Annotated in this window: 58 protein-coding genes (2 of these 58 cut by a window edge); 55 read left to right on the top strand and 3 right to left on the bottom strand. The window is 45.6% G+C overall.

The features are described 5' to 3' along the window. From GKG41_RS00320 to GKG41_RS00255, 14 genes are all read left to right on the top strand, one after another. Positions 1-550: the 3' portion of an orotate phosphoribosyltransferase gene (locus GKG41_RS00320; protein ID WP_072854207.1), read on the top strand. 92 nt of this gene lie to the left of the window's left edge; only the last 550 of its 642 coding nucleotides appear in the window; the start codon falls outside the window, past its left edge; it ends in the stop codon at positions 548-550. A 230-nt stretch (positions 551-780) separates the two neighbouring features. Further along, complete coding sequence (locus tag GKG41_RS00315; RefSeq protein ID WP_072854208.1) at positions 781-1,785, top strand: threonine/serine dehydratase; 1,005 nt, start codon at positions 781-783, stop codon at positions 1,783-1,785. Next, the gene (locus GKG41_RS00310; protein WP_154256294.1) at positions 1,786-2,754 is read left to right on the top strand and encodes a threonine/serine dehydratase; all 969 of its coding nucleotides are present in this window, start codon (positions 1,786-1,788) and stop codon (positions 2,752-2,754) included. 22 nt (positions 2,755-2,776) lie between these two features. Further along, on the top strand, positions 2,777-3,922 hold the full coding sequence (locus GKG41_RS00305; protein ID WP_243140969.1) for a Glu/Leu/Phe/Val dehydrogenase dimerization domain-containing protein: 1,146 nt from the start codon (positions 2,777-2,779) through the stop codon (positions 3,920-3,922). A 105-nt stretch (positions 3,923-4,027) separates the two neighbouring features. Then, positions 4,028-4,786, top strand: coding sequence for an IclR family transcriptional regulator (locus GKG41_RS00300; protein WP_072854210.1), 759 nt, complete (start codon positions 4,028-4,030; stop codon positions 4,784-4,786). Between the two features lie 215 nt (positions 4,787-5,001). Then, positions 5,002-6,150 carry a Glu/Leu/Phe/Val dehydrogenase dimerization domain-containing protein gene (locus tag GKG41_RS00295; RefSeq protein WP_072854211.1) on the top strand — a complete coding sequence of 383 codons (1,149 nt, stop codon included), beginning with the start codon at positions 5,002-5,004 and terminating at the stop codon, positions 6,148-6,150. Between the two features lie 95 nt (positions 6,151-6,245). Continuing rightward, complete coding sequence (locus GKG41_RS00290; RefSeq protein ID WP_072854212.1) at positions 6,246-7,499, top strand: MFS transporter; 1,254 nt, start codon at positions 6,246-6,248, stop codon at positions 7,497-7,499. Between the two features lie 31 nt (positions 7,500-7,530). Then, entirely contained in the window at positions 7,531-7,728 is a 198-nt protein-coding gene (locus GKG41_RS00285) for a 4Fe-4S dicluster domain-containing protein (RefSeq protein ID WP_072854213.1), read from the top strand. A gap of 12 nt (positions 7,729-7,740) precedes the next feature. Beyond that, positions 7,741-8,802 carry a 3-methyl-2-oxobutanoate dehydrogenase subunit VorB gene (gene vorB, locus GKG41_RS00280; protein WP_072854214.1) on the top strand — a complete coding sequence of 354 codons (1,062 nt, stop codon included), beginning with the start codon at positions 7,741-7,743 and terminating at the stop codon, positions 8,800-8,802. Between the two features lie 2 nt (positions 8,803-8,804). After that, on the top strand, positions 8,805-9,539 hold the full coding sequence (locus GKG41_RS00275) for a thiamine pyrophosphate-dependent enzyme (RefSeq protein WP_072854215.1): 735 nt from the start codon (positions 8,805-8,807) through the stop codon (positions 9,537-9,539). Positions 9,540-9,542: 3 nt separating this feature from the next. Continuing rightward, a complete protein-coding gene (locus GKG41_RS00270; protein WP_072854216.1) occupies positions 9,543-10,085 on the top strand; it encodes a 2-oxoacid:acceptor oxidoreductase family protein in 543 nt (180 codons plus the stop codon). Between the two features lie 21 nt (positions 10,086-10,106). Further along, a complete protein-coding gene (locus tag GKG41_RS00265; RefSeq protein WP_154256292.1) occupies positions 10,107-12,203 on the top strand; it encodes an acetate--CoA ligase family protein in 2,097 nt (698 codons plus the stop codon). A 78-nt stretch (positions 12,204-12,281) separates the two neighbouring features. Continuing rightward, a complete protein-coding gene (locus GKG41_RS00260) occupies positions 12,282-12,824 on the top strand; it encodes a GNAT family N-acetyltransferase (RefSeq protein ID WP_154256290.1) in 543 nt (180 codons plus the stop codon). Then, positions 12,824-14,008 (top strand): peptidase dimerization domain-containing protein, encoded by a 1,185-nt coding sequence (locus tag GKG41_RS00255; RefSeq protein ID WP_154256288.1) that lies wholly within the window; start codon positions 12,824-12,826, stop codon positions 14,006-14,008. The genes GKG41_RS00260 and GKG41_RS00255 overlap by 1 nt, the downstream gene beginning before the upstream one ends. Before the next feature lie 50 nt (positions 14,009-14,058). On the opposite strand, the gene GKG41_RS00250 is transcribed toward GKG41_RS00255, so the two are convergent. Together GKG41_RS00250 and GKG41_RS00245 are read right to left on the bottom strand one after the other, a co-directional pair. Then, positions 14,059-14,760: a GntR family transcriptional regulator gene (locus GKG41_RS00250; protein WP_072854220.1), complete on the bottom strand. Its 702-nt coding sequence runs from the start codon at positions 14,758-14,760 to the stop codon at positions 14,059-14,061. Between the two features lie 119 nt (positions 14,761-14,879). Then, a complete protein-coding gene (locus tag GKG41_RS00245; protein WP_072854221.1) occupies positions 14,880-15,608 on the bottom strand; it encodes a GntR family transcriptional regulator in 729 nt (242 codons plus the stop codon). A 310-nt stretch (positions 15,609-15,918) separates the two neighbouring features. On the opposite strand from GKG41_RS00245, the gene GKG41_RS00240 reads away from it, so the two are divergent. The 7 genes from GKG41_RS00240 (at position 15,919) to GKG41_RS00210 (ending at position 22,768) form a co-directional block, all read left to right on the top strand. Beyond that, on the top strand, positions 15,919-17,001 hold the full coding sequence (locus GKG41_RS00240; RefSeq protein WP_072854222.1) for a TRAP transporter substrate-binding protein: 1,083 nt from the start codon (positions 15,919-15,921) through the stop codon (positions 16,999-17,001). Positions 17,002-17,015: 14 nt separating this feature from the next. After that, the gene (locus GKG41_RS00235; RefSeq protein WP_139249507.1) at positions 17,016-17,528 is read left to right on the top strand and encodes a TRAP transporter small permease; all 513 of its coding nucleotides are present in this window, start codon (positions 17,016-17,018) and stop codon (positions 17,526-17,528) included. Then, positions 17,525-18,808, top strand: coding sequence for a TRAP transporter large permease (locus GKG41_RS00230; protein ID WP_072854224.1), 1,284 nt, complete (start codon positions 17,525-17,527; stop codon positions 18,806-18,808). The genes GKG41_RS00235 and GKG41_RS00230 overlap by 4 nt, the downstream gene beginning before the upstream one ends. Positions 18,809-18,853: 45 nt before the next feature. Further along, positions 18,854-19,675, top strand: coding sequence for a transketolase (locus GKG41_RS00225; protein ID WP_072854225.1), 822 nt, complete (start codon positions 18,854-18,856; stop codon positions 19,673-19,675). Then, positions 19,675-20,607 (top strand): transketolase C-terminal domain-containing protein, encoded by a 933-nt coding sequence (locus GKG41_RS00220; protein WP_072854226.1) that lies wholly within the window; start codon positions 19,675-19,677, stop codon positions 20,605-20,607. Before GKG41_RS00225 ends, GKG41_RS00220 begins: the two co-directional genes overlap by 1 nt. 87 nt (positions 20,608-20,694) lie before the next feature. Further along, positions 20,695-21,558 carry a phosphogluconate dehydrogenase C-terminal domain-containing protein gene (locus tag GKG41_RS00215; protein WP_072854264.1) on the top strand — a complete coding sequence of 288 codons (864 nt, stop codon included), beginning with the start codon at positions 20,695-20,697 and terminating at the stop codon, positions 21,556-21,558. A 244-nt stretch (positions 21,559-21,802) separates the two neighbouring features. Beyond that, positions 21,803-22,768, top strand: coding sequence for a D-2-hydroxyacid dehydrogenase (locus GKG41_RS00210; protein ID WP_072854227.1), 966 nt, complete (start codon positions 21,803-21,805; stop codon positions 22,766-22,768). 169 nt (positions 22,769-22,937) lie between these two features. Here GKG41_RS00210 and GKG41_RS00205 read toward each other — a convergent pair whose 3' ends face one another. Further along, positions 22,938-23,138: a cold-shock protein gene (locus GKG41_RS00205; RefSeq protein ID WP_072854228.1), complete on the bottom strand. Its 201-nt coding sequence runs from the start codon at positions 23,136-23,138 to the stop codon at positions 22,938-22,940. 1,064 nt (positions 23,139-24,202) lie between these two features. Here GKG41_RS00205 and GKG41_RS00200 point away from each other — a divergent pair. The 34 genes from GKG41_RS00200 to radA all read left to right on the top strand — a co-directional run. Next, complete coding sequence (locus tag GKG41_RS00200) at positions 24,203-25,477, top strand: dihydroorotase (RefSeq protein WP_154256286.1); 1,275 nt, start codon at positions 24,203-24,205, stop codon at positions 25,475-25,477. A gap of 37 nt (positions 25,478-25,514) precedes the next feature. Further along, on the top strand, positions 25,515-26,438 hold the full coding sequence (pyrF, locus tag GKG41_RS00195) for an orotidine-5'-phosphate decarboxylase (protein WP_154256284.1): 924 nt from the start codon (positions 25,515-25,517) through the stop codon (positions 26,436-26,438). A gap of 19 nt (positions 26,439-26,457) precedes the next feature. After that, positions 26,458-27,252: a dihydroorotate dehydrogenase electron transfer subunit gene (locus GKG41_RS00190; RefSeq protein WP_072854234.1), complete on the top strand. Its 795-nt coding sequence runs from the start codon at positions 26,458-26,460 to the stop codon at positions 27,250-27,252. After that, positions 27,252-28,154 (top strand): dihydroorotate dehydrogenase, encoded by a 903-nt coding sequence (locus GKG41_RS00185; protein ID WP_347563305.1) that lies wholly within the window; start codon positions 27,252-27,254, stop codon positions 28,152-28,154. Before GKG41_RS00190 ends, GKG41_RS00185 begins: the two co-directional genes overlap by 1 nt. Positions 28,155-28,239: 85 nt before the next feature. Then, positions 28,240-28,914 carry an orotate phosphoribosyltransferase gene (gene pyrE / locus GKG41_RS00180; RefSeq protein WP_072854236.1) on the top strand — a complete coding sequence of 225 codons (675 nt, stop codon included), beginning with the start codon at positions 28,240-28,242 and terminating at the stop codon, positions 28,912-28,914. 19 nt (positions 28,915-28,933) lie between these two features. Then, the gene (locus GKG41_RS23060) at positions 28,934-29,086 is read left to right on the top strand and encodes a hypothetical protein (protein WP_167594282.1); all 153 of its coding nucleotides are present in this window, start codon (positions 28,934-28,936) and stop codon (positions 29,084-29,086) included. 68 nt (positions 29,087-29,154) lie between these two features. Then, positions 29,155-29,640 carry a VanZ family protein gene (locus GKG41_RS00175; protein ID WP_072854237.1) on the top strand — a complete coding sequence of 162 codons (486 nt, stop codon included), beginning with the start codon at positions 29,155-29,157 and terminating at the stop codon, positions 29,638-29,640. Between the two features lie 4 nt (positions 29,641-29,644). After that, complete coding sequence (locus GKG41_RS00170) at positions 29,645-29,959, top strand: DUF6142 family protein (RefSeq protein WP_226903691.1); 315 nt, start codon at positions 29,645-29,647, stop codon at positions 29,957-29,959. 4 nt (positions 29,960-29,963) lie between these two features. Then, on the top strand, positions 29,964-30,554 hold the full coding sequence (locus tag GKG41_RS00165) for an HD domain-containing protein (RefSeq protein ID WP_154256280.1): 591 nt from the start codon (positions 29,964-29,966) through the stop codon (positions 30,552-30,554). Continuing rightward, complete coding sequence (locus GKG41_RS00160) at positions 30,547-32,628, top strand: aminopeptidase (RefSeq protein WP_243140970.1); 2,082 nt, start codon at positions 30,547-30,549, stop codon at positions 32,626-32,628. Before GKG41_RS00165 ends, GKG41_RS00160 begins: the two co-directional genes overlap by 8 nt. Positions 32,629-32,715: 87 nt before the next feature. Beyond that, positions 32,716-33,222: a 5-(carboxyamino)imidazole ribonucleotide mutase gene (gene purE, locus GKG41_RS00155; RefSeq protein WP_154256278.1), complete on the top strand. Its 507-nt coding sequence runs from the start codon at positions 32,716-32,718 to the stop codon at positions 33,220-33,222. A 30-nt stretch (positions 33,223-33,252) separates the two neighbouring features. Further along, entirely contained in the window at positions 33,253-34,278 is a 1,026-nt protein-coding gene (gene purM, locus GKG41_RS00150) for a phosphoribosylformylglycinamidine cyclo-ligase (protein ID WP_154256275.1), read from the top strand. Beyond that, positions 34,272-34,898 (top strand): phosphoribosylglycinamide formyltransferase, encoded by a 627-nt coding sequence (gene purN / locus GKG41_RS00145; RefSeq protein WP_154256273.1) that lies wholly within the window; start codon positions 34,272-34,274, stop codon positions 34,896-34,898. Before purM ends, purN begins: the two co-directional genes overlap by 7 nt. A 5-nt stretch (positions 34,899-34,903) precedes the next feature. Beyond that, positions 34,904-36,175 carry a phosphoribosylamine--glycine ligase gene (purD, locus tag GKG41_RS00140; RefSeq protein WP_154256271.1) on the top strand — a complete coding sequence of 424 codons (1,272 nt, stop codon included), beginning with the start codon at positions 34,904-34,906 and terminating at the stop codon, positions 36,173-36,175. A gap of 1,396 nt (positions 36,176-37,571) precedes the next feature. Further along, the gene (locus tag GKG41_RS23055; protein ID WP_173015477.1) at positions 37,572-38,072 is read left to right on the top strand and encodes a hypothetical protein; all 501 of its coding nucleotides are present in this window, start codon (positions 37,572-37,574) and stop codon (positions 38,070-38,072) included. A gap of 376 nt (positions 38,073-38,448) precedes the next feature. Beyond that, a complete protein-coding gene (locus tag GKG41_RS00125; RefSeq protein ID WP_256282166.1) occupies positions 38,449-39,462 on the top strand; it encodes a virulence RhuM family protein in 1,014 nt (337 codons plus the stop codon). 152 nt (positions 39,463-39,614) lie between these two features. Then, positions 39,615-41,522 carry a diguanylate cyclase gene (locus GKG41_RS00120; protein ID WP_154256267.1) on the top strand — a complete coding sequence of 636 codons (1,908 nt, stop codon included), beginning with the start codon at positions 39,615-39,617 and terminating at the stop codon, positions 41,520-41,522. A 16-nt stretch (positions 41,523-41,538) separates the two neighbouring features. Next, positions 41,539-42,693 (top strand): M20 family metallopeptidase, encoded by a 1,155-nt coding sequence (locus GKG41_RS00115; protein WP_154256265.1) that lies wholly within the window; start codon positions 41,539-41,541, stop codon positions 42,691-42,693. A 161-nt stretch (positions 42,694-42,854) separates the two neighbouring features. Beyond that, complete coding sequence (gene modA / locus GKG41_RS00110; protein WP_154256263.1) at positions 42,855-43,727, top strand: molybdate ABC transporter substrate-binding protein; 873 nt, start codon at positions 42,855-42,857, stop codon at positions 43,725-43,727. A 48-nt stretch (positions 43,728-43,775) separates the two neighbouring features. Further along, a complete protein-coding gene (gene modB, locus GKG41_RS00105) occupies positions 43,776-44,474 on the top strand; it encodes a molybdate ABC transporter permease subunit (RefSeq protein WP_154256261.1) in 699 nt (232 codons plus the stop codon). A 1-nt stretch (position 44,475) separates the two neighbouring features. Further along, positions 44,476-45,507 (top strand): ATP-binding cassette domain-containing protein, encoded by a 1,032-nt coding sequence (locus GKG41_RS00100; protein ID WP_154256259.1) that lies wholly within the window; start codon positions 44,476-44,478, stop codon positions 45,505-45,507. 39 nt (positions 45,508-45,546) lie between these two features. Beyond that, complete coding sequence (locus GKG41_RS00095) at positions 45,547-46,566, top strand: molybdopterin-binding protein (protein WP_154256257.1); 1,020 nt, start codon at positions 45,547-45,549, stop codon at positions 46,564-46,566. A 12-nt stretch (positions 46,567-46,578) separates the two neighbouring features. Continuing rightward, positions 46,579-47,052: a cyclic pyranopterin monophosphate synthase MoaC gene (gene moaC, locus GKG41_RS00090; RefSeq protein WP_226903698.1), complete on the top strand. Its 474-nt coding sequence runs from the start codon at positions 46,579-46,581 to the stop codon at positions 47,050-47,052. A 33-nt stretch (positions 47,053-47,085) separates the two neighbouring features. After that, entirely contained in the window at positions 47,086-48,060 is a 975-nt protein-coding gene (gene moaA, locus GKG41_RS00085; RefSeq protein ID WP_154256253.1) for a GTP 3',8-cyclase MoaA, read from the top strand. 3 nt (positions 48,061-48,063) lie between these two features. Beyond that, on the top strand, positions 48,064-48,555 hold the full coding sequence (locus tag GKG41_RS00080) for a MogA/MoaB family molybdenum cofactor biosynthesis protein (protein ID WP_154256251.1): 492 nt from the start codon (positions 48,064-48,066) through the stop codon (positions 48,553-48,555). An 11-nt stretch (positions 48,556-48,566) separates the two neighbouring features. Further along, positions 48,567-49,022: an MOSC domain-containing protein gene (locus GKG41_RS00075; RefSeq protein WP_154256523.1), complete on the top strand. Its 456-nt coding sequence runs from the start codon at positions 48,567-48,569 to the stop codon at positions 49,020-49,022. After that, complete coding sequence (locus GKG41_RS00070; RefSeq protein WP_199884579.1) at positions 49,010-49,528, top strand: O-acetyl-ADP-ribose deacetylase; 519 nt, start codon at positions 49,010-49,012, stop codon at positions 49,526-49,528. The genes GKG41_RS00075 and GKG41_RS00070 overlap by 13 nt, the downstream gene beginning before the upstream one ends. A 190-nt stretch (positions 49,529-49,718) precedes the next feature. Next, complete coding sequence (locus GKG41_RS00065) at positions 49,719-50,957, top strand: uroporphyrinogen decarboxylase family protein (protein ID WP_154256249.1); 1,239 nt, start codon at positions 49,719-49,721, stop codon at positions 50,955-50,957. Positions 50,958-51,104: 147 nt separating this feature from the next. Further along, positions 51,105-51,554 (top strand): MarR family transcriptional regulator, encoded by a 450-nt coding sequence (locus tag GKG41_RS00060; protein ID WP_173015478.1) that lies wholly within the window; start codon positions 51,105-51,107, stop codon positions 51,552-51,554. Continuing rightward, a complete protein-coding gene (locus GKG41_RS00055; RefSeq protein WP_154256245.1) occupies positions 51,555-52,955 on the top strand; it encodes an MATE family efflux transporter in 1,401 nt (466 codons plus the stop codon). A gap of 153 nt (positions 52,956-53,108) precedes the next feature. Further along, positions 53,109-53,480 (top strand): GntR family transcriptional regulator, encoded by a 372-nt coding sequence (locus tag GKG41_RS00050; RefSeq protein ID WP_072854258.1) that lies wholly within the window; start codon positions 53,109-53,111, stop codon positions 53,478-53,480. Positions 53,481-53,494: 14 nt separating this feature from the next. Continuing rightward, positions 53,495-55,957 carry an ATP-dependent Clp protease ATP-binding subunit gene (locus GKG41_RS00045; protein ID WP_154256243.1) on the top strand — a complete coding sequence of 821 codons (2,463 nt, stop codon included), beginning with the start codon at positions 53,495-53,497 and terminating at the stop codon, positions 55,955-55,957. A 99-nt stretch (positions 55,958-56,056) separates the two neighbouring features. Beyond that, the gene (locus GKG41_RS00040) at positions 56,057-56,470 is read left to right on the top strand and encodes an endosialidase (protein ID WP_072854260.1); all 414 of its coding nucleotides are present in this window, start codon (positions 56,057-56,059) and stop codon (positions 56,468-56,470) included. Positions 56,471-56,526: 56 nt separating this feature from the next. Continuing rightward, positions 56,527-57,671, top strand: partial view of a DNA repair protein RadA gene (radA, locus tag GKG41_RS00035; RefSeq protein ID WP_154256241.1) — the 5' portion only. Its footprint extends 217 nt past the window's final position; only the first 1,145 of its 1,362 coding nucleotides appear in the window; it begins with the start codon at positions 56,527-56,529; its stop codon lies off the right edge, out of view.

Genomic DNA, 57,671 nt, shown 5'->3' with positions numbered 1-57,671 from the left:
TATCACCCATTACTTTGATATGACAACAATGAAGACCCGCTGCGCGGAGGCGGAAAATGTAGCATCCGCTTTGGCCCAGAAATATGAACTGAGCACACCAGTAGATACCATCGTGTGTCTGGACGGGCTGGAGGTAATCGGCGCTTTTCTTGCAGAGGAGCTGACAAAAGCCGGAATTCATTCTATGAATGCCCATCAGACAATATATGTGATAACACCTGAATTTAGTTACAATGGGCAGATGATGTTTCGGGATAATCTTCAGCCGATGGTAAAGGGTAAAAATGTAGTTATTCTGATAGGCTCTATCACCACGGGAAAGACACTCCAGAAAAGTATAGAGAGTATTCTATATTACGGAGGAATTATCCAGGGGGTATCTGCCGTCTTCAGTGCGGTAGCTAAGGTGGCCGGAGTGGAGGTAAATACTATTTTCACCAAAAAAGATCTTCCGGATTATGAGAGCTATAAACCCGCGGAATGCCCTTTATGCAGGAACAGAGTAAAACTAGATGCCATGGTGAACAGCTTCGGATATTCTAAGCTGTGACCAATTGGGGACAGGGCAGATCTATTTTGGGACGTGTACCTTTTAAAAAGTACACGTCCCCTTTTTCTATTTCAATAAAAATCAGGCTGGGATTTTGGGCTATTTGACGAAAATGGAGATAGAATTAATTAAATATTGTAAAACATGCTGCATAGTGATATAATTTCAAATATGCAGAACGTCGTTCACTCATAAAGAACGAATGGGCGGCGTTGGGGAGGAGGTAAAGTATGATTGAGGTAGGGATGAAAGATATTCAAGATGCTTATGAACAAATTGAGCCTTTTGTGTTCAAAACTCCAATGATATATTCGGAGCCTACATCCCGGAGGGTAGGAAGTGAAGTATGGTTTAAGATGGAAAACCTGCAGATGGGAGGAGCCCACAAGATACGCGGTGCTCTGAACAGTATGCTGAAGCTGAGCCCGGAAGAGCTTAAGAGAGGTGTGGTGACGGCATCTGCGGGGAATCATTCACTGGCAGTCGCCTATGCGGCAAAGCTCATGGAGACATCGGCTATTGTATGCGTTCCGGAATATGCGCCTCTGACAAAACGGCAAAAGGCTGAGAAATATGGAGCACAGCTTTTGGTATGCGGGCCGCACTTTGAGGACGCAGAGAGAAAAGCTTTTGAGGTTGCGCGGGAGACAGGCAGAAAATTTATTCATGCCTATGAGACGCCGGAAACTATTGCCGGACAGGGGACCGTCATGCTGGAATGCTTTCGTGAATGGAAGGATTTTGATGCGGTTTTAGTGCCTACGGGAGGGGGAGGACTGCTGTGCGGAACAGCAATTGCCTGCAAAGCCGAACATCCCGAGACTAAAGTATACGGACTTCAGACGGAAGCGTCCGCACCTTGGCTGCGGTCTTTTCATGAAAAGACGCTGCATAATGACTGCGCATATGCTCCCACCTGTGCGGATGGTCTGGAAGGAGCTATTGGCTGGCCGAATGTGGAGCTTGCACTGACCTGTGTGGATGATATATTTGCAGTCACTGAGAAAAGCCTGCGGGAGGGGATTAAGTGGATGTCTGTCATGCATAACCTAATGATTGAGGGGGCGGCAGCCACTTGCCTGGGAGCCTTGTTTGAGCGGCATGAGGCGCTGCAGGGAAAAAGGGTGCTTTGCCTGATCAGTGGGGGAAATATTGATCCGGAGCGCTTTTGTGAGATTTGCAGGGAGTCTTATCCCTGGCAGAAAGAAGGAAAATCAAAGGGGGAGGTGGCATAATTGATACAGGTATCAATGAAAGATATTGTTGAGGCATATGCGCTGATACAACCCTATATTATGAAAACGCCCCTGATATACTCAAAGCCCACATCTGATCGAACCGGAAGCGAAGTGTGGTTTAAGATGGATAATCTCCAGTCCATTGGAGCCTATAAGATACGGGGGGCTATGAACAATATGATGTCTCTGAGGGGGGAGGAGGTAAAGAAAGGGGTAGTGGCGGCTTCGGCCGGAAATCACTCTCAGGCAGTAGCTTACGGGGCCAGGCTCAGAGGAACCTCTGCGGTTGTGTGTGTTCCGGAATCCACGCCCATGAATAAACGTGAGGGGGCTCTAAAGTACGGAGCTGAATTGGTGGTATATGGTCCAAATTATGAGGAGGCTGAGAAAAAGGCCTATGAAATCGCAAGGGAGACCGGCAGGAAGTTTATACATGCCTATGAGAGTCCTGAGACAATTGCAGGGCAAGGGACAGTTGCCATAGAATGTCTGCTGGAAAAGGGAGACTTTGATGCGATTTTAGTGCCTACCGGAGGAGGCGGACTCTTGTGCGGCGTGGCTATTGCAGCCAAGGCTATGAACCCAGAGATAAAGGTGTATGGCTTACAGACCAATACCTCTGCGCCATGGCTTAAATCCTTCCATGAAAAGCGCCTGGACAATTCATGTCCATTTCTGCCTACCTGTGCAGACGGACTGGAGGGAGCGATTACTTGGCCCAATGTGGAGCTTGCACTGACCTGTGTGGATGATATTTTTGTGGTGGATGAGAGAACCACCAGAGAGGGAATTCAATGGATGGCTTCTAAGCACCATTTTATGATTGAGGGAGCATCGGCTACCTGCCTGGGCGCCCTGTTCGAGGAACATGAGGAATTAAAGGGCAAAAAAGTACTCTGCCTGATTACAGGCGGGGATATTGATTTGGACAAATTTTGTAAAATTTGTGAAGAAACATACGAATAAAGGCAAAGGAGCTTAGTAAGAAATGAAACCATATTTGACAGTGGAATGGAATGATACGGAGACGAATGCCAAAGGATGGATGGTGGTTCATAATTTTGTGAAAGGCTATACCGGAGGAGGGATACGTATGCATCCTTGCGTAACACTTCGGGAGGTAGAACGCCTGGCCAAGACCATGGCATATAAATACAAGGCATGTGAATCCCAGTACTGTGGCGGCTGTAAGGGGGGGATTGCCTATGACAGCAAGGCACCGGATGCCAGAGCTGTGCTGCGCCGGTATCTGATAGCCATGATGCCATATATAAAGGCCGGAGTATCTCTGGGAGGGGATCTGGGTACCAAATACGGGGATATGCTGGAAGTGTTCCGGGAATTTGGATTTGAGATGCCGCTGACTAAAAGTATGGCTGCAGATCCCCGGATTGAGAAGAACATGCAGGCGTATAATAAGATGCTGGATCTTACCGTTGACGGCAGGCCGATCAATGATGTCATCGCGGGATATGGGGTGGCCTGCGCCGCAGATGAGGCATGGAGCTATCTTCCGGATACGGAAGATAGTGCAGCAGTTGTAATCCAGGGCATGGGCCGTGTAGGATCTGCCATTGCTAAAAAGATACAGCAGTTTGGCCATAAGGTGGTAGGAATGGCAGACTCAAAAGTATGTGTGTACTGCAAAGACGGTCTGGATACAGAGCTACTATATGATCTTAAGAGAGGTCATAGGGAACTGGATCTGACAAAATTACCGGAAACCTATCAAATTATGCCCACAGAACAGTGGGTGGAGCAGGAGTGCGATATCCTGATCCCCGCGGCTTTGGACAATGTGATACATAAAGATAACGCAGAGCGAGTGCGCGCAAAACTGCTGGTGGAGGGGGCTAATATTCCTGTTTCACCGGAGGCAGATAAAATATTAAAGAACAAGGGAATTTATCTTATTTGTGATTTTACAGCAAACCTGTCAGAGGCATGGTTTTATGATGCCGTATTCTTTGGTGTGGTTGAACCGGAATTAAATACTGTTTTGAGAGAAGGGGAGGCCCTGTGCAGAAGGAATGCAGGTAAACTGATGAAAGCAGCTGTAGAAGAAGGAATCTATGCCAGAGAGTCTGCTATGAAGCTCTTTGAACCGGATATCCAGGATATGCCGGAGATATAGAAGACATAAGATAAGATACCCACTTGCCGAAATAGTAATTATGCTCTATAATTTGCTTAAAGACGTTCTTAGATAGAGAACGATGAAAGGAGAAATGGGTAATCTATGATTGATTCTTCTGAAGTTAAAGTGAAAAGTCTGCAGAAGGCTCTGGAAATTTTGAATTGTTTTGCTGAAAAGCAGCCCCTGGGTGTTACAGAAATCAGTGAAAAGTTGGGATTATATAAAAGCAACGTGCATAATATATTAACAACCTATAAGGCTATGGAATACTTGGAGCAGGATGAGGAGACGGGGAAATACTATCTTGGAAGCAGTATCTTTCCCCTCTGCCGTGCTCTGGGAGACAGTTTCAGCATAACGAAAATTGCCATTCCCTATATGCAGGAGATTGTAAAAAAAGTGGATGAGATTGTATATCTGGCTATACCCCATGAGGATGAGGTGATCTATCTGGAGGCCATTTATCCGTCAGAGTCCATTCATCCGGTGCGCTCCCTTTTGGGAGAGCGCGCTAAAATGTACTGCACCAGTGTGGGAAAATCTATGATGGCATATCTCCCTGAGGACGAGGTAGAGAGATACCTGAGTAAAGAGCTAATAGCACTTACGGACTATACGATTACGGATAAAGCTCTGTTAAAGGAGGAATTGGCAGAGATCCGCAGAAATGGATATGCCTTCGACAACATGGAATTCGAATTCGGGATAAAGTGTGTGGGAGTGCCCATATTTAACCGCCACGGAGTAGTGGAGGCCGGTATCAGCGTCAGCGGTCCCTCCCTCCGCATTGAGGAAAAGCGAAAAAGCGGACTTACAGATGTCGTTAAGAAATACGCCGCGGAGATAGAAAAAAGGCTTTAAAATTTGTGCAATATTCATAAAAAATAAAAAAGCATCAATTCGATATTGAAAACATTAACCAAGTGTGTTAGTATCTAGTTACACAATACAGAATGAAGTTCTTAATTACGGAACGCAAAAACAGTTTAACTCGGACTGCCAACCGAGTTTTCCTTCTAACCAAAATCCAGAACGCTGTTCCGTAATCAAGAACAAAATAAAAGGAGGATTTACTTATGGCAAACAAACCGTATATCGTAGTGGAGTGGAATGACACAGAGAGTGATGCAAAAGGGTGGTTATGTATGTATAACTTCGTTAACCATTATTGTGGTGGTGGAACACGTATGCATCCTACAGTAACCAAAGAAGAGGTTATCCGTCTTGCAACAGCTATGGGGTATAAGTATAAAGCCTGTGAATCAGAGACAACAGGCGGATGTAAAGCTGGTATTGCTTATGACTATAAAGCACCGGATGCTCTGGATGTATTAGAAAGATTCATGGTTGCAATGGCACCTTACCTGAATGCAGGCGTATCAATCGGCGGTGACCTGGGTGTTGACTACGGAGATGTGCTTAGAATCCTGGATGACATCGGCGTTGGCTTACCACAGACAAAAGCCATGAAAGCAGATCCCAAGATTGAGCAGGGAATTAAGAATCACGACGAAGTATGCGACATGACATATGACGGATTTAAGATGTATGATATGATTACCGGATACGGTGTAGCGTTTGCCACAGATGAAGCATGGAAGATCAAGGAAGGCAGAGAGGGAGCTACAGTTATCATCCAGGGATTCGGATGTGTTGGAGCCAGCCTTGCTACCTGTCTGGACAAGATGGGATATAAGGTAGTTGGTATTGCCGATGTTAATCAGCTTCTGTACTGCCCGGACGGATTAAATATTCCTAAGTTGGTAGAGACAAGACTTCCCAAAGGCGAACTGAATCCGGAAGCTTTTGAAGACAATTATCAGAAACTGCCTAATTCTCAATGGTTAGAGATGGATGTAGATATTATCATCCCCGCAGCTCTGGAAGATGTTATCAATAAAGATAATGCAGACAAGGTAAAGGCCTCCCTGGTGGTAGAAGCTGCCAACATTCCTACAACTCCGGAAGCAGATGAAATCCTTCGCGAGAAAGGCATTGACGTAGCGGTTGACTTCGTATCCAACTTAGGCGGAATCCGAATCTATGAAGTAGTTATCTTCGGCATCTGTGATAAGGTTCCACAGGAAATCGTTGATGATACAGAAAGACTGATCCGCAAGAATACAAGATTAGTATTTGAAAAGGCAAAAGAGACCGGAAGATTTACAAGAGACATTGCAAAAGAAATCTTTACACCAGACAAATCCGATACTCCAGACAACTAAAATTTAAAAAATGTGAATAAAGGGGTGTCACGGCAAGCAGCGGGCACCCCGTAACTGTATCATGAACATAAGACAACTCATGAAGGAGGTCTTCTATGAATTCTAAATTAAGAAAATATTTGACGGTTGCTGCTCTCGGCCTCGCTGGTGGTGCTATTTACTTTTTACCGTATATCAAGTACGTGTATTATGACGCACAGGTTGCAGCTATGGGAATTTCAAATACCCAGACCGGAATTCTGCTTACAATGTACACGATCGGAAATATGATTTTATACATACCGGGCGGCATCTTAGCCGATAAAATTTCGCCTAAGAAGGCTTTGGTAGTCTCGCTTCTGGCAACAGCAGGTCTATGCTATATCTACGCATTTACCTTTGATTATAAGATTGCACTGGTCATCTGGCTGGGATTATCCTTCTCCACAGCTTTCATATTCTGGTCATCTCTGATGAAGGCGGTCCGTATTATCGGAACGGAAGAGGAACAGGGATTTATGTACGGGCTTTATTATGCCTGTAACGGACTTGCAGGCGCTCTGACACAGTCTCTGTCATTATTTGCTTATAATACAGCAAAAGATGAGATCGTTACCGGATTCTTCCGGGCTGTAGTGACAGGCGGTACGGTTGCCGTTGTAGCCGCAGTTCTCCTGATGTTCCTGATGGACAGCAAGGCAGGCGCTCATACGGCGAGTGAGGGCGAAGACAGTAAGTTTAAGATGGGCGATGTTGGAAAACTTCTGAAGAACCCAATTGTATGGATTGCATCCATTACTATATTCTGCGCGTACGGTATTTTTGCAAACACATCCTTCTTTACTCCTTATCTTACAGAAGTAAAGGGAATGTCCGCATCAAGTTCAGGAGCTATAACCATTATCCGAAGCTATGTGCTTCTGCTTCTGTCACCCGTAGGCGGTCTTATCGCAGATAAAGTATTCAAATCCACTGCCAAGTGGTTAACCTGTGCCCTGGTAATTTTAGCGGCGCTCTTCGCAGGCGTACTCTTACTGCCCAGCGGAATGAGCCCCACGGCGGTCAGCCTTTATACTCTGATTCCAGGTGCCTTTGCAATGATGATGTACGGAGTTATCTTCTCCATTATGAGCGAGGCGGGAATCCCCCGTATGATGACTGGAACGGCAATTGGTATTGCTTCTATCATCGGTTATATGCCTGACTCTATCTATTCCACAATGTTTGGAAGCTGGCTGGATAAATACGGAGCAGACGGATATACAAGAATCTTTGGTTTCCTGGCTGCAAGTGCTATCGTAGGAGCAATTCTGGCAATGTATATCTACATCAGGAACAAAAAAAATCAGAAATCAGCAAGTGCTGAGTGAGTTTAAATCAGAATAAAGAGAGGAATGCCATATGGAAAAAGTTTATACGAACACAGTGCGCTGCAAAGGATGTGGCTACTGCATCAACGCCTGTCCAAAGGATGCCATCAGCGTATCCGAGCACGTGAATGAAAAGGGTTATAACACCATAGAAGTTGATGAAGAAAAATGTGTATGCTGCGGTTCTTGCTACCGGGTATGCCCTGACTATGTATTTGAAATACGATAATGGAGGTATATTATGGCTAAGGTATTAATGAAAGGAAATGAAGCCCTTGCTGAAGCCGCACTGGCAGCAGGCTGTAGATTTTATAGTGGATATCCCATTACTCCTCAGACAGAGATTCTGGAATATCTCTCCTGGAGAATGGAGGACGTGGGAGGAGAATTTATTCAGGCTGAATCTGAGCTGGCCGGTATCAATATGGTACTGGGGGCAGCGGCAGCCGGAGCCAGAGCACTCACAACGTCTTCGGGCCCGGGATTTTCCCTGAAACAGGAGGGTATCTCCTATCTGGTAGCGGCAGATCTGCCGGCAGTTATCGTAGATGTAATGAGAATCGGAACAGGTCTTGGGGATATCGCTCAGGGCCAGGGAGATTACTGGCAGTTAACAAGAGGGGGCGGACATGGTGACTATCGTACTATCGTATTGGCACCGGCTTCCGTACAGGAAAATGCAGACTTGATCTACAAGGCATTTGATCTGTCTGAAAAATACCGCCATCCGGTTATCGTCGCCTCTGATGCGGCCATCGGACAGATGATTGAAGCAGTAGAGATTCCAGAATTTGTGGATCATGATATTGACAAATTTGACTGGTCTATCAAAGGGTGCAAAAAAGGCGATGAGCAGCGCAAGATTCAGAATATCTATTACACCAATCCGGATTATGAAGATTATCTGAGAGACAAATATTCTGCGATGGAAGCAGAAGAGCAGCTCTATGAAAATATCATGGTGGATGACGCAGAGGTAGTTCTGGTTGCCTTTGGAATCAGCTCCCGTGTATGCCGGGAGGCTGTACAGGTGGCAAGAGAAAAAGGACTGAAGGTTGGTTTAATCCGGCTCATCACCTTATACCCCTATCCTGTAAAAGCGTTCGAAGAGGCCAAGAATGCGAAAGCATTCCTTACGGTAGAGATGAACATTCTGGGACAGATGGTAGATGACGTGAAGCTGGCAACCGGCGGAAAATTCCCGGTAGACCACTTTGGATCTATTTTCGAGATACCGGAAACAGAAGGCATCATTGCTAAAATCGAGCAGATGCTGAAAGATGTAGAAAAGGAGGAGGCATAATTATGAAGTTAAAAGCTCCTGATACCGTTACATTTACCCAGAGCGGCTTCTGTCCGGGATGCGGCCATGGTCTGGCTGTGCGCATCATTGCAGAAGTTATGGAAGAGATGGGATTAAGCGAAAAATTGCTGGCAATTGTAGACGTTGCCTGCGGCTCTTTAAATATTGATTCCTGGAGATTTGACACCATTATGGCGGCACACGGACGTCCCATTGCAACGGCAGTAGGCGTTAAAAAAGTCCGTCCTGAGAATCCTGTTATGGCATATATCGGAGACGGTGCCGCATACTCCATCGGCATGGCAGAAACTATGCATACAGCAATCCGCAACGACAATGTGGTAGCGATTGTTATCAATAATAGTTTATACGGAATGACAGGAGGACAGTGTGCTCCTACCTCCCTTCCGGGCCAGAAGACTACTTCTACCCCGAGAGGCAAGGATCCGAAGAAGTGCGGCATGCCCTTTAACATTGTAGATGCATTCAGCGGTCTGGACATTGCATACCTTTCCAGAGGAGCGCTTTCAGATCCTGCAAATATTAACAAATCCAAAAAAATGGTTCGGAAAGCCTTTGAAAAACATATGGCCGGAGAGGGATTCTGCCTGGTAGAATTATTGTCTCCATGTCCAACCAACTTAAATATGACACCGGTTAAGAGTGTGGAAAGAATTTCTAACGAGATGGTGAAATACTTCCCGCTGGGTGAGTTCAAGGATAAAAAGGAGGAATAGGCAATGGCAACAGAGATTATTTGTGCAGGCTTCGGCGGCCAGGGTGTATTAACTGCCGGAATGTTATTAATTAATGCTGGCATGGAACAGGGGAAAAACGTATTGTTCTATCCTTCTTACGGTTCAGAGATGCGCGGGGGAACTGCCAACTGCGCGGTGAAGATCAGTGAAACACCGGAAGAACAGATTGCAAGTCCTGTATGTAAGCATCCGGATATCGTTCTCACAATGAATGGTCCGGCTATCGACAAGTTTGAAGGGAGACTGAAACCAGGGGGACTTCTACTGGTAAATTCTTCTATCGTGCCGGACGACCGTACCTACCGGGATGATATCAAAGTAGTGAAGGTTGCTGCAACCGATATCGCAAAAGAGCTGGAAAATCCCAGAGGAGCCAATATCGTGATGTTAGGAGCACTGGCCTCCAACAGTGACGTATTTACCGCAGAGTATCTGAGAGAAGCGATTGATTCTTTCTTTGCGAAAAAAGGCAAGAACAATCCCAAGAACGCGCAGTGCTTTGAAAAGGGAGCAGAAGTAAAATAAGAAATCGCCGGGGGTAAAAAAATGGATTTAACGAAACTTTTAAAACCAAAGTCAGTGGCTGTCATCGGAGCAAGCGAAAAAGAAGGCTTTGGCGGAGACGTTTGCCGTAATATATTAACTTATGTAAAAGACAGAAGCCGGGTGTACTTTGTACACCCGAAGCGTGACCAGGTATTTGGCGTACCGTGCCACAAGAGTATATTAGACATTGAGGACACAGTGGATCTGATGATTATCTGTACCTCTCAGAAAACAGTTGTTCCGCTTCTCAGGGACGGGGCTAAAAAAGGTGTGGGCGGTGCTGTAGTATTTGCCAGCGGATACGGCGAGGTGGGAACAGACGAAGGCCGCGCCAATGAGAAAGAACTCATCGAAACTGGGGAAGAACTTGGCATTGCAATTATGGGTCCGAACTGTGCAGGGTTTGTCAATTACATTGATGATGTGCAGGCATTTGCTTTTATCTCTGAGAAGAGAGACAGAAAAGGAAGCGTAGGCGTTGTGTCACAGAGCGGTCAGCTCTGCCTGTCCCTCATGGAGTGTCCGTCCATGCGTTTTTCCTACTGCATCTCCGCAGGAAACGGAAAAGCGGTGCAGATGGAAGACTATATGGACTATCTGGTAGATGATGAGAATACAAAGGTAGTCAGCATTTATATCGAGGGTGTAAAAAACACTGAGAAATTCGCAGCTGTGCTGAAGAAAGCTGCGCAGAAGAAAAAACCTGTGATTATTTTGAAGACAGGAAGAAGCGCGAAGGGCGGTGCCATTGCAGCTTCCCACACAGGAAGCCTTGCAGGTTCAGATAAGTCCTTTGATGCGGTGCTCAAAAAATTCGGCGCTATCCGTGTAGATGATTTGGAAGAATTAATGGCAATGTCATCCATGATGGCTACCATGCCTTCTATTCCTGAAAAGGCAACCTTTACTTCCATGAGCCTGTCAGGGGGAGAAACCGGTATCTGCGCAGACGTGGGAAGTCAGTATAACCTGGAATTCCCGGATTTTGAGCCAGAGACGCTGGCAAGTTTAAAGGAGCAGCTTCCCAGCTATGCCACACCCAATAATCCTCTGGATATGACGGCAACCTTGTCATATGATGAAGATTTATTCGCGGAGGCCCTCAGAACAGTTATGAGGGATCCGAATATCGGAATGGTTCTGGTTGGCTATACCCTGCTGCTGGAAATCGCAGATCCCGCGATACACTATATGTACAAAGGAATTGAAAAAGTGGTGAAAGAAGGCAACTGTAAGCCTATCGCACTTCTGCCCTTTGCAGAAAACACAAGAAATCCAGAATACAGCACTAAGCTGTTTGAAATAGGAGTACCAATTCTGCCGCCGACGGTATATGCCTTTAAGCTGCTCCGCTATCTCTCTGACTTTATTGAATATCATGCAGAGACGAAAACTCTGGAACTGGCTCCTGGAAAGCCTGCTTCCAAAAACTCCTATGCATTGTCTGAGTTTAACAGTAAAAAAGAACTGGAACAGTACGGAGTAGCTGTACCGAAGGCAATCATTGCCGCCTCTCTGGAGGAGGCCATTGCCTTTACAAAAGGTAAAGATACGCCCTTTGCCATGAAGATTGAGTCTGCCGATATCCTGCACAAGAGCGATGTGGGCGGTGTTAAACTGAATATCAGCGGGGAAGAAGCAGTGACAAAGGCCTACAATGAAATTATGGAAAGCGTTACAGCTAAACGGCCCGATGCCAAAATTAATGGTATCTTGATCTCCCCAATGCTGAAGGCAGGCGTGGAGATGATTATCGGAGTAAATAACGATCCTCAGTTTGGTCCTATGATTATGGTTGGAATGGGCGGAGTCTTTGTAGAACTGTTCAAAGATGTTGCTCTGTATCCTGCGCCACTGAACCATGAGGAAGCTCTGGAGATGCTTAAGTCACTGAAATCCTTTAAACTTCTCACTGGATACAGGGGAAGCCAGCCTTGTGACATTGATGCCCTCTGCGACACAATTGTTGGCATTTCCAAATATGCAAGTGAAAATAAAGATGAACTCAAAGAGCTGGATATCAATCCAATCTTTGTTTATCCGGAAGGTGAGGGTGTAGGGGTAGCTGACGCACTGATTGTTAAATACGAGAAATAAGTTAGAAAAACGGGGCATGTGGGGATGCCCCGTTTTGAGTAGAAAGTAGGATGGGCTTGCCCGAAGCGGAGAGTGAAAATGATAGACGAAGTTTTTTTACCGAAAAAAAATGAGTATATGGAAATCGGCATGCTGACCTGGGACCGGATAGAGGAAGCTATGAGACTTCGGGAGTTTGTTTGGGAACAGCTGGAGAATAAGGCATTATTTGCACAGGCGGAACGGAAGGATTTTATAAAAGCCATAGAGGATGGGTTTGGTCTTGTAGCCCTGATTCGCGGAAGGGTTATCGGATGCCTTTTGTGTACCCTCAGGGATGTAGAATATGGGGTGGATCGGAGGTACACAGGCAAGATGCTGGAGGAATGTGCGGATTATGTGGATACGTATATCCATCCGGAGTACAGAGGAAATGGGATTCAGAACATTCTGGAAGAAATTATGTGCGGGATATGCAGACAGAACGGCAAAAGGACTATTTTAGGAACTGTTTCGCCGGACAATAAGCACAGTTACGAGAATTTTTTAAAGGCGGGCTACCGCCAGGTGGATCGGATGATAAAGTACGAGGGCCTAGACCGTATCTTTATGGAAAAACATTTAGAACAGGAGGAAAGATAATGGAAGATGGAAGAGAACGAATTCAGCAGCAGATAGAGATCTATTTTGAGAAATGCAAAGCTCTGGCAGACTACCTGACCACGCATCCGGAGATTAGCGGGGAGGAAGTGAACTCCTGTGCCTACATTGTAGAATTCCTCAAATCACAGGGATATGAGGTAACAACACCTTATGCCGGTATGCCCAATTCCTTTCTGGCAGTACATAAGGATCGGCTGAACTATGAGGGAAAGAAAGCTGTGCTTATGTGTGAATACGACGCGCTTCCGGAGGTTGGGCATGCATGCGGCCATTCTCTGAGCTGTGCCTCCAGCGTTCTGGCGGGACTGGCTGTGAACGAGGCGTACAAAGAGCTGCCTATCCGTGTGGACCTTATGGGAACACCGGGGGAAGAATTTGTGGGCGGTAAGATTATAATCACGGATAACGGCGGATTTGACGGCTATGAATTTGCAGCCATGGCCCATATGAATAATGAGAATCAGGCATTTTTCAAAGTTTTGGCGTCCAATGACCGCTATATTACTTTCCATGGAAAGGCCAGTCATGCCTCTGCATCACCGGTAGAAGGCAGAAACGCTCTGAATGCGGCAAGGATCTATATGGATGCCATGGATATGTGGAGACAGCACATCACTCCGGATTGTCAGCTCCATGGAATCGTAGAGTATGGGGGAGATGCACCGAACGTAGTGCCCGAAAAGGTTACTCTGGACTATTATTTCCGTTCTGCGACTCTGGACGGCCTGCACGATCTGAATGCCAAGGCTGAACGGTGCGTGGAGGGGGCCTGTATGTGTACCGACACCACCTTTGAGATCCAGCAGCGCTATCCGGATTACGGCGAGATGTTCTGCAACGAATTCAAAGCGCATTTTCTGCAGGAGCTATTTGCCCTGACAGGCAGAGACAGCATCATACCGGATAAGCCGGCAGGTTCCTCTGACGCGGGCAACGTTGACGTAAAGATTCCTGTATTCCATCCAATGGTGGATATTACCAACGGCCATAAGGAAATTGTACTTCATGACAAGAAGTTTGCAGAGCTTCTTCAGACGCCCCAGGCGTATCAGGGAATGAAGGATTCTGCTCTGATTCTGAGTATGCTGATGTACCGAATGGCAACAGAACAGGAGTTGTTTGATCAGATTAAGAAAGACCACCGGGAATACAGACATCTCTAAAAAAGAGCCTGTTCAGCTGACTGATTAGCCGGCTGAACAGGCTTGTTCTTTTAATCCTGAAGCTTGTACCATACTTCCACAGTTTTATTCACTACCTCATCAATCCGGCTGCTGTCTCTGCTTTCTATTACCCGGTACACCTCCATATGGGTATTATACACATACTCTCCGTTCTGGTGTTTATGGGTATTAGTGATAGAGGCCTGCATAAAGTCCATGACAAATGCATAGATCCTGGCGGCAATCTGATTGTGACAGGCCAGACCCAAAAGCCGGTGAAACTCCAGATCGTTCTGTGTGATTCTGGATTGGGGAGCCTTGCTCTCAATGAGCACTCTCAGATCTTCCAGATTATCTGCAATTTCCTTTCTTTCCAGGGCATTATCGTCGTAATGATCCAGAATTAGTTCCAGTATATCTGTTTCAAATACCTTTCGAAATTCATAAAGATTAGAAATGTCAGGATTTGATACAAAAAAGCTGAACAGCAGCGAATCCATCAATCCATTTCCAGGTGTTTCACATACATAAGTGCCATTGCCCACTCTGATATCTACCAGTCCAAATGCTGACAGAATCTTCATGGCTTCTCTTACAGAACCGCGGCTTACTCCTAACCCCTCAGAAATCTCCAGCTCATTAGGGAGCTTATCTCCTGGTTTCAGACGCCGTTCCATCAATAGCTGCTTGATGCTGTTAACCACAACATCTACGGCAGACTCCCTTTTACTAGCCTCAAACAAATTACTCATAGCTTCATCCCACTCCGATTTTAATCAATAATACTAATTTTACCAAAAAAACCATTATACGTCAAACAAATAGGCACAAAATAAGGACAGGTTGTTATTTTCCTGTCCTTGTTTTGTGCTTATTCTCTCCAGGGGTTCATTGCCGAGGACGGCTGCAGGATAGACCAGGTATCTACAGAGTTCGTAATCGCTTCATCAATCCTTGCGGCATCTCTTAGTTCTATCAATTCAACAATATCACGGTGTATTTTATATACGATTTCCCCGTTTTGCCCTTTATGGGTTGCCGCGATGGAAGGTTCCATAAAATCAATAATAAAATTATAAACCCGTTCTGCCAGCAGATTCCTGGAGGCCTGTCCCAAAAGTCTATGAAATTCTAAATCGTTCTCGGAAAGTTTTTTGTCAGAAGACCCTTTCGCTATCATCCCCTCCAGTTCATCCAGATTGTCGCGGAGTGCTTTTCTCTCTTTGCCATTCTCATCGTAGTGCTCCAGAATCATGGATAGAATATCATTTTCGAAAATATGACGGAACTCATATAAATTTTCGATATCCGGATTCGATACAAAAAAACTAAATAGAAGAGAATCCATAATCGTATTTCCCGGTGTTTCGCAGACATAGGTTCCGTTCCCCACCCGTATATCCACGAGACCAAAGGCGGAAAGGATCTTCATAGCCTCTCTGACAGAACCCCGGCTGACACTTAAGTCTTCCGATATCTCCAGTTCACTGGGAAGCTTATCCCCCGGCTTTAAGGTCCTCTCCATGAGAAGCTGCTTAATGCTGTTTACTACAAGGTCTACCGCGGATTCACGCTTGCTTGCTTCGAATAAATTGCTCATTTTTTCACCTCCCGTCCTCCATCCCAATACATATAGATAGTTAGTCCCACAACCATTAGATATTCGTAAGCAGCGCTTAAATATTTTAATAGTTGATAATATTTTAACATGAATATTCATCATACGTCAAATATTAGATATAAGATATTATGCATAATATTACTTGCATATCTTTATGCAAATTTGACAAAGTGCATATAAATCTTGAAAAATTATGGCAAAACCGTTGACAAATCAGGCGATAAATGATATACATAAAACATCAGATGTTTAACGGATAACAAATGAATTGAGAAAAAGGAGATTGGATATGAAAAACAAGATTTTAGCAGCACTTTTAACAGTGGCATTAGTAGGAACTATGACTGCCTGCGGAAACAAGAGCGAGGGAGGAAGCACAGATTCTTCTAATACGCAGTCTTCCAGCAGTACTGCAAGTACAGATACTGAGGGCGGCGAAGATACTATGCTGGGAGCCGACAGTGCAACCGTGCGATTAAAAGTGGGTACAACCACAGCTCCTGAAGGTCACTACGTAAAAGGTCTGCAGGAAATGCAGAAATTACTGGAAGAATACAGCGACGGCGAGATGACACTGGATATCTATCCCAACTCTCAGCTGGGCAATGAAAGAGATATGATGGAAAACGTAGGGATGGGAGTACAGGAAATGTGCCTGATTTCTACCGGTCCGATACCAAACTTTGTATCTGACTTCGCAGTTCTTGACCTTCCTTACTTATTCGAAAATGAAGAACAGGCTTATAAGGTACTGGACGGAGAAGTTGGAACCTCTCTTCTGGGTCAGTTGGACAGCCAGGGAATCAAAGGAGTTGGTTTCTGGGAAAACGGATTCCGTGAAGTAACAAACGACAAAAAGGAAATCGTGACGCCAGATGATTTAAAAGGTATGAAGATTCGTACCATGGAAAACAACGTACATATGGCTACTTACCAGGCATTGGGCGCTACTGCAACTCCTATGGCATGGAGTGAAATCTTCACAGCCCTTCAGCAGGGAACTGTAGACGGACAGGAAAACCCAATTGCGATTATTGAGTCTGCCAAGGTGTATGAAGTACAGAAATATGTATCCATGATTGACTTATTCTATTCTCCCTGCGTACTGATGATTTCACAGAGCACGTATGATGGCTTCACAGACGCACAGAAAGAAGCCTTTGACAAAGCAGCAGAAGAAGCAAAGGATTATCAGAGAGAGTACAGCAGCAGCTATAATAAAGAAGCAATTCAGACAATGAAGGACGCCGGCGTAACAGTTACAGAGGTTGACAAAGCTGTATGGCAGGAAGCTGCAAATGCTGTATACGATCAGTTAGACAGCTTAAATCTGAACAAAGAACTGGTTGAAAAGATTCAGTCATCTAAGTAGAAGAGGTGGACACTTTGAAAAAACTATTTAACGGACTAAGGAGAGCGGAAGAAGTTCTTTTGGTAATATTAATGATTATCATGTGTGTGATTATCTTCGTTGCCACTGTTGCCCGTTTTACAGGATTATTCGTAATCCCCTGGGCGGAAGAGCTTGCCAGATACTGCATGATATGGATTATCTTCCTGGGCATCGGTGTTGCCGCTTGTAATGGAGAACATTTTTGTGTGGAGGCTTTGGAACTGTTTTGTTCCAAAGCGGTCCTGAAAGTGATATATGTACTGGATGCTGTATTGGTTTTAGGGTTTAGCTTATTTGCTTCCTATTATGGAATCACAATCCTGCAGAAGCAGATTGCCAGCGGACAGATAACACCCAGCCTGCGGTGGCCCATGTGGATTATGTATCTGTCTATCCCTCTGGGATTGATATTGATGGCCCTCTGCTATGCATGGCATACCTATGAAAGAGTTACAGCAAAAGAGACAGTAGAAGAAATCCAGCAGAAGGAGGATAAGGAACAATGATTATAGGAATGTTATTTGGAGTCTTATTCGTCATGCTGTTCCTGGGAGTCCCCATTGCCATCTGCCTTGGAATTGCAGTATGTGTGGCTATTGTAGCCAGCGGCAATATGAATCTGCTTCCCGCAGTTGCCCAGAGAATGTTTACTCAGGCTGATAACTTCACCCTGATGGCAGTTCCTTTCTTTATCCTGGCAGGCAACATTATGGAAAAAGGCGGAATCTCCAAACGACTGATTGACTTTATAGAAATATTAATGAGAAGAATTCCAGGACGACTGTCCTGTATTACCGTAGTGGCATCCGCATTCTTCGGAGCTATCTCCGGTTCCAACCCGGCAACGGTTGCTGCTATCGGCGGCATCACCGTTCCCAGAATGAAACAAAAAGGGTATCCGGACGATATCGCTGCAGCTGTTGCAGCTTCCGGCGGCACCCTGGGGGTTGTAATTCCCCCAAGTATCCCTATGGTTACTTATGCAGTTACGGCTTCCGTATCTGTAGGAACCATGTTTATGGCAGGTGTTATCCCCGGATTATTGCTGGCAGTAGTTCTGATTGCTACCAACATTGTAATCTGTAAAAAATATGATGCAGCAGAGACTGGTAAAGTTACACTGAGAGCTTTCGCCCACTCCTTTAAGGAAGCTATCCTTGCAATTTTTATGCCGGTAATAATCCTGGGTGGTATTTACGGCGGGTTATTCACCCCCACAGAATCTGCCGCAGTTGCCTGTGTGTATGCATTTATCATCAGTGTGTTTGTTTACAAAGAACTGAAAATGAAGGACATCTACGAAATATTTCGCAAATCCACAGTAAGCTCTGCAGTGGTATTGTTTGTGGTCAGTATGTCAGCTCCATTTGCCTGGTTTATGACAAATCAGAACATTCCTACATTTATCGCGTCCAGCGTGCTGGGGCTGTTCACCAATAAAGTGGCACTGCTGCTGATGATTAACGTAATTCTGTTATTCCTGGGATGTTTCCTGGAAACGCAGTCAATTATCCTTCTGGTAACCCCAATCCTGTTGCCAATCGCGACATCCCTGGGATTATCACCTATCGCATTAGGTATCATCATTATTATCAATACATCCATCGGCATGATAACGCCGCCTATGGCAGTAAACCTGTTTGTTGCTTCTGGAATTGCCAACACCAGTATCGGTAAGATTAGCAAACGGATTATTCCATACCTCTGTGTCGAGATTGCAACTTTGCTGGTTATGACTTTTATTCCGGCAATTATCACCTGGCTTCCGGGTGTGATGGGGGTTTGATAGTAACTTACAACTTATAAAAACATATTTTAAGGAGGTTTTAGCATGAATACCGCAGAACTGAAACAAATGGCAAATCATCTGAGAATGACAGCTGTGGACATGGTTTATAAAGGAAAGGACGGACATCCGGGACCAGCGCTGTCTATTGCAGACATCGTGGCAACTCTGTTCTTTGATGAGATGAGAATCGATCCCGCTAACCCGGACTGGGAAGACAGAGACCGTTTTATCTTATCCAAAGGACACGCCTGCCCTATCTACTATGCGGCCCTGTCTGAAAAAGGATACTTTGGAGACAAGATCGAAGATTTTAAGCTGAGAGCCCTGGGCAGCAAGTTCCAGGGACACCCGGTTATGAATAAAACCAAAGGGGTGGATATGACGTCCGGTTCCTTAGGAAATGGTATTTCCATTGCCGGGGGAATGGCCCTGGCCGGCAAATACAGAAAGAAAGACTACAATGTATTCGTCATCGCCGGAGACGGGGAGCTTCAGGAGGGCGTGTGCTGGGAGGGCATTAACTCCGCGGCAGGCCATAAGCTGGATAACCTCATTGTATTCGTAGACAAAAACGGCTGGCAGAGCGGGGGCTCCGTGGAGGAGACCATCGGTGCCAACAACATCAAAGAGCGTTTTGAGGCCTTCCAGTGGGATGCCCAGGAAATCGACGGCCATGATATTGACGCCATTAAGGCAGCCATCGCTAAAGCAAAGGCAGCCAAGGGAAAACCAAGCGTTATCGTGTGCGACTGTGTGAAAGGAAAAGGACTTTCTTTCATGGAAAATGACAATGCATGGCACAAAGGAGTGCCCACAGACGAACAGTACCAGCAGGCAGTGAAAGAATTAGGAGGTGCGAAATAATGGCAGAATTCAAGGGAACGAGAGAAGCCTTTGCTGCGGCACTCATCGATTTAGCAGCAAAAGATGACAAAATTATGTTTGTTTCACCTGACTCATTAAAAGCAATGCGTGCAACCAAATTCGCAGAGTTATATCCGGATCAGTACGTGGAGGTGGGAATCTCCGAGCAAAATGCAGTGGATACCGCCGCAGGGCTGGCAGCTGCAGGACTGACCCCCTTTGTGGGCACCTATGCAGGGTTTATGACCATGCGTGCCTGCGAGCAGATGCGTACCTTTGTAGCTTACCCGAACCTGAATGTAAAGTTTGTGGGAATCAACTCCGGCCTTTTGGGCGGGGAGAGGGAAGGGGTTACCCATCAGTTCTATGAAGACCTGGGCATCCTTTCCAACATACCAAACTACACCATTTTAACCCCGGCAGACGGTCCCCAGACCTACAAAGCTGTACAGATGGCGGCAGAGATTGACGGTCCGGTGTATGTAAGAGCAGGAAGCGGAAGAGAAGCAGATGTCTATGAGAAAGAAGCCTCTTTCTCACCGGACGGCATCACCATCTTAAGAGAGTACGGGGATGACACTCTGCTCTTATCCAGCGGATTTGTCCTGGACCGTGTACTGGCAGCCGCAGACCTGTTAAAAGAGCAGGGCGTGAACGTGACTGTAGGAGATATCAACATTTTATACGGAAAGAATCCAGAGAAGATCATCGAGGCTATTAAGAAGGCTAAGAAGATTGTGACTGTGGAGGACCACAATGTAAACGGAGGCATGGGAGCATACATAAGCAAGCTGGCAGTTGAGAACGCCCCGAAATTTGTAAAGCGCATGGGACTTACCACCTTCGGAGAGTCCGGTCCTGCCAAAGAACTGGCAGATTACTACGGATTTTCACCGGAGAATATCGCAAAGACTGTAAAAGAAAATTTATAATTCACAATCAGTAATACAATGACCTATAAGCGGCATACCGGTTCTCAAAACCGGTGTGCCAGAACAAAAGGAAAAGAGGAAGAGATCATGAGCAAAATCGTAGTAAGTGTAATCGGTGCCGGGGGAAAAATGGGAACCAGAACCAGCAACAACCTGGCAAAAAAGCCGGAGGATTTCGAACTGCTTCTGGTAGAAGCAACCGAGGCAGGAATCCAGAGTATTAAAGACAGGGGCTTTGAGCCTACTCCGGTAGAAGAGGCGCTGTCTAAAGCAGATGTAGTGGTGTTCGCAGTGCCGGATACTCTAATCGGAAAACTTTCCGCTATCTATGTACCCCAGTTAAAACCGGGAACCGGATTCATCATCTTGGACCCTGCAGCAGCAGTGGCAAGAGAGCTGACCTTAAGAGAGGACTGCACCTTTGGAGTAGCTCATCCCTGCCATCCCTCCTATTTCCTGGATCAGGATACCTTTGAAGCACGCCAGGACCGTTTCGGAGGTATGGGCGGAAAACAGGATATCGTAATGTCCAAGATTCAGGGAGACGATGACCGTTTCGCACAGTGTGTGGAGGTAGCAAAACAAATGTATGCGCCGGTAGAGCATGCGTATGTGATGTCCTCTGAGCAGATTGCATTCTTAGAGCCTACCCTGGTAGAGCTTCTGGGAGCTACCTGCTTATATGCCATGGCAGAGACCGTGGAAGAAGCAGTAAAGAGAGGCATTCCGAAAGAAGCAGCAGTGTCCTTCCTGACCGGCCATATCTATAATCTGTCAGCTAACTTTCTGGGCTATATCCCCGGAAACCCACCGGTATCCGATGCGTGCAAAGTGGCCATCGGACTTGGAAACCGTCTGGTTATGAGAGAAAACTGGAAAGACATCTGGAAAGATGAGGTCCTGGACAAAGTAATCGCAACCATGCTGCATCCGGAAAATCCACAGATCTAATCCTGAAACCCGGTCCCGGCGCACACCTCCGGGAAGGTACGCCGGGGCATATGAAAAGTAAAACCATTTTGCCAAAAATAAAGAATTTTATCTTAATGTGGAAAGACTGCCATACTCAACTAATCCATGTATAGACAAAGCAAAGAAAAAGTTGACGAGGCGCTACGTGGGTGTTATATTTACATCATAACATACCATGTTACGACGTAAGGGTAAAGAGAGTAAGAGAAAGGATAAGATAAGTATGAAAATCGTTGTTTTAGACGGATATACAGAGAATCCGGGAGATTTATCCTGGGGAGATATGGAAGCACTTGGGGAACTTACGGTTTATGACCGCACATCTCTGACAGATATGCAGGAAGTAATTGACAGGATTGGTGATGCAGAAGCGGTCATTACCAATAAGACTCCTCTTCCAAAAGAAGTATTCGACGCATGCCCGAATATAAAATATGTGGGTGTTCTGGCTACAGGATACAACGTAGTTGACGTTGACACTGCAAAAGCCAAAGGCATTCCGGTATGCAATATTCCTACCTATGGAACCGCAGCAGTAGGTCAGTTTGCCATTGCCCTGCTTCTGGAGATCTGCCATCACATCGGCCATCACGACAAGGCAGTCCATGAGGGACGCTGGGAGAGTAACCCGGACTGGTGCTTCTGGGACTATCCCCTTATTGAGCTGGCGGACAAAACTATGGGAATTATTGGTTTTGGAAGAATCGGCCAGGCAACCGGCCGTATTGCAAAAGCTCTGGGTATGAAAGTAATTGCCAACGACGAATATCCAAACGACAGCGGCAAGGAAATTGCAGAATATGTAAGCAGAGAAGAATTATTCGCCCAGGCTGACGTTATAGCCCTGCACTGCCCGCTGTTCCCATCTACACAGGGAATCATTAACAAAGAAAACATTGCCAAGATGAAAGACGGTGTTATCATTCTCAATAACTCCAGAGGTCCTCTTATCGTGGAGGAAGACTTAAGGGATGCGTTAAACAGCGGAAAAGTAGCGGCAGCGGGCCTGGATGTAGTATCCACAGAGCCCATTAAGGGAGATAACCCCCTTCTGCAGGCAAAGAACTGTATCATCACACCGCACATCTCCTGGGCTCCAAAGGAATCCAGACAGAGACTGATGGACATTGCTGTAGAAGACTTAAAGGCCTTCGTTGCCGGCAATCCAATCAATGTAGTGAATAAATAAAAGAAATACCCAATTAAGCCAAAAACAAAACATCAACCTAAAAAATAAGATTTATTCCCCCTAAAACCCCCAGGTACTGCCATACCCGGGGGTTTTTTCTGACATTTGCCGGAGCAGCAAAAAAGGACTGCCCTTACATAATAAGAGCAGTCCTCAACTTCGCTTTATATTATAATTTTTCTACATTAGCTGCCTGCATTCCGCGAGCGCCTTCTGTTAAATCATAAGATACAGCCTGGCCTTCTTCTAAGGATTTGAATCCGTCGCCATTGATTGCAGAGAAATGTACGAAAACGTCAGCTCCGTCTTCTCCAGTAATAAATCCATAACCTTTTTCCGCATTGAACCACTTAACAGTTCCTTTGTTCATGATGTTACCTCCATAAATATAAATAAATAATAGATAAAAATACTGGAAAATAAAAAATCCACCAGCTATTACAGATCATATTGTGTATAAATATAATCTCTAATAACTAGTGAATTACTTTACATCCAATAAATCCTTTGACACCATTAAGTATAGTCTGAAAACTGGAAAAAGTCAAGGAAAAAAATAAGAGTTTTGCAAAAAAATGAGAGTTAAATATCAGGTGAAAGTGGGGATGGATTTCTGCTCAAAGTGATTCAAGTCGGAAAGTGTGAGGTGGCGGGGGGACGGTGAGAGAAATCCCGCGGCAGCGGGTTGGCTGGTTCGGACAGGAGGGAGGCTTAAGTTCCGGGGACACCTCCGTCGCGAAGAGAGTCTAAGACAAAACCGGAATCCCCGCAGGAGCACTGTTCGTATGTGCAAAGAATGCTTGATGTGCATTCTCTGCCCATGCTCACTTTTTTTCGGCCCGGACTGCCGAAAAAATCTCCTGTGGGAATCCCGGTTTTGCTTAAGACTCTCTAGTCACTCCTGCGGAACCGTCCGCGGAGCTTAAGCCTCCCTCCCGCCCGAACCAGCCAGCCCGCCGCCGCAGGATTCCTCTCACCTGGGTATGGGGGAGTTCCAGAGTGTAGGTTTTTCAGAAGGGGAATGCTATTCTCTACATAAGATAGGGTTGTAAATTTGTCAGATAGAATATGCTGTAATGTAGCCAGAAAGTATGGAAGTGATAACGGTAACAGGTTTGGCTGTTTATCCAAAACATCGAGCGATCATAAATGATGAATAATATGAAAAGTGTACAACTCTCGACTTTCCCCACCCGTTTTCCGTGAATGTGAAGTGAGTCTCTGCCAGGATGGATATAGGAGGGAGCCCCTGGCCTGGCCCTGCCTCCCCGGTGCTCCCTCCTATATCCGTCCGTCAGCAACGCCTCGCTCGACGACTGCATAACCCCGAACTTCACATACACAAAACTATAATTTGACGTACGAAATTGGGTATGATACTATTAAAATCAAGATATAAACCATAATATCCAAGGAGTAAAAAGGAGTAAAAATATGAGTATCTTAATCAAGAATGGACGTGTACTGGATCCGGACACCCAGACGGATAAAGTATGTGACGTTTTTATACAGGAAGATAAGATAAAAGAAGTCGGCGAAAAGCTGAAAGTAAAGGCAGCCAGGGTGATTGACGCGAAAGGCTGTTTTGTTATGCCCGGACTGATAGATATACATGTGCATTTGAGGGATCCCGGGCTGGAGTATAAGGAAGATATCCTTTCCGGTGCGAGAGCGGCAGCCAGAGGAGGATTCACTACCATACTGGCCATGCCTAATACGAAGCCCGTGATTGACCGCCCGGACCGGGTGCGTTATGTTCACAAAAAGGCGGAACAGCTGGCGCCTATCCATGTTCTTCAAGTGGGTGCTATCACCATGGGACAAAAGGGCGAGGAGCTGGCAGATATCAGGGGCATGGTGGAGGAGGGAATTCCTGCCATCAGTGAAGACGGAAAGTCAGTAATGAATGCGCAGTTATATAAGGAAGCAATGGAAATAGCAGCAGCCTGCGGCATACCGGTTCTGGCTCACTGTGAAGACATTAATATGGTGAACGGCGGCTGCATGAATGCGGATGAAAAAGCCAGGGAACTGGGACTACCGGGGATTACCAATTCTGTGGAGAACGTAATCATAGCGAGAGATATTCTGCTGGCGAGAGATACCGGGGCAAAACTCCATCTCTGCCACTGTTCCACGGGGGAAAGTGTGAAGATGGTGGAGATGGCCAAAGAGGACGGAATCCACGTAACTGCGGAGGTATGCCCTCACCATTTTACCCTTTCTACCGATGACATCAAAGAGAATGATGCCAACTATAAAATGAATCCTCCTCTTCGGACAAAAGAGGATGTAGAGGCTTTAAAAGAGGGGCTGAAGAATAATATTATGGATGTGATCAGTACCGATCATGCACCTCACAGCAAGGAAGAAAAGAGCCAGTCTATGAAAAAAGCTCCTTTTGGGATAGTAGGGCTTGAAACATCGGTAGCGCTTACCATCAGTGAACTGGTGGAGCCGGGGATTTTGACGCCTATGCAGATGGCGGAAAAGATGAGCTATAATCCGGCGCAGGTGATCGGCAGTGAGCGGGGCTCTCTTGCAGTGGGCAAACCTGCGGATGTTGTGATTATAGACCCAAAGGCGGAATATATCATTGATGCCAGAAAGTTTGATTCTAAAGGTAAGAATACGCCGTTTCACGGACGTAAGGTTACCGGAAAAGTGAAAATGACAATCTGTGACGGACAAATCGTTTATCAGGATTAAAAATGAATCGGAAGCATGATAATATGGAGGAATACAGATGATTAACAAGCTGGTAGCAAAAATACAGAAGACAAACGCGCCGATTGTAGTGGGATTGGATCCTATGCTGAACTACATTCCGGCTCATATTCAGAAGAAGGCATTCCAGGAATACGGAGAGACTTTGGAGGGTGCAGCAGAGGCGGTCTGGCAGTTTAACAAAGAGATTGTTGATAAGACCTATGATATAATTCCTGCAGTAAAGCCTCAGATTGCTATGTACGAGCAATTTGGAATTCCAGGAATGACTGCTTTTAAAAAGACAGTAGATTACTGTAGAGAAAAGGATCTGGTAGTGATTGGAGATATAAAACGCGGTGATATCGGATCAACCTCCGCTGCATATGCAGTGGGCCATCTGGGAAAAGTAAAAGTGGGTGACAAGACCTATGCGGGCTTTGACGAGGATTTTGCAACGCTGAATCCTTATATGGGAGCAGACAGCATCCAACCATTTATAGAGGTATGCAGAGAGGAAAACAAGGGAATCTTCGTGCTTGTAAAGACTTCCAATCCCTCCAGCGGAGATTTCCAGGATCAGCTGGTGAACGGAAGACCACTGTATGAACTGGTGGGCGAAAAGGTGGCAGAGTGGGGAGAAACCCATATGGGAGATACCTACAGTTATGTAGGTGCAGTCGTAGGTGCCACCTATCCGGAGATGGGAAAGATTCTGAGGAAGATTATGCCGAAGGCATATATCCTGGTGCCGGGCTATGGAGCACAGGGCGGACAGGGAAAGGATCTGGTTCATTTCTTCAATAAAGATGGACTGGGAGCGATTGTAAATTCCTCCAGGGGGATTATCGCATCCTACAAACAAGAAAAATATGCGAAATTCGGGCCTGAAAATTTTGGTGATTCTGCACGCCAGGCAGCACTGGACATGATAGAGGATATCAGCAGTGCCCTGGAAAGATAAGAGAACAGGAGAAACGCATATGTCAAAGAAAACAAATGAGATGAGTCAGATACTCAGCCAGGAGAAACTCGCCAGTGATGTATACAGCATGTGGCTGAGGACCGAAGAGATTGCGAAAGAAGCAAGCCCCGGACAGTTTGTCTCCGTATACAGCCGTGATGGGAGCCGGGTGCTGCCCAGACCCATCAGTATATGTGAAGTCAGTGAAGATAAAAGAAGTCTGCGGCTGGTATACCGGGTAGTGGGAAAAGGAACGGAAGAGTTTTCAATGCTGAAGGCGGGAGACAGGCTCTCCATTCTTGGCCCTCTGGGCAATGGATTTCCTCTGGAGCGTGCTGCCGGAAAAAGAGTCTTCCTTATGGGGGGCGGGATAGGAATTCCCCCTATGGTAGAAACGGCAAAGGCACTGGACGGGGACAAGCATATCATTGCAGGTTACCGGGATGAACTTTTTCTCCAGGAGGAACTGAAGAGATACGGCAGAGTCTATACGGCTACCGAGGACGGAAGCGCCGGCACGCCGGGAAATGTTCTGGATGCCATGATGGCTAATGGACTGACAAAGGAAGAGGGCCGGGAGCCGGAGATTATCTTTGCCTGTGGACCGGCACCAATGCTCAGGGCCATCAAAGCCTATGCGCAGGAGATGGAGATTGAGTGCTGGATCTCCATGGAAGAAAGAATGGCCTGTGGTGTGGGAGCCTGCCTGGCCTGTGTCTGCCAGTCAAAAGAGATAGACGAACACTCAAAAGTGCATAATAAGAGAGTCTGCAAAGACGGCCCTGTCTTCTTAAGCACGGAGGTAGAATTATGATAAATACAAAAGTAAGCCTGGCCGGCGTAGAGCTTAAGAATCCGGTGATGACAGCCTCGGGCACCTTTGGATCCGGTGTGGAGTACAGCGAACTAATTGATTTGAACCGTTTAGGGGCGGTAGTGACAAAGGGAGTGGCCAGCACGCCCTGGACCGGGAATCCCACCCCCAGAATCGCTGAGACTTACGGAGGCATGATTAATGCGATTGGTCTTCAGAACCCGGGGATGAAGGTGTTTTGTGAACGAGATCTTCCTTTTCTGGAAAAGTTTGATACCAAAGTAATTGTAAATGTCTGCGGAAAGACAAAAGAAGAGTACTGCCGGGTGGTTGACCGCCTTTCCGACGAAAACATAGATATGCTGGAGATCAATATTTCCTGTCCAAATGTGAAGGAAGGAGGCATTGCCTTCGGACAGGATCCCTTTGCCGTGGAAGAGATTACCGCGGCTGTGAAAAAGTATGCCAGACAGCCCGTAATTATGAAGCTGAGTCCTAATGTTGCGGACATTACGGAGATGGCAAGAGCTGCTGAGTGCGGAGGTGCAGATGTACTGTCGCTGATCAATACACTCACAGGAATGAAGATTGATATTAATAAAAGAACCTTTGCAGTTGCCAACCGTACGGGGGGACTTTCCGGACCGTGTGTAAAGCCGGTGGCGGTGCGCATGGTATATCAGGTGGCCAACACGGTAAAACTTCCCATTATCGGTATGGGTGGGATCGCCACGGCTGAGGATGCCCTGGAATTTATTCTGGCAGGGGCTACCGCTGTGTCAGTGGGCACTGCAAACTTTTTTAATCCCCGGGCTACACTGGATGTGATTGAAGGGATAGAGTCTTATATGCAGAAAAATAAAATTCAGGATATCCAAGAACTGATAGGTGTGGTAAAATAATACAGGAATAGCACACGGACGAGAGCCCCAGCTATTCTGCTGCAGATAAAAAGCAGGGCATAAAGATCGATTTGGGAGGACTCACATGGAAGCATATAAGCAGGAATTTATTGGATTTATGGTAGATTGTCAGGTGTTGAAATTTGGGGATTTCGTTACAAAAAGCGGAAGAAAGACACCATTTTTTGTCAACACTGGTTTTTATAGAACAGGGGCGCAGCTTCGCAGACTGGGGCAGTATTATGCAAAAGCCATTCATGACGCCTACGGACTGGACTTTGACGTATTATTCGGACCGGCTTATAAGGGGATCCCTCTGACTGTGGCAGCAACTATGGCAATCAGCGAACTGTACGACAGAGATATCCGGTACTGTTCCAACCGGAAAGAAGTGAAAGACCATGGAGATAAAGGTATATTGCTGGGAAGCCCCATTCAGGATAAGGATCGGGTGGTGATCATCGAGGATGTAACCACAGCCGGAACCTCCATACAGGAAACTCTGCCCATTATCAGGGCGCAGGGGGATGTAACACCTGTAGGCTTGGTGGTTTCCGTGGACCGCATGGAACGGGGACAAGGTACCAAAAGTGCATTAAAAGAAATTGAAGAAAAATACGGACTGCAGACCACAGCCATTGTTACCATGGCAGAAGTGGTAGAACACTTATACAATAGAGAATACCAAGGAAGAGTAGTAATTGACGACGCAATGAAAGAAGCCATCGACAGATACTATGAACAGTATGGTGCCGAGTAAAGAAAGGAAAGTGTTCGCAATGAGTGAAAAGATATACAAAATGGTGTCAAGGGCAGGTGTATGGAATCTTGTCCTGGGTATTATAGTATTAGTAACAGGGATTGCTGCGGGAACGATGTTAATCATAAACGGCGGCAAATTGATAAAACAAAAATACGAGATCATGATTTAACTTCTATAGAGAAAAGTCACACGCGGACCGTGTGACTTTTTAAACTGTCTGGAATGAGGAATGAAAAATTGAAGAAAGAAACAAAACGGCGAATAAAAAGGATAGGTACGATCCTGTTTGTGCTGTATATTCTTGTTCTCATCTACTTCCTGTTTTTTTCGGAGGGATTCGGCAGGGGGCAGGGGGCAGAGAGAGTATACCGATACAATCTTACCCCGTTGAAAGAGATCAGAAGGTTTTGGGTTTACCGGGAACAATTAGGGTTTGTAGCTGTTTTTACCAATCTGGTGGGCAATGTAGTTGGATTTGTTCCATTTGGCCTGATTCTCCCGGTAATAAACCGTAATACCAGAAACTTGTTCTTTATCGGATTTGCCGGATTTGCCTTGAGCCTTTGTGTGGAATGCATACAGCTGGTTGGAAAGGTAGGAAGCTTTGATGTGGATGATATGATCCTGAATACGGCTGGAGCTGTACTGGGATATTTGATATTTGCAGTTTTCCACGGGATTTACAAGATAAAGTTTGAACACAAGCGCAGGAAAAGGAGATGAGAAGGTGGGAAAAAGATATAAGTACACATTTGCCAGGAAGAAGCAGTCAGAGGGCGGGATTACCTCTTCGGTTATGGCACTGATCTCTGTCCTTCTGTTTCTCACAGGGGCGGTTCTTTCCTTTGCCTTTCAGGGAAAGGGGGGCCTGTATCTGGGGGCCATGGGACTGGTGGCCATAGGCGTTTCAGTCTATGGATTTATCATTGGATTAAAAAGCTTTTCCAAGGAAAACCGGGCATACACCTACAGCAAAGTGGGGGCTATAGCCAACGGTGTTCTGATGGTGGGCTGGCTGGGATTATTTTTGATAGGAGTGTAGAAGGATGGACGACAGGCTGATAAAACAGATGAATTTTATACTGGAAGTAGACAAAATTAAGAACATTACCAGGCAGACATATTTGTCTGACGGGAAAAGAAAAGAAAATGATGCGGAGCATTCCTGGCATTTGGCCCTTATGGCAGTTCTTCTCAGGGAACATGCCAATGAAGAGCTGGATCTGGTGAAGGTCATGACTATGGTGCTTATCCACGATATTGTAGAGATCGATGCGGGAGATACGTATGCGTATGACGATGCCGGCAATACTACAAAAAGAGAACGGGAAGTGCGGGCAGCGAACCGGATCTTCGGTCTGCTTCCGGAGGATCAGGGAAATATGTGTAAGGAACTGTGGGAAGAATTTGAGCTTGCAAAGACCCCTGAGGCAAAGTTTGCCCATACCCTGGATAATTTTCAGCCGCTGATGCTCAACGATGCTGCAGACGGAAAGTCGTGGAGAGAACATGAGGTAAAGAAATCTCAGGTTATGAAGAGAAATGAACACACAGGGGATGGTTCCAGAGTTATCCGCTCTTATATGCAGCAGCTGATCGATAAAAATGTGGAGTGTGGGAATTTAAAAAATGAGTAAAGAAGAGATGATTGACGAGCGTTACCAGCTGGTAACCGGACGCATTAGAGAAATCCCCAGGGAGGAATCTGTGCCGGAACCTTTCAGGGAGTATTTCCGGAAGACTGCAGGATTTATTGGGCTGACAGCCCAGGTTCTGGAAAAAATGCTGAACGGCTGGGCAGAGATTGCGGCAAAAAAAGAATTGAAGGATTGGAATGACAGACTGTACGAAGACATTTTGCCGGCCAACTATGGGACATCCTACGGGAACCCGGCATATGCAGTCTCTGTTCTGGGGGAGGAGTACGGGCAGCTGCTCAGCTTTTTGTATACAGAGATCAGAGGTCTTATTGTGTATGCCTATGAGAAACGGAAATGGGATTTTACGGTAGCAGCAGAGCTCTTTGCAGAAATCTACAATATGTTTCAGGATGAGATTCCCAAAGCTGAAACCCTAAGAGAGACCCTGTACTGGTATGTAAGCGACTACAGTGATGAGATGGCGGCCTATCGGGTGCGGGAATCGTTAGACCCTTCTCTCTCATTCGCCAGAGATATCATTATGGAAGAGGACCTCAGAGACGATAGGTACCTTTATCTGTTCGGCGAGTATATTTCAGATAATATCTGTCAGGTGTCCGCCTTTTTAAATACACTGTCCCAGGAGGAAATTGATGCTATGGCGTCAACTTATACAGAGGGATACAGGATTGGCTTTTTGACAACCGGAAAGGATATTAAAAAGAAGAAGACTGTAAACATACGCTTCCAGCTGGGGTTTGAGAGGATGATAAGGGCGGCCGTTCTTCAGTTTGAAAAGATGGGGTTGCAGCCGGTGATCTACCGGGCCGCAAGCCACGCAGTTAATAAGAGACAGCACCTGCGTATCGGGTATTATGGTGCAGTTCCCAATAAGCAGTATGATTACGATCACAGGGGGGATGCCGCCCTGTATCTGGATCAGGAATTCGTGCAGAGAAAACTCAGAGTGATGCAGGTGGCATATGAAAAAATGAAGGAATTGGCCGCTGTGCACGGTGGTCCTGCGGTGGTAGAGGTGTTTGGAGAGGAGCCATTTGTGCCGATGCCCTGTCCTCAGGCCATGCAGCTCTCAAAAGCCCAGCAAAAGCTTCAGGTAACCTATGACAGTGAAGCGGGACAGATTACAAACCGTTATATCAAAGGGGAAGAGAGAAGCTTTACGATTATTGCCTATCCCGTACCTGAGATAGGAGAGGATTTTCCGGACATTTTCCGTGAGACAGTAAAGATTAATACCCTGGATTATAAGCTATATCAGCAGATTCAGCAGAGGATTATTGATGCTCTGGACACCGGAGACAGGGTTCATATTAAGGGATTAGGCGACAATCAGACTGACTTGATCATAGCCCTGCATCCTCTGGCAGATCCGGAGAGACAGACAAACTTTGAAAACTGTGTGGCAGATGTGAATATTCCGGTGGGAGAGGTCTTTACCTCCCCACTCTTAAAGGGTACCCAGGGAATCCTCCATGTAAGCCGTATATATCTGAATGAGCTCTGCTACAGGGATTTAAAGATTACTTTCCAGGACGGCAGGATTACAGACTATACCTGCAAAAATTTTGACACAGAAGAAGAAAACAAAAAGTATATATTTGAAAATGTGCTCTTTCATCATGACACCCTCCCTATGGGGGAATTTGCCATAGGCACAAATACAGCTGCTTATGTTATGGCCAGGAAGTATGGGATAGAGGGAAAACTTCCTATTCTGATCGCTGAGAAGATGGGACCTCATTTTGCCGTGGGAGACACCTGCTACAGCTGGGCGGAGGATACTCCAGTTTATAATCCGGACGGAAAGGAAATCGTTGCCAGAGATAATGAGGTATCCATTCTCCGCAGGGAGGATATCGCCAAAGCATACCTGGGATGTCATACAGATATTACGATACCCTATGATGAATTAGAGTCAGTTGCAGTCATAACGTCAGAGGGGGAGGAGACAGCAGTGATCAGGGACGGAAGATTTGTCCTCCCGGGAACAGAGGAACTGAACCGGCCGTTTGAAGGCGGAATTCACATTGACAAGAATTACAAGTCTTAGTAAAATTGATAAAGGTAATATGGCTGCCCTTGTTTTTATCTGGCAGCATATGATAAAGATTAATCAAAAGAAAAAAGGAGAATGACAATGGCTAAAGTTGGAATTGTTATGGGTAGTGACTCTGATATGCCTGTTATGAGCAAGGCGGCAGATATGCTGGAAAAGCTGGGGATTGATTATGAGATGAAGATAATCTCTGCTCACAGAGAACCGGACGTATTCTTTGAATATGCAAAAACAGCAGAAGAAAAAGGATTCAAGGTAATTATAGCAGGTGCAGGTATGGCGGCTCATCTGCCAGGTATGTGCGCAGCGATCTTCCCGATGCCAGTCATTGGAATTCCTATGCATACAACCTCTCTGGGTGGAAGGGATTCCCTCTACTCTATTGTTCAGATGCCTTCCGGCATACCTGTAGCAACGGTCGCAATCAACGGCGGTGCCAATGCCGGAATACTGGCAGCTAAGATTCTGGCCACCTCAGATCCTGAGCTGCTGGCAAGGCTGAAAGCATACACGGAAGAATTAAAGGAACAGGTGGTTGCCAAAGATGAAAGGCTGCAGGCTGTAGGATATAAAAATTATACAAAGTAGGAAGCATCCAGCAAAACACGGAGGAGAAAGATGGATTATAAAAAAGCAGGTGTTGATATTGAAGCAGGTTACAAATCAGTAGAGTTGATGAAGGAGCATATCAGGAAAACCATGAGACCGGAAGTCCTGACGAATATTGGAGGGTTTTCCGGAGCCTTTTCTATGGATGCCTTTAAAAACATGGAGAAGCCTACCCTTGTATCCGGAACAGACGGGGTGGGTACAAAGCTGAAGCTGGCATTTATTATGGACAAGCATGACACCGTAGGAATTGACTGCGTGGCTATGTGTGTCAATGATATTGCCTGCGCAGGGGGTGAGCCCCTGTTTTTCCTGGATTATATCGCATGCGGGAAGAATGTACCGGAAAAGATTGCTGAGATTGTCAAAGGGGTTGCGGACGGGTGTGCCCAGTCCAATGCCGCTCTTATCGGCGGGGAAACAGCTGAGATGCCAGGATTTTATCCGGAAGATGAATACGATCTGGCTGGATTTGCCGTAGGCATTGTAGACGAAAAGGATCTGATTACAGGAAAAGATCTGAAGCCAGGGGATATATTGATCGGCATGGCTTCCTCCGGGGTGCACAGCAATGGCTTTTCCCTGGTAAGGAAAGTATTCGATATGACAAAAGAATCCCTTTCTGCTTATCACGAAGCATTGGGCAGTACATTGGGAGAGGCACTTCTTGCTCCCACCAAGATTTATGTGAAAGCTTTGAAGAGTATTAAGGAAGCTGGTGTGCGGATACGTGCCTGCAGTCATATCACTGGAGGCGGCTTTTATGAGAATGTGCCCAGAATGCTCAAAGAGGGTGTCTGTGCAGTTATTGAAAAGGACAGTTATCCGGTACCGCCTATCTTTGCTATGATGGCAGAACAAGGCAAGATTGACGAGAAAATGATGTACAATACTTATAATATGGGGCTCGGTATGGTTTTAGCCGTTGACGCTGCTGACGTGGATAAAACTATGGAAGCCATCAAAGCCGCAGGGGAAGCTCCTTACGTAGTAGGACGTGTGGAAGAAGGAGAAAAAGGAGTGAAATTATGCTAAAGGTGGCAGTACTTGTGTCCGGAGGGGGGACTAATCTTCAGGCAATTATCGATGGAATTGCCAAAGGAACGATTACGAACACCAAGATAGAGGTTGTCATCAGCAATAACCCGGGCGTATATGCCCTGGAACGGGCCGGTAAGGCTGGTATCCCTGGGAAATGTATCTCTCCAAAGGCTTTTGCGGGCAGAGAGGAGTATTATGATGCACTCCTGGAAGAACTGGCATCCTATCAGGTGGATCTGGTTGTTCTGGCCGGGTGTCTGGTAGTGATTCCTAAAAAAATGGTTGATGCATATCCCAACAAAATTATAAATGTGCATCCCGCTCTGATTCCTGCGTTTTGCGGTACCGGTTATTACGGGCTGAAGGTCCACGAAGGTGTTCTGGCCCGGGGAGCGAAGGTGACCGGTGCAACGGTACACTTTGTGGATGATGGTACTGATACGGGACCTATTATACTGCAGAAGGCTGTGGAGGTTTCACAGGACGATACCCCTAAAACACTCCAGCAGAGGGTGATGGAGGAGGCAGAATGGGTTATTATGCCGAAAGCTATTGATTTGATTGCGAATGATAAAATAGAGATTGTGGAACATAAGGTCAGAATTAAGGAGTAGACAAGATGAAAGTACTTATTGTTGGAAGCGGAGGAAGAGAACACGCCATTGCGTGGAGCGCGGCGAAAAGCCCTAAGGTAGATAAGATTTACTGCGCACCGGGTAATGCGGGCATCGCGGAATATGCGGAATGTGTAGAAATAGGTGCTATGGAGTTTGATAGATTAACTGCATTTGCAAAGGAAAATGCGGTGGATCTTACCATAGTGGGTATGGATGATCCGCTGGTAGGGGGGATCGTTGACGCTTTCGAGGCAGAAGGGCTCAGGGTATTTGGCCCTAGAAAAAATGCTGCTGTTCTGGAAGGATCGAAAGCATTCTCTAAGGATCTTATGAAAAAATATAACATTCCCACAGCTGCCTATGAAAACTTTACAGATGCCCAGGCAGCAATGGACTATCTGGAGACAGCAGAATTTCCCATTGTACTGAAGGCCGACGGACTGGCGCTGGGAAAGGGTGTTCTGATCTGTAACACCCTGGAAGAAGCGCAGGAAGGGGTTAAAACCATTATGCTGGACAAGCAGTTCGGTACAGCGGGAAATACCATGGTAATCGAAGAGTTTATGACCGGAAGGGAAGTCTCTGTTCTCTCCTTCGTGGACGGTAAAACGATTAAGACTATGACTTCTGCCCAGGATCACAAACGTGCCAAGGATAATGATGAGGGACTGAATACCGGGGGCATGGGAACATTTTCCCCAAGTCCTTTCTATACCGAAGAGGTTGATGCTTTCTGCAGAGAGAATATTTATCAGGCCACAGTGGATGCTATGGCGGCGGAAGGAAGACCTTTTAAGGGAATCATCTTCTTTGGTCTTATGCTTACAGAAAAGGGCCCCAGGGTTCTGGAATACAATGCCCGGTTTGGAGATCCTGAGGCCCAGGTCGTGCTTCCGAGAATGAAAAATGACATTATTGAGGTGGTAGAAGCATGTGTGGACGGTACATTAGATCAGATCGATCTGCAGTTTGAGGACAATGCGGCAGTGTGTGTGGTGCTGGCATCGGCCGGATATCCTGTGGCATACGAAAAAGGATTCCCCATCCACGGTCTGGAAGCATTTAAAGACAGGGATGGATACTACGTTTTCCATGCAGGGACCAAGTTTAAAGACGGTGAGATCGTAACCAATGGAGGACGCGTTCTGGGAGTGACGGCTAAGGGTAAGGATCTGAAGGAAGCCAGGAAAAACGCGTATAAAGCCATTGACTGGATTGAGTTCGAGAATAAGTATCATAGAAATGACATTGGAAAAGCCATAGATGAGGTTTAATGGATGAAATAGATATGTGTCTATTTACATTTACTTCTCAAATATAGTGATCCAAACCCCAAAAGTGGGGTTGCATTACATCTTAATTATAGAAAAATGTTATTTACGTTTACAATTTGAATGAGAAGAAATCTAACATCAGTGACTCGATTGCAGGACAGGCTGATGAGGAGATTTCTTCTTTTTTTGTGAATAGGACTACGTTACTTGCAGTTTCCAGATCGATGTTGTAGATCCAGTTATCATATCGGGAAAGAAGACAACCTCATGCAGGTTGTCTCAAGCAAAGCCGTGGAAATCAGGCACAAGAACAAATATCTTGCACAAACTGAAAAATCTTCCGGGAGGTAGTCGCCTTTTCTGTCCCCTTTTTGATGGGGAATTATTTTTAGGAAATAACATTGGCATTCAAATTGCTAGTTTTTCTCAAACATTGCGTAAATAAAATGTGTAAAATGCAATATCGGTTTACTTACCCTATGAAAATACGGTATAATAAAAACGAAGTTTTAAGCTAAAAAGGGAAAAATTACAACTATGTATAGCATACTAAGAAGGTAAGAATATGACAATCAGTTATAATAAGTTATGGAAATTACTGAACGACAAAAATATGAAAAAATTATTTACATAACTTGTCAGGTATATCTACTAATACTTTATAAAAAGTGAGAAAAAAACAAAGCGTTAATGCTATAGTCATTGAGAAGATACGTCTGGCGCTGAACTGCCAGAAAAGAGGAAAAATGATAAAGTATACATGCAAAAAATGTAATGTAAATACGGAAGTGTCTTTATGTCCGGTTTGCGGCGAAAGGGCAGAATTGGAAAGTTCAACTATTTATTGGTGTGATGGCTGCAGTATCCCGTTATATGATAAAGTATGTCCGATCTGCGGAAAGAAGGCATATAGAATTGGTTCTGATTTGAGGCCTGTATGCCTCGAGGAACGGCTTCTACTAGAAATTGGGCGCTGGGATCTCAGCAAATCCTGCATTTATATGGATATACAACATTGGAATTTCCAGAATCTGCGGAGTACGTTAAACGTTTCAAAAAGGAACATCCAAAACGCTGGTTGTTACGTCTAAAAATAAAGATAAAAACTTTGATGAACTCTGCGAATAGCTTGGACCGCCATCGAGAGTCATGCGGTGGTGTTGTACTATTTTTAAAACTGGAGCAATCCAGAGAAAGATTCAAACGCTGTTCAAAAATAAAAAGAGAATCCTTACTTTCTATGGTATCCGTAGAAGGGAATCCAATTCACGAAACAAATATGATCGTGAATCAGATAGTCCGAAAATCGCAGTTCAGAGAACCGCTTCTCCCATCATTGACTGGATGGACTTTGATGTGTGGCTGTATTTGCTGACAACCGGAATCGATTTTAACAGTGCATACCGATTGGGATATACGAGAGTCGGCTGCTATTGCGAAAGGAGAGAAAGAATTACGGAATAAGGCAGAAATTAAGAGCCGTCAAGAATTAATTGACGATGGAAATTGGTTTTTAAAAGAATATGCACATTTCAAATCAAATAATTATTTAGAAGCTAAGCGCCTTTTGAAAGATGGAGGTGAATTGGAACCTCGATTTACCAAATATGGAAGTGATCTTGGAAAACAGGCTGTACAGATAGGACAGAAAGTCCACGAGGCTATTGTAAAACTGAATGTTCATAAAATGAAAATGGATGACGATATGGCATCAACTTATGATATTGTTGCAGATGCAGATTCTGTAGACAGTCTCGATTTAGCTATGGAATGCCTTGCAACGGTTTTAAATTATACAATCGCAGATAAGGACAGAAACGAGTTTCTGGAGCTTGAGAAAATCATCACGGTTTTGCAGGCGGATATTAAAGAAATTGAATCCTATATTATGGCCTAAAATATGCGAATATGAAGCTACGTTACTTCACTATCTTATGGTGAGACGAGGAGAGACTAACAGACATTTTGGTAATTATTTTTCAGATGAAACTGAAAAATCAACAAACATTTTAAGTGCAGATAAAAGGAAAAAAGAATGTATCAGATGGAACATGTTTGGTCTGAAACAAAAAGAGATTCTGAAAAATATCTAAAACATTCAATCACCTGAAGCGGTTGTCGAATAATGTCAAGTTACGTTAGTTAGGACAAATAATACCATATAGTGAAAGCTTTAAAAGACGCTACGAAAATGGTCGTCTTTTGCGTTGCAAACATTTATTTGGTATGGCAAATGGTTTAGTAGATATGATATATAAGGAAGAGGTGGTTTTGTGGCCGATAAGATATTCCAGATTAGAAACAGTACTGTTGATTTTTTAGTATTTACAAAGCAGAATTCAGAAGATTCTATCGAGGTTCGTGTTCAGGACGAGGATGTCTGGCTTACTCAGGATGCAATTGCAAAGCTTTTTGATAAAGGAAGGAGCACGATTACGGAACACCTGAAACATATTTTTGATGAAGGTGAACTGGAGGAAAATTCAGTATGTCGGAGTTTCCGACATACTGGCTCGGATGGAAAACAATATAATACAAAGTTTTATGGCTTAGATGCAATAATTTCCGTAGGCTATCGTGTTAATTCTCTGCGTGCAACACAATTTCGCCAATGGGCAACGAAAGTATTAAAAACGTACACGGTACAAGGATATGTGCTTGATAAGAAAAGATTAGAAAATGGACAAATATTTGACGAGGAATATTTTGAACATTTACTGGATGAGATCAGGGAAATCCGCGCCAGTGAGCGAAAATTCTATCAAAAGATAACTGATATCTACGCTACTGCAGTCGATTATTCAAAAGACGCAGTAACCACAAAGGAATTCTTTAAGACTGTGCAGAACAAACTGCACTATGCGATTCATGGCCATACTGCTGCGGAGGTTATAGTAGATAGAGCAGATCACAGAAAGGAATATATGGGGCTAACTACATGGAAAAATGCACCGGATGGAAAAATTGTTAAATCTGATGTAAGCATAGCGAAGAATTATTTGTCTCAGAGTGAGCTGCAGGATTTGAATCAGTTTGTATCAATGTATCTGGATTATGCGGAAAGGCAGGCCAAAAAGCGCATTCCCATGACGATGGAGGACTGGGCATCTAAGCTGGAAGTTTTCCTTAAAATGAATGATGAGGATATCTTGATGGATAAAGGAAAGGTGACGCATGAAATTGCAAAAGCCTTTGCGGAAAGTGAATTTGAGAAATACAGGGTGATACAAGATCAATTATATGAGTCGGATTTTGATAAGTTGGTAATGAAAGTTGACTTGCAGTAAGTGAAAGCTGCTGATAAATAAAATATTTTAAATAGAAAGTGGTAAATTAGAGGCGGCCATTTCATCATCTTTGGGTTTATCTTGTTATCTTTGCGGGAAAGTATTAAAATAAATAAAATAGATACTTTAAATAAATGAACAGGGTGTCAAATATGAAAAAAGCGATTACAAAAAGGCTGGCGACGATTATACTGGCATTTATGATTCTCACCCTATGTCTGAACTACGTGCTTCAAATCCATAATGCCCGCAATGACATGTATCTGGATGCAAAGGATAAGTTTTGGCAGATCAACCAGATTTTGAAACAGAATGAGAAAGAGACGGAACAGGTGAAGGAAGATCTGAAGGCAAACTGCCTGATCCGCGCCAAAGCGGCAGCATATATTCTCCAGTACAGACCGGAGATTACAGAGGACCAGGAGGAGATGGAGAAGATTGCCAGGCTTCTTCAGGTGGATGAATTCCATCTTTTTAACAAAGAAGGAACACTGTATGCCGGATCAGAGCCAAAGTATTTTGGCCTTAATTTTACGTCCGGAGAGCAAATGCAGTTTTTTCTGCCTATGCTAAAAGACAGGGAATTGGAGTTATGCCAGGATATCACACCCAACACCGCCGAACAAAAATTAATGCAGTATGCTGCAGTTTGGAGAGAGGACGGTGAGGGAATTGTTCAGATTGGGCTTGAACCTGACCGGGTCCTGGAATCCATGAAAAAGAATGAGCTATCCTACATATTTTCTCTTGTGACGGCTGACTCCGGGACAACCATCTATGCCATAGATCCGGGCACCTACCAGATCTTAGGCTGTACTGACGCAGAGCAGGCAGGAAAAAACATAACAGACATTGGCGTAGATCTGGGAACGAAAATGAATCAGGGATTTTCTGCAAAGGTTAACGGAGAGGACAGCTATTGTGTATTTGCAGATGGGGATTCGGTGATCCTGGGGATTACGGAATCCAACCGTGGCTTATACAAAGACGTGAACAGCAATTGTCTTCTCACGGCTGTATATCTGGTTCTGATTTCCATTATCATGATAGTGTCTATATCTAAATATATGGATTACTATGTAGTCAGAGGAATCTCCTCAGTGAATCAGAGACTGGAGAAGATTACTAAGGGGAATCTTGACACTAAGGTAGAAGTGGAAACCACCCCCGAATTCAAGGAACTGAGCGGAAGAATCAACTTGATGGTAGACAGTCTTCTGGATACCACAAATAAATTGACCAAGATACTGGAAGCGGCCAGGGTTCCCATTGGTGTATATGAATACAATAAAGACATGAAACGGGTAATGGCTACCGGAAGAGTGGCGGATATTTTAATGCTGACAGAGGAGGAGGCCAGGGAGCTTCTTCTGGACCATGTACTGTTTGAAAAGAAGCTGGAAGATATACGTCTGCATCCGGTTACGGATGGGAAGGATGTGTACCGGCTGCCAGGAGAGGGAGAACATTTTATCAGAATGAACACATTCTCTAATGCAAACAGTATACTAGGCATTATTATTGATGTAACGGAAGACATGGTTGAGAAGCAGCATATTGAAAAAGAGAGAGATATTGATCTTCTTACCGGTCTTTACAGCAGGCGTGCTTTTTACAGAAAAATGGAAGAACTGTTCAAGACCCCTGAGGAACTGGGGCATGCAGTTATTCTCATGGCGGATGCAGACAACCTGAAAAAAGTAAATGACGACTTTGGACATGAAAACGGTGACCGTTATCTTCAGGGGATTGCCGGGATTCTTCGGTCCTGTAAAGCAGATAAACAGGTACTGGCACGGATTAGCGGAGATGAGTTTGTAGTATTCCTGTACCAGTGTCCGGACAGGGAAGCGCTGTCTGCACATATCAGGAAATTACTTCTGACAATGGGGGGATCTACGGTTGAACTTAGCAACACCGAGGAGATTCCTGTCAGGTTCTCTGTGGGCTGTGCGTATTATCCGGAGGACGGCAGAGACTACCATGAACTTTTAAGTCTCGCGGATCACAATATGTATCAGTCCAAAAGGAACAAAAAAGAGTTAGAGTTCCTGGATTAGGAAAGAGGGTTAGGTTATGGAACACAGGGAGCGTATGGATGTAGCTGAGCTTACCCGGGAGCTGGTGAAAATAGACAGCACCAATCCCGGAGAACAGGAAGGAAATATAGGAGAATATATCACATGGTTTCTCAGAAATACGGGGGCAGAAGCAACCGCAACAGAGGTTTTGCCGGGCAGGTATAATCTCAGGATGCGTCTGCCGGGACAAGAGGAGACTCCCCAACTGGTATATATCTGTCATATGGATACCGTAGTCATCGGCGAAGGGTGGACGGCAGATCCCTTAGGTGGAGAACTGCAAAATGATCGGATCTATGGGAGAGGAGCCTGCGATATGAAGGGCGGTATGGCCTGTGCAATCTCTGCATTCAAGTATATAGCCGACAAACAGACAGCGCTCAGGCACCCCTTTTCCCTTATTTTTACCGTGGATGAAGAGGAGAATATGAAAGGGGCGGAAGCCGTTGTGGAAGCCGGGTGGGTAGACCGTGAGAGCTGGGTACTGGACATGGAGCCTACTAATGGAGAGATACAGGCGGCTCACAAGGGAAGATTGTGGATGGAGATTTTGGCGGAGGGAATCACAGCCCATGCCAGTACGCCCTGGAAGGGGGCGGATGCTGTGGCGGCTATGGCAGAATTTACAGCATCTCTCAGGAAGCAGATAAATGTCTGCCCGGTACACGGGTATCTGGGCCCCAGTACGGTAACATTCGGTCAGATTCAGGGTGGGTACCGTCCTTATGTGGTGCCGGATAGATGCCGCATGTGGGTGGATATGCGGCTGTCGCCGCCCATTGATCGGAAAGCGGCGGTTTCTATGGTGGAAGAGTCTGTGAAAAAGGCCGAAAAAGAGGTACCTGGTGCAAGGGTATCGTATAAGGTTACCGGGGACCGTCCGTATATTGAGATGGAGGAACAATCGGCACTTCTCAAGACTTTGCGGGAAGTGTGCAGCGAAAAGACAGGGGCGCCTGCCAAGGTGACTGCCTTCCCCGGATATACAGATACTGCGGTGATTGCAGGGATGACAGGAGGCTGCAATTGTATGTCTTACGGTCCGGGCAGTCTGGAGATGGCACACAAGCCGGACGAATATGTTCCTTGCGCTGATCTGTACAGATGTGAGGGGGTATTGAAAGCACTGGCTGAGAAAATATTGTTATAGTTGATAGGATACGGTTTGCAGAACTGTGGGGCACAGAGATCATTTTAGAGAGAATGATTTCTGTGCCTTTTGTAGTGAAATTGCAAAAGCGAGTTATTTTTATTTGACACTCGGTCCAAAAAGGATTAAGATGGAGAAAAGAAAATTTGGGAGGTTTTAGGATGAAAAGGAAGGTATTAGCAATGATTCTTACGGTAGCTATGGGGGCTGGTGTGCTGGCAGGCTGCGGGGACAAAAAGCAGGAGGAGACCCAGACAAAGGAAACAGAGAAGATGGGGGCGCCTGCAGGGGAAGAAGAGAAAGCAGAAGAAGCAAAGTCTGAACCCACGGATATCTATGTTTTTATAGCAGCCAGTCTGAAAAACACAATGGAAGAGATCAAGACTGCGTATGAAAAGGAACATGAAAATGTTAATATTATCTATAATGCGGACAGTTCCGGCACTTTACAAAAGCAAATTGAAGAAGGGGCGCAGTGCGATATCTTTTTCTCTGCGGCAACCAAGCAAATGGATGCGCTGAATGAGGAAGGGCTGATTGAGGAGGGAAGCGTGAAGAACTTTCTGGAAAATAAGCTTGTTCTAATCAAGCCTGCAGGGGGAGAGACTAAAGTGACGGGATTTGATACGATCACGGAAGCATCCAGTCTGGCACTGGCCGGAGAGGATGTACCGGTAGGTCAGTATGCCCGTGAGTTGTTTACCAATCTGGGAAATCTGGATCAGGTAATGGCCATGGAGATCAATGAGGGAGCGAACGTGACGGCAGTTCTAACAGCAGTAGCTGAGGGCAGCAATGAAGTAGGTGTGGTATACAAAACAGATGCCGCATCCATGCCTGACAATGTGGAAGTTATCTGCGAGGCAGGGGCGGATCAGGTGGAGCCGGCGGTATACCCCATAGGTCTGGTAAAGGATGAGCAGGCGGACGATGGGGAGAAGACCGCTGCAAAAGAGTTCCTGGACTATCTGACCACGGACGGAACTGTTATGTCCAGTTTTCAAAGTGCTGGATTTACACCATATTCTGAATAATATACGTAACCATAGGGGAAGTACGCAGAGAATAAAGGGGGTGAGTCTATGCTTTCAATACTGGAGACAATAGATTGGAGCCCTCTTTTTATATCTCTGAAAACGGGGGTAGTGGCGACAATCTTAGCTTTTTTCCTGGGTATTGGAGCTGCCAGGGGAATTATGAAATTGAATAATACAGCGAAGGCCGTACTGGACGGCATTCTGACACTGCCCCTGGTTCTTCCGCCTACCGTTGCAGGCTTTTTTCTGCTGTTAATCTTTAGTCTGAGAAGGCCTTTTGGCAAATTTCTACTGACGGAGTTTGATATCAAGATGGTGCAGACCTGGCCTGGCTGCGTAATTGCGGCCTTTGTGATTGCATTTCCATTGATGTACCGCAATGCCAGAGCAGCCTTTGAACAGGTAGACGTGAACATTATATATGCAGGGAGAACCCTGGGGATGACGGAGCGGAGGATTTTCTGGAAAGTAATCGTACCTGTAGCCGGTCCGGGACTTGCTTCCGGAACTGTGCTCGCATTTGCCAGGGCCATTGGGGAGTACGGGGCGACTTCCATGCTGGCCGGCAATATCCTTGGCAAAACCCGGACAGTATCCGTGGCCATTGCCTCGGAGGTGGCTTCCGGAAACTGGGATACCGCAGCTTTCTGGGTGTGTGTGATTGTGATTATTTCATTCCTGATCGTGGCAATTATTAACGGGATTTCAGGAAAAAAGATAAAAAATGTAAACAGGTGGATCTAATATGGCGCTTGAGGTTAGAATTAAGAGGCAGTTTCCGGGCTTCTGCCTGGACGTGGAGTTCGCGTGCGACCACAGCTGCATGGGGATACTTGGTGCATCAGGCTGTGGAAAAAGTATGACATTGAAGTGCATTGCGGGAATTGTGGCACCGGATGAGGGAAGGATAGCTCTGGACGGAAAAGTATTTTTTGACTCAGAAAAGAAAATAAATCTCAGACCCCAGGAGAGGAATATCGGTTATCTGTTCCAGAATTATGCTTTATTTCCAACAATGTCTGTGGAAGAGAATCTGGCATGTGTGCTGAAAGGGAAAAAAGAGGAGAAAAAGAGGAAAGTGAGAGAACAGATTCAGACGTTCCATCTGGAGGGCCTGGAAAAACAGCTTCCCGCACAGCTGTCAGGGGGACAGCAGCAGAGAGCAGCTCTGGCCAGGATGCTGATCACCAATCCCAGAATGATTATGCTGGATGAGCCATTTTCCGCACTGGACGGCTACTTAAAGGATGTCCTCCAGCACGAGGTGCAAAAGATTTTAAAGCGGTTTCCCGGGGAGGTTCTTGTGGTTTCCCACAGCAGGGACGAATTATATAAATTTTCCAGGGAGCTGACGATTATTCATCAGGGCAGATCTCTGCTTACCGGAGATACCAAAGGGATTTTTTTGAATCCGGGGTATGTGGAGGCTGCCAGGCTTACGGGCTGCAAGAATATATCCAGGGCAGAAAGAACAGGGGAATACGAGATTTATGCCAGAGATTGGAAGATGCATCTGGTTACCGGGAAGCCGGTAACAGAAGAAATTAGATATGTAGGCATCAGAGGACATTACATAGAACCCGTACAGCAGAGAACCGAAGAGAACTGTATGGAGATAGAAGTCTGCGACTGCGTGGATGCACCCTTTGAATATCACTATATTGTGAGAAATGCAGAGGGGGGAGAGTGTATTTGGTGGCTGGTGGCCAAAAAGGACGGAATACGGCCTTCGCCGTATATTTCCCTTCCCAAAGAGGAGCTGATGCTGTTAAAATAGATAGAATAAAGTAAAGTTAAGAGAGACAGGGAGGATACCATGAAGAGAATACGAACGGAAGATGCCGTAGGTCATGTGCTTTGCCATGACATTACGCAGATTATAAAAGGAGTTACTAAGGATGCTGTGTTTCGGAAAGGGCACGTGGTTACCAGGGAGGATATCCCGGTCCTGCTTTCTGTGGGGAAAGAAAATCTCTTTGTCTGGGAAAAAACAGAGGGCATGCTTCATGAAGATGAGGCGGCGGAGATTCTAAGAGAAATCTGCCAGGGCTCCTGTATGAAAGCAACGGCTCCTAAAGAGGGGAAGATTGAACTCATCGCAGAGACAGAAGGGCTTTTGAAGATAGACAGCAGGAAATTAAACATGCTCAATGGCCTGGGGGAAATTGCAATTGCTGCCAGGCATGGCAATACCGTGGTGCATAAAGGAGATAAGCTGGCGGGGATGCGTGTGATCCCCCTGGTGATCCAGAAGGAAAAGATGGATGCGGCAAAGGCAGCAGGGGGAGAGGAACCTGTGTTCCGGATTCTTCCCTTTAAGAAGAAAAAGGCTGCCATATTGGCTACCGGCAGCGAAATCTTTCACGGGCGGATTCAGGATACATTTACCCCTGTAGTCTGTCAGAAGCTGGAGGAGTATCAGGCAGAGATTGTGGAACAAAAGATTTTAGATGATAATCCGGAGGAGACTACGAAAGAAATCCTGAGACAGATAGACAGAGGCGCTGACTTTATTCTCTGCACAGGGGGTATGAGCGTGGATCCGGACGATCAGACGCCGCTGGCGATTAAGAATACAGGAGCCAGTATAGTGACCTATGGAGCGCCGGTGCTCCCGGGTGCTATGTTTCTTCTTGCCTATTATGCGGACAGAATTCCAATAGTAGGTCTTCCCGGCTGTGTCATGTATGCAAAAAGAACGATTTTTGATCTGGCGCTGCCCAGAATTATGGCTGATGACAGGATGACTGCCGAAGAGTTTGCTTCTATGGGGGAAGGAGGACTTTGTCTGTCCTGTGAAGTCTGTACCTTTCCTAATTGTGGATTCGGAAAGTAGAGGATGGTTGGCATGAAAAAATTAACTCATTTTGACGCTTCCGGAAATGCTGTTATGGTAGATGTGGGAGAAAAGGAAATAACATGTAGAACCGCTACTGCAGAGGGAACTATCTGCGCAAGTCCGGAAGTAATACAGGCAATTTTGCAGGGGACTTCCAAAAAAGGGGATGTGCTGGGGGTTGCCAGAGTCGCAGGGATTATGGCTGTAAAGCAGACGGCCGGGCTGATTCCCATGTGCCATACGCTTCTCATTCAGAAGGCACAGGTAGACTTTAAAACGGAGGAAGAGAATTCCTGTGTAAAAGCAGTCTGTACCGTGAAGGCAGAGGGGAAGACCGGGGTGGAGATGGAGGCACTGACCGGGGCTACCATTGCTCTTCTGACGATTTATGATATGTGCAAAGCCATAGATAAACGTATGAAACTGACGGATATTCACCTGGTAGAGAAAAAAGGTGGCAAATCTGGAGACTTTCAATACTGATGGGAATGCCTCAGCTGAGAATGGAGTAATAGTATGATTGACAGTTATGGAAGAAATATAGATTATATTCGTATCTCTGTGACAGACCGGTGCAATCTCAGATGCATCTACTGTATGCCTGAGGACGGGGTTGCACTGGCAGATCACAGAGATGTCCTGAGTTATGAAGAGATTGAGAAAATCTGCCGCATTCTGGTCAGGCTGGGGGTTAAAAAGGTTAAGCTTACCGGGGGTGAACCGTTGGTAAGAAAAGACCTGAAGGAACTGGTAAAACAGCTGAAGCGGATCGAAGGATTGGAAGAGATAACTCTTACTAGTAACGGCGTACTTTTAAAAGAATTCATAGGCCCTTTGGTGCAGGCCGGGATATCCGGAGTGAATGTCAGTTTGGATACCCTATCTTCCGGTGTGTTCCGGGAGATAACCAGAAGAGATGTATTGGAACAGGTAATGGAGGGAATTGAGGAAGCTCTGAAATATCCGGATATATCTCTGAAAGTAAATTGTGTCCCACTGGGGATCCCGGGCCAGGAAATCCAGAAATTGGCTGACTTGGCCAGAGAGAACAGGATCCATGTGAGATTTATTGAGATGATGCCTATCGGCTATGGAAAACAGTATAGATGTCTGACACAGGATGAGATTATGAAGCAACTGACTGAGGCATACGGAATCATGTACCCGGTGTGCGAAACCCTGGGAAATGGGCCTGCCTGCTATTATAAGCCTGAGAAATTTAGAGGCAGCATAGGATTTATCAGCGCAGTCAGCCACAAATTCTGCAGTGAGTGCAACCGGGTACGCCTTACCTCTCAGGGATTTCTAAAAACCTGCCTTCAATATGATACGGGAAGGGATCTCAGAAGACTATTGAGGGCAGGGGCAACGGATGAAGAGCTTCAGGAGGAGATGTCGAAGGCCATCCTGGAGAAGCCCAGGGAACACCATTTTGCAGATCCTGAGATACAGGAGGAGGATGGCCGTATGATGTGGCAGATAGGAGGATAGAGTATGAAACGAGTTGCGATTGTAGTAGCCAGTGACTCCGGGTATGAGGGGACACGGGAAGATAAAAGCGGAAGAGTGATAAAGGAAATTGCCGAACGGAACGGATATCAGATTGTTCACACGGTGCTTCTTCCGGACGAGCAGGAGCGCCTCAGCCGGGAGCTGGCCTATCTATCAGATGAGGGAATTGCGGATTTGATACTGACGACAGGGGGGACGGGATTCTCGCCCAGAGACTGTATGCCGGAAGCCACAAAGGCGGTGATAGAGCGTGAAGTGCCGGGGATACCGGAAGCAATGAGATTTTACAGCCTGCAGTTTACCAAGCGGGCAATGCTGAGCAGGCAGTCGGCAGGGATACGCAGGAACACGCTGATTATAAATCTTCCCGGCAGTCCTAAGGCAGTGAGAGAATGTCTGGAATATATTATATCGGAGCTGGAACACGGGTTGGAGATTCTTGCAGGAGAAGTCTCCAATTGTGCCCGAACATGAGGAGGGGTATGATGGGTAGAGTAATGGCAACGAATATCAGTGAGAAAAAAGGGACGCAGAAACATAATGTACATACCGTAAACGTGCTGGAGGACTATGGGATTGAGAACGATGCTCATGCAGGGAAGTGGCATCGGCAGGTGAGCCTTTTGTCATTTGAGAAAATCGAGGAGTTTAAAGGCAAAGGGGCTCTGGTGGAAGACGGAGCATTTGGGGAGAATCTGATTGTGGAGGGATTTGACTTCAAAAATCTGCCCATAGGAACAAGATTTCAATGCAATGATGTGGTGCTGGAGCTTACGCAGATTGGCAAGGAGTGCCACAGCGGCTGTGAAATTTATAAGATTATGGGGGACTGCATTATGCCCAGAGAAGGGGTATTTACCAGGGTGATTCACGGCGGCAGGATTTCTCAGGGGGATGAGATGCGTATTGTCAAGGAGGATGGAGATATTTGGGACAAATAGAGATTATGCAGGGAGATATCACTGAGCTGAAGGTGGATGCTATTGTCAATGCTGCGAATACGAGCCTGCTGGGCGGCGGCGGGGTGGATGGAGCTATACACAGAAAAGCAGGCCCCGGCCTTCTGGAAGAGTGCAGGAAGCTTAACGGGTGTGCAGCGGGAGAGGCAAAGATCACCGGAGGATATAAGCTACTGGCTGCACATGTAATCCATACACCGGGCCCTATATATCGGGACGGGAAAAGCAATGAGTCTGTGATCTTAAAAAATTGCTATATTAATTCCATGCAAAGAGCGATGGAGGCCGGCTGTCAGAGCATAGCGTTTCCCGCCATTTCTACGGGAATCTATGGGTATCCCATAAGGGAGGCAGCAGAGATTGCTTTTTCTGCGGTAACTGAATTTCTTAAGGCGCATCCGGGCTGCGGCATAAAACAGGTGATTTTTGTCTGTTTTAGCTCCCGGGATTTGCATATTTATGAAGAAATAAAAAGACTGACAAAATAGTAAAATTCAATGAATTATAGGATAAAAACGAATAGAAAAATTATTTGACAAAATAGTTTTGGTATTATACTATAAAGATATAGAAACTTGCGGATGGCGGAACTTAGTGGTTCCGCCTTTTTTAGGGAGGAGAGGAACTTATCCCGTTGCGGAAAAGGGAAGTTTCTTTCACGTTCAAAGGAGGAATGTTATGGGTAGTTATGAATCTACACTGGTGCAGAGAGAGGAGCGCATCAAAAAGGTACTGAATCTGGAGGAACCTGACCGCGTGCCCTTTGCGCCAAAGATTGGGAATTACTATGCGAGAGGATACGACATCTCTATCTATGATGCTATGAAAGATATCCGGAACATCTGGCCAGGAGTGAAAGGATTTCTGGAAGATTTCTCACCGGATCTTGCATGGGCGCCGGTTCTGTACCCCGCGGATCCCCCGGAATTGATGCAGAGTACATACTTAAAATGTCCCGGTCCTAACAGCGGACTCCCTCTGAACGCGTCTTTTCAGATACACGATAAATGCTATTTAATGGACGAGGAGTACAAAGAATTTTTACACGATCCCACTCATTTTTTCCTGACTAAGGTATACCCCAGAAAGTTTGATGGACTAAAGGGACTGTCCAAACTGAGATTCAACAATCCTGTGGAATATTCTCTTTATATTGAATTATCAAATTTTGCGGACCCGGAGGTGCAGACAGCGCTGGAAACGTTAAAGCGGGGCGGGGAGGCAGCGGCCAGATGGCTGGGAGGACTTGGTTATATTACCGGGGAGATTGCAAAGCTGGGGTTCCCCCTGGGAGCAGCCGGGGCTCAGACTTGTCCGTTTGATATGTTTGGGGATAATATCAGAGGCTTCCTGAATACAATTAACGATGTGTATGATTATCCGGACGAACTGTTGGCGGCGGTGGAGTATATGACGCCAATCTGCATTCATAATGCAGTAAACACAGCAAAGGCGAATAACCTGGAATACATGTTTATCCCTCTTCACGGCGGTATTGACGAATTTATGAGCCCGGATAATTACAAAAAATTCTACTGGCCGGGATTAAAGGCTCTTATGATGGCGCTCATAGACATCGGCGTCACCCCATATGTGTTCTGCGAGGGTAAATATAACCGCAGACTGGATATTATCAGCGATGTGCCAAAAGGAAAAGTTATTTATATGTTCGAAGAGGTAGACATAGCAGAGGCAAAGAGGATAGTAGGACAAACCGCCTGCATCTGCGGAAATCTGCCCAATGCGCTGCTGGCATATGGAAAAAAAGAGCGGGTGATTGAAGAAACAAAAAAGCTACTTGATATCTGTGCACCTGGGGGCGGTTTTATCATGGATTGCTCCATCGTTTTAGATGAAGCCAACAAAGAAAATATGGAGGCATGGGTGAATACAACCAGAGAATTGGGAAAATATTAATACACTTCACCTGATACTGTAATTGGGGGCAGGGCAGATCGATTTTTCAAAATCGATCCGCCCTGTCCCTTGACATTTATACCAATATGTTTTATGATATTTGCGTGCGCAAACACATTAGCGGCAGAAATTCCAAAGGAGCTATGTATGAGAGAATTCGTAAAATGGTCTGCTATTTTAAATTTAGGCCTGAGCGGTTACCTGGATAAAAAGCTGGCGAAATTTGAGATTAACAGCAGCCAGTTCTTTTATATCTTAAAAGTATGTGAATCCCCGGGGATGACACAGGATTGTGTGTTTCAGAATGTTTACCGGAATCCCAGCAACATTACAAGGGCACTGGCCCAGCTGGAGGGGAAAGGATATATCGAAAGAAAACCCAGCAGGGAGGATAAGAGAACTTATCATCTTTTTCCCACAGAAAAGGCTATGGCCAGTTATGACGAGATTCTGTCCATTCTTATGGAATGTGTGGAGGAGGTTTTGGCACCGTTAACCACCGGAGAGAAGGAAATCCTGCCGGCGCTTCTGCGGAAAACGGCAGAAAAGGCATTTCAGATGAATCAGGATGAAAAAGAACGATTGGAGGAGATGTAGATGAAACCAGTGACGCAGGAAGCAGATAATCCTTTGGGCTATCAGAAGGAATCCAAACTGCTTATAAATTTTGCCGTTCCCTGTATTATCTCTATGCTGGTGACGGCGCTGTATAATATTGTGGATCAGATTTTCATAGGGCAGGGTGTGGGAATGCTGGGAAATGCTGCTACCAACATTGCATTTCCTTTGTCTACCACATGTACAGCCATTGCCCTGCTCCTTGGCATTGGCGGGGCATCTAATTTTTCTTTGGAGCTGGGAGCTGAGGAGGAGAAGCGTGCCGCACGGTCGGCAGGGAATGCTATGGTTCTTATGGCAATTTTCGGACTTACATTATTTGTTCTGGTAACTGTATTTTTGACTCCCATGCTGAAGTTCTTTGGTGCTACCAGCGATGTGCTTCCCTATGCCCGGACTTATACCAGGATAACTTCTATTGGATTCCCTTTTCTAATTGCCAATACTGCCATCAGCAAACTGATACTGGCTGATGGCAGTCCAAAATATTCCATGATGTCTATGCTTGTAGGAGCGGTTATTAATACGATTCTGGATCCTATCTTTATCTTTGGACTGGATATGGGGATGGCGGGAGCTGCACTGGCAACCATCATTGGACAGATTATTTCCTTTTGTATCAGTCTTCGCTATGTATTTCACTTCAGGCATGTTAAGCTGACCAGAGAGAGTTTTCACCTGAGCCAATTCTGCTGCCGACACATATTTGCTTTGGGGGCCAGCGCGTGCTTTAATCAGATTGCAATGACCATTGTGCAGATAGTAATGAATAATACACTATCTTACTATGGCGCCCAGTCTGTGTACGGCGGCGAGATTCCTTTGGCCTGTGCAGGTATTATTACAAAGGTAAATATGGTATTTATGGCAATTATCATTGGGATTTCCCAGGGAACACAGCCGATTGTAGGCTTTAATTACGGAGCCAGAAAATACGGCCGGGTGAAGAAGACGTATCTGCTGGCAGTCTGCACAGCTACAGTGCTGTCTTTTCTGGCATTTCTGTGCTTTCAGATATTTCCCAGACAGATTATCTCAATCTTTGGAGAAGGCAGCGAGATGTATTACACATTTTCAGAGCGGTACTTCAGAATCTTTATGTTCCTGGTGATTGTGAACGGGATTCAGCCGGTGACCTCTAACTTTTTTACCTCCATCGGCAAGTCCAGGCTGGGAATCTTTATGTCACTTACCAGGCAGATTATATTCCTGCTTCCCCTTATAATCATTTTCCCACTCTTCATGGGAATTGACGGGGTCATGTATGCAGGTCCGATTGCGGATGCTGCGGCTGCAATTGTCTGCGGCGTGTTTTTGGTCCGGGAATTAAAGGAACTGACGCAAAAGCAAAATCAAACTCTGACAGGAGAAGCGCTGTAGGCGCTTCTTTTTTTCTTCATGGCAGTATTTTCATTATGTATTTATCATTATTTTCTTGCAAAATATTCTATTTGTGCTACACTATATATAACAACATGACGCAAATTTCTTTCGTCATCAGGAATCAGGGATAAAGGAAAGACAGGTGAGCATATGCTGATACAAATTGATTTTAACAGTGATGAAGCCATATATATTCAATTGAGGAATCAGATTATTTTGGGGATCGCCACTTCCAGAATACAGGAAGGAGAGGCACTTCCATCTGTTCGTCAGTTAGCGGAAAACATAGGAATTAATATGCATACAGTAAATAAAGCCTATGCTGTACTGAAACAGGAAGGCTTTGTCTCAATTGACAGAAGGAGAGGCGCGGTTGTTTCTATAGAAGCTGATAAACGTCAGGCTCTGCAGGAGATGAAAGATGAATTAATGGTTGTCTTGGCAAAGGGTTGTTGTAAAAATATCTCTAGACAGGAAGTACATGAACTGATTGATCAGATTTTTCAAGAATATCAAGTATAGAGCAGGAGGCATAGATGAAAGAACGATATACTCAACAGGCGAAGAATGCCTTAAAACTTGCAGAAAAAACAGCTAAGGACTGCAATCATAACTATATAGGAACGGAACATCTTCTATTGGGACTTTTAAAGAGTCACAGCGGAACCGCCGGTATGGTTCTCACCGAAGCAGGTGCTGATGACGGAAAAGTAATGGCATTAATTGAGAAGCTGATAGCTCCTCCCTCGGATATCCTGCTGGATACTCCTCCGGGATACACACCAAGACTCGAGAAGATATTGGAGGGAGGACAGAGGGAAGCAGCCAATTACCATAGTGATCAGGTAGGAACAGAACATATCCTTCTGGCCATGTTAAAAGAATATGACTGTGTAGGCACCCGTCTTCTTCATACAATGGGAATTAATATTCAGAAATTATATTCTGATATCCTGGTGGCTATGGGGGAAGAGGGGACTCTGAAGAAGGAAGATCTGCAGGGCGGAAAGACGATCAAATCATCTGCCGGCAGTGCAACACCTACCCTGGATCAATACAGCAGGGATCTAACAGAAATGGCCCGTCAGGGGAAATTGGATCCGGTAATTGGCAGGGAGCAGGAGATCAGCCGAATCATTCAGATTCTGAGCAGAAGAACGAAAAATAACCCCTGCCTGATTGGAGAACCTGGTGTGGGGAAAACCGCTATAGCGGAGGGCCTGGCTCAGAGGATTGTCTGGGGACTGGTACCCGAATCCATGCTGGGTAAAAGAGTGGTTGTACTTGATCTCTCAGGTATGGTGGCTGGCTCTAAGTACCGGGGAGAATTTGAGGAGCGGATTAAAAAAGTAGTCAGTGAGGTTATGGAGAATAAAGGGATCTTACTGTTCATTGATGAACTTCATACAATTATCGGAGCCGGGGGGGCTGAAGGAGCTCTGGATGCGTCAAATATTCTGAAGCCTTCTCTTTCCAGAGGTGAGATTCAGCTGATCGGCGCTACTACCATAGATGAATACAGAAAATATATTGAAAAGGATGCGGCTTTGGAGCGGAGATTCCAGCCGGTAACGGTAGATGAACCAACCAGCGAAGAAGCAGTTGCCATTCTAAAGGGACTAAAGCCTTATTACGAACAGCATCACGGGGTGGAGATTGAGGATCAGGCTGTAGAAGCCGCGGTAGCTATGAGCATCCGGTATATTAATGACCGTTTCCTTCCGGATAAGGCCATTGATTTAATTGATGAGGCAGCGTCTAAAGTACAGCTTGCAGGTTATAAAGCACCGGATGGCGTGGTACAGGGGGAGAAAGCTCTTCAGGATATCCTCAAGCGAAAAGAGGCAGCCATCAAGGAGAACGATTTTGATACTGCCAGAGAACTCCAGGCAGAACAGAAGGAGACAGAGAAGAGACTGGAAGCAGCAAAGGTAAGATATGAACGCCGCTGCAGACAGAAGAAGCTGACAGTAAAAGAAGAGGATGTGGCAGATGTCGTATCCGGCTGGACCAAGATACCGGTAAAGAAGCTGGCGGAGGCGGAATCAAAACGGTTAGCTAAGCTTGAAAATATTCTGCATAAAAGAGTCATCGGCCAGGAAGAGGCAGTACTGGCGGTTGCAAAAGCTGTAAAACGGGGAAGAGTAGGATTAAAAGATCCAAACCGTCCCATAGGCTCTTTCCTGTTTTTAGGACCCACGGGTGTGGGTAAGACAGAGCTTTCCAAGGCTCTGGCTGAGGCAGTTTTTGGTACGGAACAGGCTATGATCCGGGTAGATATGTCAGAGTATATGGAGAAACACAGTGTATCCAAAATGATCGGATCTCCTCCGGGATATGTGGGATACGACGAAGGAGGACAGCTGAGTGAAAAAGTAAGGCGGAATCCTTACAGCGTAATTTTATTCGATGAGGTGGAAAAGGCGCACCCCGATGTGTTTAATATTCTTCTGCAGGTGCTGGACGATGGGCATATCACAGATGCCCAGGGGAGAAAGATAGACTTTAAACAGACCATCATCATTATGACTTCCAACGCCGGAGCGCAGTCGATCATTGAACCTAAGAAGCTGGGATTTGCTTCGGTTCAGGATGAAAAACAGGATTACCAGAGGATGAAGGATGGAGTAATGGATGAAGTAAAGCGTCTGTTTAAACCTGAATTCCTGAATCGTATTGATGAGACAATTGTGTTCCATGCCCTGAATAAGGAGCATATTAAGAAAATCGTAACCATACTTCTGGCAAATCTGATAAAACGCTGTAAGTCCCAGATGGATATTACACTCCGCGTGAGGGAAAGTGTGAAGGAATATATAGCAAAAGAGGGGTACGATCCCAAGTATGGAGCCCGTCCCCTGCGCAGGGCCATCCAGAGCAAAATTGAGGATGCCATGGCAGAGGAGATTCTGGAAGGCAGAATTAAAAACGGGGATACGGTTACAGTTTCCATGTCAAAGGAAGATATTAAATTTTTAGTAACTCCTATAAATGACTAGCATAATTTTTAAAATTATTATATAATGAATCAAACAAAGACCGGTATGAATCCGGACAACAGGATACAAATGAATGACAGTAACGGGAGGGCATAAAAAATGTCAGGAATAAAGGAATTAATTCGTACAGAGGAAAATGGTACTATCAGTTTTGGAAACTATGAGTTACCTTCGAAGTCAAAATTATCAGATTATGAGCATGATGGAGATATGTACAAGGTTAAAACCTTTCGTGAAATTACAAAACTAGAGAGAAATGAAATGTTTGTCTATGAATCAGTACCAGGTACAGCAGTGTATGATTTAAATCTGACAGAAGATGGTATGTCTTTCTCGGTTGAAGGGGCTGTAGACGCACAGATTACAGTTGAACTGGAAGAAGACGCGGAATATAAAGTTACTATTGACGGCGTTGATGCAGGAACCATGAAAACTAATTTGGGTGGAAAGTTATCCTTTAGTGTTGAATTAGAGCAAGCAGAACGTGTAGCTGTCTCCATTGTAAAATTATAGAAAGAGTAGCAAAAGGCTGCCGGCAAAGCTGGGCGGCCTTTTTCATTGAGTGAGATATGGCAAAAGGGAAAAAAATAGTATTTTATTGTCAAAACTGTGGATATGAATCCTCCAAATGGATGGGGCAATGCCCTGGATGCCGGGAATGGAATTCATTTGTGGAGGAAACAGTCAGCCCTCAAAAGAGTGGCAGTTTGTATGCCTCACGGAAGGAAAAACAGACACCGGTCAGCCTTTCGGGGATAGATATGGATAAGGAAGAGAGGATGCTTACGCACATCGGTGAGCTGGATCGGGTACTGGGAGGGGGTATAGTGCCAGGCTCTCTTGTGCTCGTGGGAGGAGATCCTGGGATTGGAAAGTCAACACTTCTTTTACAGGTATGCCGGAAGCTGTCAAAGGATCAGAGAAGTGTACTGTATATTTCCGGGGAAGAGTCTCTGAGACAAATCAAGATGAGGGCAAAACGGATCGGGGAATTTAACGAGAATTTAAAATTGCTGTGTGAGACGAATCTGGGGACCATCAAAGCTGTCATTGAAGAAATGCGTCCGGATGTGGTTATGATTGACTCTATTCAAACCATGTATGATGAGGAGATCTCTTCCGCACCGGGAAGCGTATCTCAGGTGCGGGAATCTACAAACGTCCTGATGCAGCTTGCGAAGGGACTTGGGGTTATGATTTTTATTGTAGGCCATGTGACCAAAGATGGGAATGTTGCTGGTCCCAGAGTCTTAGAACATATGGTGGATACGGTCCTCTATTTTGAGGGAGACCGCCATGCATCTTACCGGCTGCTCCGGGGCGTTAAGAACCGCTTTGGATCTACCAACGAAATAGGAGTGTTTGAGATGCAGGACAAAGGACTGGAGGAGGTCAAAAACCCTTCCCAGGTAATGCTGAGCGGCCGGCCTTTGGATGCCTCCGGCTCGGTAGTTGTATGCTCTGTGGAGGGGACAAGACCTATTCTTATCGAGATCCAGGCTTTGGTGACACAGACAAATTTCGGACTTCCCAGACGAACCTCGGTAGGAATTGATTATAACAGGGTAAATCTTTTGATGGCAGTTCTGGAAAAAAGGGCAGGACTTCAGCTGGGAAACTGTGACGCCTATGTGAATCTGGCGGGCGGCATGAAGCTGGGGGAGCCGGCAATTGATTTGGGAATTGTGCTTTCTATTGTTTCCAGTTATAAAAA

The sequence above is a fragment of the Lactonifactor sp. BIOML-A5 genome (assembly GCF_009677585.1).
In the GTDB taxonomy this organism is placed as follows: domain Bacteria; phylum Bacillota; class Clostridia; order Lachnospirales; family Lachnospiraceae; genus Lactonifactor.
This window is presented reverse-complemented; position numbering and strand designations above follow the sequence as displayed.

Coding starts and splice junctions, on each gene's coding strand:
- GKG41_RS00315 (WP_072854208.1), top strand. CDS start 781: ATGATTGAGGTAGGGATGAAAGATATTCAAGATGCTTATGAACAAATT.
- GKG41_RS00305 (WP_243140969.1), top strand. CDS start 2,777: ATGAAACCATATTTGACAGTGGAATGGAATGATACGGAGACGAATGCC.
- GKG41_RS00300 (WP_072854210.1), top strand. CDS start 4,028: ATGATTGATTCTTCTGAAGTTAAAGTGAAAAGTCTGCAGAAGGCTCTG.
- GKG41_RS00295 (WP_072854211.1), top strand. CDS start 5,002: ATGGCAAACAAACCGTATATCGTAGTGGAGTGGAATGACACAGAGAGT.
- GKG41_RS00290 (WP_072854212.1), top strand. CDS start 6,246: ATGAATTCTAAATTAAGAAAATATTTGACGGTTGCTGCTCTCGGCCTC.
- GKG41_RS00285 (WP_072854213.1), top strand. CDS start 7,531: ATGGAAAAAGTTTATACGAACACAGTGCGCTGCAAAGGATGTGGCTAC.
- vorB (WP_072854214.1), top strand. CDS start 7,741: ATGGCTAAGGTATTAATGAAAGGAAATGAAGCCCTTGCTGAAGCCGCA.
- GKG41_RS00275 (WP_072854215.1), top strand. CDS start 8,805: ATGAAGTTAAAAGCTCCTGATACCGTTACATTTACCCAGAGCGGCTTC.
- GKG41_RS00270 (WP_072854216.1), top strand. CDS start 9,543: ATGGCAACAGAGATTATTTGTGCAGGCTTCGGCGGCCAGGGTGTATTA.
- GKG41_RS00265 (WP_154256292.1), top strand. CDS start 10,107: ATGGATTTAACGAAACTTTTAAAACCAAAGTCAGTGGCTGTCATCGGA.
- GKG41_RS00260 (WP_154256290.1), top strand. CDS start 12,282: ATGATAGACGAAGTTTTTTTACCGAAAAAAAATGAGTATATGGAAATC.
- GKG41_RS00255 (WP_154256288.1), top strand. CDS start 12,824: ATGGAAGATGGAAGAGAACGAATTCAGCAGCAGATAGAGATCTATTTT.
- GKG41_RS00250 (WP_072854220.1), bottom strand. CDS start 14,760: ATGAGTAATTTGTTTGAGGCTAGTAAAAGGGAGTCTGCCGTAGATGTT.
- GKG41_RS00245 (WP_072854221.1), bottom strand. CDS start 15,608: ATGAGCAATTTATTCGAAGCAAGCAAGCGTGAATCCGCGGTAGACCTT.
- GKG41_RS00240 (WP_072854222.1), top strand. CDS start 15,919: ATGAAAAACAAGATTTTAGCAGCACTTTTAACAGTGGCATTAGTAGGA.
- GKG41_RS00230 (WP_072854224.1), top strand. CDS start 17,525: ATGATTATAGGAATGTTATTTGGAGTCTTATTCGTCATGCTGTTCCTG.
- GKG41_RS00225 (WP_072854225.1), top strand. CDS start 18,854: ATGAATACCGCAGAACTGAAACAAATGGCAAATCATCTGAGAATGACA.
- GKG41_RS00220 (WP_072854226.1), top strand. CDS start 19,675: ATGGCAGAATTCAAGGGAACGAGAGAAGCCTTTGCTGCGGCACTCATC.
- GKG41_RS00215 (WP_072854264.1), top strand. CDS start 20,695: ATGAGCAAAATCGTAGTAAGTGTAATCGGTGCCGGGGGAAAAATGGGA.
- GKG41_RS00210 (WP_072854227.1), top strand. CDS start 21,803: ATGAAAATCGTTGTTTTAGACGGATATACAGAGAATCCGGGAGATTTA.
- GKG41_RS00205 (WP_072854228.1), bottom strand. CDS start 23,138: ATGAACAAAGGAACTGTTAAGTGGTTCAATGCGGAAAAAGGTTATGGA.
- GKG41_RS00200 (WP_154256286.1), top strand. CDS start 24,203: ATGAGTATCTTAATCAAGAATGGACGTGTACTGGATCCGGACACCCAG.
- pyrF (WP_154256284.1), top strand. CDS start 25,515: ATGATTAACAAGCTGGTAGCAAAAATACAGAAGACAAACGCGCCGATT.
- GKG41_RS00190 (WP_072854234.1), top strand. CDS start 26,458: ATGTCAAAGAAAACAAATGAGATGAGTCAGATACTCAGCCAGGAGAAA.
- pyrE (WP_072854236.1), top strand. CDS start 28,240: ATGGAAGCATATAAGCAGGAATTTATTGGATTTATGGTAGATTGTCAG.
- GKG41_RS23060 (WP_167594282.1), top strand. CDS start 28,934: ATGAGTGAAAAGATATACAAAATGGTGTCAAGGGCAGGTGTATGGAAT.
- GKG41_RS00165 (WP_154256280.1), top strand. CDS start 29,964: ATGGACGACAGGCTGATAAAACAGATGAATTTTATACTGGAAGTAGAC.
- GKG41_RS00160 (WP_243140970.1), top strand. CDS start 30,547: ATGAGTAAAGAAGAGATGATTGACGAGCGTTACCAGCTGGTAACCGGA.
- purE (WP_154256278.1), top strand. CDS start 32,716: ATGGCTAAAGTTGGAATTGTTATGGGTAGTGACTCTGATATGCCTGTT.
- purM (WP_154256275.1), top strand. CDS start 33,253: ATGGATTATAAAAAAGCAGGTGTTGATATTGAAGCAGGTTACAAATCA.
- purN (WP_154256273.1), top strand. CDS start 34,272: ATGCTAAAGGTGGCAGTACTTGTGTCCGGAGGGGGGACTAATCTTCAG.
- purD (WP_154256271.1), top strand. CDS start 34,904: ATGAAAGTACTTATTGTTGGAAGCGGAGGAAGAGAACACGCCATTGCG.
- GKG41_RS00120 (WP_154256267.1), top strand. CDS start 39,615: ATGAAAAAAGCGATTACAAAAAGGCTGGCGACGATTATACTGGCATTT.
- GKG41_RS00115 (WP_154256265.1), top strand. CDS start 41,539: ATGGAACACAGGGAGCGTATGGATGTAGCTGAGCTTACCCGGGAGCTG.
- modA (WP_154256263.1), top strand. CDS start 42,855: ATGAAAAGGAAGGTATTAGCAATGATTCTTACGGTAGCTATGGGGGCT.
- modB (WP_154256261.1), top strand. CDS start 43,776: ATGCTTTCAATACTGGAGACAATAGATTGGAGCCCTCTTTTTATATCT.
- GKG41_RS00100 (WP_154256259.1), top strand. CDS start 44,476: ATGGCGCTTGAGGTTAGAATTAAGAGGCAGTTTCCGGGCTTCTGCCTG.
- GKG41_RS00095 (WP_154256257.1), top strand. CDS start 45,547: ATGAAGAGAATACGAACGGAAGATGCCGTAGGTCATGTGCTTTGCCAT.
- moaC (WP_226903698.1), top strand. CDS start 46,579: ATGAAAAAATTAACTCATTTTGACGCTTCCGGAAATGCTGTTATGGTA.
- moaA (WP_154256253.1), top strand. CDS start 47,086: ATGATTGACAGTTATGGAAGAAATATAGATTATATTCGTATCTCTGTG.
- GKG41_RS00080 (WP_154256251.1), top strand. CDS start 48,064: ATGAAACGAGTTGCGATTGTAGTAGCCAGTGACTCCGGGTATGAGGGG.
- GKG41_RS00075 (WP_154256523.1), top strand. CDS start 48,567: ATGGGTAGAGTAATGGCAACGAATATCAGTGAGAAAAAAGGGACGCAG.
- GKG41_RS00065 (WP_154256249.1), top strand. CDS start 49,719: ATGGGTAGTTATGAATCTACACTGGTGCAGAGAGAGGAGCGCATCAAA.
- GKG41_RS00060 (WP_173015478.1), top strand. CDS start 51,105: ATGAGAGAATTCGTAAAATGGTCTGCTATTTTAAATTTAGGCCTGAGC.
- GKG41_RS00055 (WP_154256245.1), top strand. CDS start 51,555: ATGAAACCAGTGACGCAGGAAGCAGATAATCCTTTGGGCTATCAGAAG.
- GKG41_RS00050 (WP_072854258.1), top strand. CDS start 53,109: ATGCTGATACAAATTGATTTTAACAGTGATGAAGCCATATATATTCAA.
- GKG41_RS00045 (WP_154256243.1), top strand. CDS start 53,495: ATGAAAGAACGATATACTCAACAGGCGAAGAATGCCTTAAAACTTGCA.
- GKG41_RS00040 (WP_072854260.1), top strand. CDS start 56,057: ATGTCAGGAATAAAGGAATTAATTCGTACAGAGGAAAATGGTACTATC.